Origin of the sequence: Lacticaseibacillus baoqingensis, assembly GCF_003946165.1 — a bacterium.
In the GTDB taxonomy this organism is placed as follows: Bacteria; Bacillota; Bacilli; order Lactobacillales; family Lactobacillaceae; genus Lacticaseibacillus; species Lacticaseibacillus baoqingensis.
Window position 1 is genome coordinate 1 of sequence record NZ_RHOI01000001.1, and the last position, 57,011, is coordinate 57,011.

Below are 57,011 nucleotides of genomic sequence, written 5' to 3' on the forward strand. Positions count from 1 at the left end.
TCATAATCACGCCTATGCTAATTTCGAGGAGCTGAGGACAGCTACGATTGCCTTCGTCAACTACTACAATCACAAACGGATAAAAACAAAACTGGCCGGAATGACTCCGGTAGAATTCCGGAAACATTCCAGCCAGTTTGTGGCTTAAAATTCACTCCAACTTTTGGGGTTCAGTTCAAATGCTTTTTCGATATTGCATTGAAGATTTTGTAATCGAGTATTACAGTTTCTGGTGCTATGTCAATCTTCATCGAGACGAAACCAGTCAGGACAAGAATCGTACTGCTGTACCATGGTTAAATGTTGATTGAAATTGACCAGAATGGATAAAATCTGCAACTAACTGCAACGAAGGGCTTGGGCCAGTAAATACATACAATAACGAGGGCCATACTTGGGAAGCCTTTTTTAGTAATTGCTTCGATCTGCCTATCCCGTTCCAGTATCTGCTGATACACAAACCGCGTAGCGTAGCAGTCCGCCAGCGAATTATGCGCATGCGCCGGCCACTGGTAGTGAAAGTACGCCGCCGCAACGGTGAGCGACTGCCACTTATAGTTGCCGTATTAGTCGTTCCACTCGCCATAGATCGGCGAAAACATTGTCATCACATCGAGGACCGGGGCAGGGGCCTTTGATCTTCACACCAGCAGCCTGTAGCAACAGCTGCAAAGAAGAACTTCATTGGTCTCACCGCCAGGCGTCGCGGAAGCAGAACTCCTAGTTACTTCATTTCACCAGAGATACTACTACCTCAGAAGTACAGTGTGTAGAGATCTTCATGCAATGAGATGCGCTAGGTGCTTGAGGATATCGCTGAAAGGTAGTTATGAGAACGGGGCATGAGGCAGAGCAACTGACAAGGTTTTAAAAATAACTATGCACGCGCATGTATTTGTGCTAGACTCAATTTTGCTTATCTCAAGTTAGCATTCATTCTATGCCAAACTAGGAGGTAGCAGTTATAGATGATCCAGCAGATTCAATTGGTTAGACACTGACACCGGCAGTTGAAGTCAATTATCGTCGCATACAACGGACTATTAAGAACATAAGGAGACAATACATGAAACAAGCAATAATCATTACCGGGGCCAACTCAGGCCTGGGATTTGAAACCACCAAACAGATTGCGGAGCGGAGCACTGATTACACGCTCATTATGGCTTGCCGCAATATGGCAAAGGCCAAGGCTGCGCGAAATGAAATCTTGAAGTCTGCGCCAGACGTTGAAATCATTTGCCTTGAGATAGATACTTCATCTTTAGCAAAAGTGCGGGCGTTCGTTGACGCGTTCAAACAGTTGAATCTTTCGCTGTATGGCTTGGTCTGCAATGCTGGCATTGCCGGACGCAGTGCCACTAAGACTGCCGATGGCTTCAATAATATTTTTGAAACCAATTATTTGGGTCACTTTTTGCTCACGCAATTGCTTTTGCCACTGATGAGCGATGATGCCCGGATCGTGACGGTCAGCAGCGAACGCCATGACACCCCGCTAAAAGGTGTGGCCTGGCCGGGAGTCAAGGCATTGGCTTACCCAGGGCAAGATGCTGCTGTCGATCAGCGCAGCTATCCTTTTTCCAAGCTGTGCATGATCCTATTTGCCTACGAACTAGATCGCCATTTGACGGCGGCAGGGAAGCACATTGCAGTCAATACTGTTAATCCGGGATTGATGATCGAAACTGGCTTGTCTAAGAATAAGGCTCGGTTTACCCCAGCAGTGAAGGCGCAATTTGAGAATATTATTGGCACGGCTAAGGGCTCAGGCCAAATGATCGTTGACCTGATGCTGGGACCTCAGTTTGCCAAGGGCCCGGCGCGTTACTTTGATCGCAGCAGTGCCAAGCCAGTTATGTCATCAAAGCTTTCTTATGACAAGCAGGCACAAGATGAGCTATGGAACTTCTCGATGAAGACTGTAGGGTTAACCAGATAGGGTGATTTACCATTTGACCAGTTACTGACGGTCAGCGACAGAAAATATTTGACGCTGTATCCCGCTTGGCTGTAGTGATTAAGAGCAAAACTAAAAGTATTTTGAAAAAATACTATGCGCGCGCATATAATTCGTGCTATACTCATTTTGCGTTAAAGATCAGCTACAAAAAGTGAGCGATAAACAAAAGGGTAAAGTTGCCGAGCCCAGTAAATTAATTCGACAAAAAAATTTTAATCAACAATATGCACGCGCATATAACTGTGACACTATGACCCTGGTTATAACCAGGACACCTGCGTCAGCAAACCTTAGGAGGACTTACGATGAAACTCATTACCGTTGAAGAACATTACGATACAGACCGGAACATCAAGGAATTCAATCAGTACTCAGAAGTGAAGAACAACAATCCGCGGCAAGATCAGCTGCGTCCGGACCTCGTCGATTTCAGTAACAAGGTCGCATACATGGATAAATACGGGATCGATTTTCAGGTGATTTCCGATGCAGGCAACTCGCCGCAGGTCCTGCCTGATCAATACGCTGTTGACGGCGCGCATGCCCAAAACGAAACGCTGGCGGAGAACATCAGCCAGTACCCGGATCGCTTTGCCGGCCTGGCAACCTTGCCAGCTAATACACCTGATGAAGCGGCTAAGGAACTCGAATATGCGGTCACTAAATTAGGTTTGAAAGGCGGCATCATTTCCGGCAGCGTCAATGGTCAGTTCCTGGATGATCCGAAGTTTGAGCCGATCTTCGCAGCTGCTGATAAGCTGGGTACGACGCTTTACCTGCACCCAGGCGTCATCAGCGATGGCCAAAAAGCCATGCTGTATGACAGTAAGGCTTACAACGCACTAGGTGCAACGATGATGGCCGGCGCGATGTGGGGCTGGCACATGGAACAGGGCATTCAGATGCTGCGGATCATCACGTCCGGCATTATGGAAAAGTACCCGCACTTCAAGATTGCCTCCGGTCACTGGGGCGAATTTGTCCCGATGTTCCTGGAACGGATCGACGGTTTCAGCCCAATCATCACGAAGCTGCCGCTGAAGTTCTCGGACTACTACAAGCGTCAGGTTTACCTATCACCATCCGGCATGTTCACCGCGCCGCAGATGCAGTTGGCCCTCACTGAGATGGGTGCCGATCACATTATGTGGTCTGAAGACTTCCCGTATGTTCAGTCTGGCAATGAAGTCCGTCAGTTCCTTGAACAAGCTGACATCACAGATGCGCAGCGCGAAGCAATTGCCCACGGTACTGCTGAAACTGTCTTTAACCTCAAATAACTCAAGCTCACACAATTAAAGGAGAACAACACTTATGAAAATTGGAATTATTGGCGCTACTGGTCATGTCGGCCAGGCCATTACTAAAGAAGCAATCAGTCGCGGCAACGAAGTGACCGCGATCGTCCGCAACGCAGAAAAGGCAAAGGGCATCTTTGGCGACAAGGCTGCCATCATTGCTAAAGACGCCATGGATTTAACTCGTGAAGATTTTTCGGGGTTCGATGTCCTAGTTAACGCCTTTGCTTCTGCTAAGGCATACGAACACGTCGATTTTGCTGCTCGTCTGATCAGTTACTTCCGTGGTGATAAGACGACTCGCCTGATCTTCGTCATTGGCGCTTCCATCTTGCAAAATCCAGACGGCAGCACACTTTTAGCCCAGACCATGAAGCAGATTGCCAATGAGCCTTGGATCGCCGGCATGGTGCAACAAGACCGTGAATACGACTTCTTGCAGCTCGTCGATGATGTTGATTGGACCGTGATCACGCCTTCTACAGACTTTACTGATGGTCCAAAGACTGGCTACAAAGTCGGCGGCATCAAGATCATTCAAAGCGCTGTCGGCAAGGAAGAAGTTTCTGTTGCGAACTTTGCGGACGCTGTTCTCGATGAGAGTGAACAGCCAAAGCATATTCGCAGCGAATTCTCCGTTGTCGATGCATAGGCCGCGTCTATGATTCCAGACAAGAATGATCAGACCATTATGAAGCAGTTGCACACCGCTTCTAATATCGCGATCCGTGTCCTGGAGCGTCGGCTTAAACCGCTAGGCGTGAACAGCAGTCAGTATTTCTTTATTTTGAAATTACATGACGATCCGGGGGTGACCCAAGACCAACTGACGCGTGCGGATAGCCGCCATCAGAGCAATGTTAATCGTGAAATCTCCAGACTGGTCGACATGGGCCTGGTGGTTAAGCACCAGGCAGCCGAGGATGGCAGACGATATGAGCTCACACTGACCAAAGCCGGTGAGGAACTATACCCCAAGGTAAAGGCTGCGCTTGATGCTCAGGAAAGAGCGCTCAGTGAGTGTCTTTCTGCGGCAGATGGCCGGATGGCACAAGGCGATTTTCTAAGCGTTTTGCACCGGATCTCACAGCTTGATTCATAGTCGACAGTTTAATTAGAAAGCAGGAATGTCATGCCAGCACTAACCCTTAATCAACACACTTTTCCTGATCTGATGATCCCAGATGGTTACCAGATCGTCGTCGAAAAATTAGTTCCACGCAATGGTAAGCAGGTTCACCTGCGTCGTTATCAGCCGGCCAGTTTGCCAAAAGAAGCCCTGAACCGCGAGCACGTTACCGTGATCTACGGCGACAATGGCTACTTGTATTCGTACAACGCATTGACTCAACCGCTGGCTGGTAAGCTGCCAAGTGAAGATCAGGCTTTTGCCAAAGCTGAACAAGTATGGCAAGAAGTCGATCCCGCTTACCGCGAGCAGCTTGAAGAACTGCGCAGCTTGACGGGTCAGACGCGGACATACGTTAACGCCCAAGGCCAGACGGTCACCATACCGCTGGAGTGGGCGAAGTACGCCAACACCGTCGACGAAGGTAGCTACGAATGGGTCGGTCTCGGTCCAAACGGTGTGGTGCTTGAGTTTGAACGTCAGAGCTTTTGGGATTTCTCTGCTAATCGGCAGAAGACTGAGATGTGGAACGGGGACGATTGGATTCTTGCCCGTCGTGGGCTAGGTCCACAGTTGCCCGCACCACTACCGGTTGCGTAGCTCAGTGAATTAATTACGATGAATAAGACCAGCCCTGAGTGTGGCTGGCCTTTTTGTTTGGCGGCGGAAAGAAGAGAGTAGTCACTCTTTGGGTACTCGTCGTATAGACGGAATACGACACAATGCCGTAGAGAATCCCTTGTGTCTCACAACTTAGAATTTGTTAAACGAATACGATTATCCCGTTCCAGTATCTTCTGATACACGAACCGCGTTGCGTAGCAGTCCGCCAGCGAGTTATGCGCGTGTGCCGGCCACTGGTAATGGAAGTAGGCGGCTGCCACGGTGAGCGATTGCCACTTATAGTTGCCGTAGTAGTCGTTCCACTCACCATAGATCGGCGAAAACATCAGCATCACATCGAGGACCGGGGCCTTAACCGTCACACCAGCCACCTGCAGGAAGCCGACGTCGAAGCTGGAGTTATAGTCGATGACCTGGCTTGTCTGATCAAAGATGGCTTGAATTTCAGACAGCGCGGCAGCAATCACGCGTTTGTCAGCGACCAGGGCCGGCGAGATGCCATTGACGCGCTGGGCCTCAAACCAGCGCCGTTTGTGCGCCGGCTTGAAGTATTCGTCCATCAGCACCGCGCCGGTGTCGTAGTCGATGATGGAGAGCTGCAGGATCTCGTCGAGGCGGTTGTTGGTGCCGGTGGTTTCGGTATCGATCACGATTTTCATGAATAATCTTCCTTAGATGAGGTGTACACACTAACTAAGAGGAATAGCTATATGATTTTGGCCTTAAGAGGAGACACGATGACAGCTCCTCCAGTAATCTGACTTTGAAGTAAGTATACTCGGTTCACTGTCTCACTTTTGAGAGCAATACCAGTTAGCAAATAAAAAAGCGCCCAGTGATGTGGGCGCTGAACAGGAATGTGCAACTGTTTTGAAAAAGAGGTTTACCAAGGTTGATCGGTTGGGCCAACAGTGAGTTCATTGACGTTGGTGTCTTCCGGCATGTCGATGGCGAACTCAACGACCTTGGCAATGCGATCAGCGGTGATCTCGTAGGTATCGTAGGTTTGCTTCATATCGGCGGCCACTCCTTGGTCGGTGATCGTGTGCAGCAGCTCCGTTTTGATGGCGGCGGGGTAGATCGTTGCGGTGCGAATGTGGCTGCCTTCTTGAGCAGCTTCCATGCGCAAGACTTCCATTAGGTCCCGAACAGCCCATTTGGTTGCCCCATAGACGGCGCCACCTGGATAAGCTTTCAAACCGGCGACAGAGCTGGTGGCAATGAAGTGGCCGGATTGTTGCGCCTTGAAGGTCGGCAAAGCGGCAGCGATCCCGTTAAGCACGCCTTTGAGGTTAACGTCAACGATGCGGTTCCATTCCTCAACTTTCAACGCTGACAACGGCGAATTTGGCATCAAACCAGCATTCAGGAACATCACGTCGATGCCGCCAAACGTATCTTTAGCCAGTTGGACGAGGGCTTGGTTATCTTCTGGCTTAGTCACATCGGTCACGCGATAGACGGCTTGGCCACCGGCATTGGTGACGGCGGTGGTGAGTGCTTGAAGCTTTTCTTCGCGGCGCGCACCAAGGACGACCTTGGCTCCATGGCTTGCCAACAACTTGGCAGTTTCTGCACCGATGCCGCTAGAAGCGCCTGTGATGACAACAACTTTGTTTTCGATCATGTTAATTCCTCCTAATTTTGACGAATGGGGCGTAAGACTTTGGCGGGAACGCCGGCAACCACAGTGTTGGCTGAGACGTCCTTTGTGACGACGGCACCGGCACCGACGATCGCGTTTTCGCCGATTGTCACGCCGGGATTAACGGTGACGTTGGCGCCCAGCCACGCGCCTTTTTTGATGCGGACCGATTTGAGCACTAGGTCACGGCGATGTGCGGGGTCCTCGTTGTGACCAACAGAGTTCAACATGGTCCGGGGGCCGATTAAGGCATGATCTTCAATATAGATCCCACCAAGATCGACGAAGAAACAGTCGCGATTGATAAAGACATGTTCCCCGATAACCGTGTGCCGGCCGAAGTCTGTTTGAAACGGCGGATTGATCACCGAGCTGCTTGGCAGTGGCGCATTTAACAGGTGCGTCAAAAGGCCGCGCCGCTCGCTTTCGTTGCTGGTTTGGTTAAAGGCAATCAATTGCGAGCTGGTTTCGGCGACGATTGCATCGACTTGTTCAGGCAGCGTTCCGGTCCAGCTGACTGAACTGGCATTGATCAGTTGTGATAGTGGCATAGTCACGATAAGGGCTCCTTCCTGATGACAATAATCAGCTTAAGGGCTGCAGCACCATCTGTCGAATACCTATATTGAATGCTAAACTATAGTTAAAACGTATGGAGGGTTGAATAATGGAGCTCCGAGTTTTGCGGTATTTTCTGATGGTAGTGGCAGAACGCAATATTTCACGGGCAGCGGACAAGCTGCATGTGTCGCAGCCGACCATCTCGCGGCAGCTCAGCGATTTGGAAGATGAACTTGGTGTGACTTTGTTTGAGCGCGGCCAGCGCCGCATCGCCTTAACGAAGGCAGGCGAATACTTTGCCAATCAAGCCAGCCAGATCATCGGCTTGGCGGATAAGACTGTGGCAAACGTCCAGCGCACACATGACGTCAGTGGCAGCATCATGATCGGCAGTGCAGAGCTGCCGATGATGGCAGGGGTGGTGGCGGCGATCAGGCATATGCGCGAGACAGCGCCCAAAGTCGTTGCAAATATTTACAGTACCGACGCTGAGGACGTGTACGCACGCATGGCGGCTGGCTTCTTCGATTTTGGGGTAGTGCTGGAGCCAACAGACAAGTCCGATTATAATTTCATTAATTTGGCGGGAGCCACTCGCTGGGGGATTTTGGTCAGAGATGACTCACCTTTAGCTAACCAAGAGACAGTTGCCGTCAGTGACTTGCAGGATCAATCAGTAATCATGACTAGACAGCGCGGCAGTGTTGACAGGCTGCGCGATTGGCTTGGGTCTAGTGAGCCCCAGCTAAATGTGGTCGCGACGTATAATTTGCTCTACAACGCATCGATCATGGTCAGTGAAGGTGTCGGGATCGCGATTTGCCTGGATGGGATCATCAACACTGCAGAGACTAACTTGCGCTTTGTGCCGCTTTCACCGAGTCTAAAAGGACGTGCCAGTTTGATTTGGCCAAAGGCCGCGCAACTTTCGCCTCCTGCGCATGTATTTATAGACGCGATGATGGCAAGCCTGCAGCGCTAAAGGTAACGATTATTGTTGGCTGTCGGTTTTGTTGCCTTATCGAGACAGAACTGTCCAGTTTTGACGTGAACTAGTACTTTGTGCTCAATATAGACTGAGTGGGGTGCTTTGACACAGACAATTGGCAATTATTTCTTGCAGATGCTCGCTCAGGTGGTCGATTGGTCGCGGCGAGAAATCATCCATCCGATGTCCTAATTTATCAGTTGTTGTATTTTGGGATGATACTCGTCGAAGCGATCAAGAAACGCTGTTGTGCTGTGAATTTCTTGTATCTCAGGAAAACGATGAACAAAACAAAAAAAGCATTTGGCCAAAAGGCCAAATGCTTTTTCGATATTGCATTGAAGATTTTGTAATCGAGTATTACAGCACTTGGTTGTAGTATTCAACGACAAGGGCTTCGTCGATTTCTGGTTCGAGTTCGTCACGTTGAGGCAAACGAACATAAGAACCTTCCTTCTTGTTATCGTCGAAGGTGACGTAAGCAGGGCGAGAAACCGTGCTTTCGATCGCTTCGTTGACGATCGCAAGGTTCTGGGAGCGTTCACGCAAGGAGATCACTTGCCCAGGAGTAACTTCGTAAGAAGGAATATCAACGCGCTTGCCGTCGACCATGATATGACCATGGTTAACTAATTGGCGTGCTTGAGGACGGGTCGTTGCCAATCCTAAGCGGAAAACCAAGTTGTCTAAGCGGCTTTCAAGCAGGATCATGAAGTTTTCACCATGGGTGCCTTCAGTGATCTTGCCGGCGCGGACGAAGAGGTTACGGAATTGGCGTTCGTTCAAGCCGTACATCCAACGAAGCTTCTGCTTTTCGCGAAGTTGTTGGCCGTATTCGGAAACCTTACGACGATTGTTGGCGCCGTGGTCACCAGGGGCGTAAGGGCGACGAGCTAATTCTTTACCAGTGCCAGAAAGGCTCAAGCCAAGACGGCGAGATTGCTTCCAGCGAGGTCCAGTATATCGAGACATATTGAAATTCCTCCAAAAATTTTATTTGGAGTAAGTTAATGAATGTGAATTCAGCACACGGACAGGGGCGCTAAGCCGTTCGCCTTAGCAGCCGCGGTTACTGGGCATCTGTGAAAACAGTGCGCTACTGGAGCCGACCATGCCATTCACTGCTGCATTAAATTACTCGCAGGCTAGTATACCGTAGCTAACGCCTGCACGTCAAGGTGTTTTGCGATCACTGCCGCGGCTTCGATCAAGATCGCTTGGTCGGCTTCACTGAAGCGATCCAAGCTGGGCGAATCGATGTCTAACACGCCCACGACTTGGTCGGCGACTTGCAAAGGCACGACCACTTCGGAGTTGCTGGCGGCATCACACGCAATATGACCAGCGAATTCATGGACGTTAGGGACGATCAAGCTGCGGTTTTGCGCATAGCTGGTGCCAACGACGCCTGAACCGGGTTGAATGTGGGTACAAGCGATCTGACCTTGAAAAGGCCCGAGGTCTAGCGTTTTGGTGGCATCAGAATACAAATAAAAGCCGCACCAATTCAAGTCAGACATCGCGGCATTCAGCGCTGCTGAGGCATTGCTCATGATCGTGACCGGATTGTGTTCATCCGTCAATAAAGCATCAAGTTGGGCGACGATCAAGGGGTCAAGTTTGGACATATTAGCACCTTCAGATAAATTTTTTTCATAGTCAACGTGGTTTTTCCTTATAATGGGTTCCCTGTTGGCGGGCTTTTTGAGATACTATGAGAGAAAGACATGGGCTCACGTGACTAGACTTACCAAAGTATAGTGGCGTCTGGGACAAAATGCAACGTGAACTCGAGTAGCGGAAGGTGTACTTATGACTTGGATAATTGTTGGGATCGTGATCATCGTCGTGCTTGCTGGCGGCGTGTGGGGACTACAGCAGTATAATAACCGGCGCGTCAAGCAACTCGACGTCGAAGTCGAAAAACTCGACAACGGTGAGCTGGCGAGTTTGGTGCGCAGTATCGCCAACTTAGGTTTAGCTGGTGATTCACTGAAACAATTCACCAAGTCGCAACGCGATTATCAGCGGGTCATCGAAACTGACTTGGCTGGTTTGCAGACCGCGTTGTTAGATGTGGAGTTGCAAAATAAGCAATTTCAATTCGTGAAGGTCCAAGAAACCATCACCGCGATCCAAGGCCACGTGGTGGAAACGGCGCAGAAGCTGACGAAGATCCGCAGTGCATTGGTCGCTTTGCGCGACAGCGAAGCGGATACGCGCTCGCAGCTGACGACGCTGCGCGGTGACTACCAAGCCGCCCGCAAGACGATCTTAGCCAAGAGTTATGCGTTTGATGCGGCGCTGCCAGGCTTGGAACAAAGCTTGCAAACTTTGGCTGAAGCCATGCATGACGCTGCGGTGACCAGCGAGTCTGGCGATCATGCGGCGGCCAGCGTGCAGCTGCAGCAATTGGCGATCGGTGTCGGGACGTTGCAAGATCAAGTCAAGCGCTTGCCAAGTTTAGTCAACACGGTGGTCAATGAATTCCCAGGGCAGCTGGAAGAATTGCAAACGGGTTATCATGAACTGGCGGCCCAACATTACCAATTCACCCAAGATGTCCCAGCCGGCATTGAAGCAGTTCAAGGCAACGTCAAACAAGCGCAAGTGCAGATCAAAGACCTAGCCGTCGATGACTTGGCCAGCAATGTCGCCGATACCGCCAGTGCCATCGATGAGTTGTACGCCACCATGGAAAAAGAGCTCAAAGCCAAGCAAGCAGTCCTGCAGCAGCAAGGCGACTTGAAGCAATTTTTGGCCCATGCGCAAAAGCAAAATCATGCGTTACTGTTAGAACTTGACCATCTTGATCAAAGCTATACGCTGACGCATGGCGAACAAGCCACTGCAGCGTCTTTGAAGACGCAACTGGCAGGGATCGCCAAGGGCTTTAACGATACCCAACAAGCGATGCAAAATGAAACCGCCGTTTATTCGCAGATCTTAGCGCAGTATCAACAAGCCCGCCAAGATCTGCATGACATCGAAGTCCAGCACCAAAAGATCAATCATGATGTCTCCGGCTTGCAAGCGCGGGAGCAAAAAGCCGTGGCATCCGCGCAACAATTTGAAATGGCGCTGCGCGATATCAAGTATGAAGTGTCCCGGCACAGCTTGCCTGGTTTGCCGCGGCCGTACCTGGACTTTTTCAATGTGGTGACCAAGGAATTGGCGCAACTCAATCATGACTTGAATCAAGTGAAGATCGACTTGGACCAAATCGCCAAGCAATTGATCAAGCTGAGCGAAGACATTGATCAGCTCAAAGATCAAAGCCGGACCGTGGTGGATGCTGCTGGGATGTGTGAGCAGCTGCTGCAATATGCCAACCGCTATAAGACCTCGCATCCAGAAGTCGATCAAGCGGTGGTGCAAGCCAAAGATCTGTATCAGCATTACAACTATGCCCAAGCGGCCGACTTGATCGCCGCGGCTTTAGAAAAAGTGGAACCTGGCGCTTACCAAAAAGTCGAAGACGACTATCTGGCATCAAAATCGGCATCACTATTTTAAAGTGCAGCAGGCTCAGCTGAACCTATGACAAACGCCTTGGGACCGTGATTCGTGATTGGATCGCGGTTCCAAGGCGTTTGTGTCGCCTGGCACAGCGTGGCAGTCGTGCATCGGCGCAAAAAGCTGTACAATGGAGCGTGACGTTGCGGAATTTTACTGCAATTATGATGTGGGTTTGATATAATTACCGTCAGCAACTTACTAATTGGAAGGAAATGGAACGGTCATGATATATTTTGACAATAGCGCCACCACCAAGGCGCTGCCGGCTGTGCTGGACACGTATCGCAAGGTGTCTGAAGAATTTGCCGGCAATCCCAGTTCACTGCATGCCTTAGGGGATCATGCCTACCAAATGCTGGAAGGGGCGCGCAAACAGATCGCCGACTTGATCCAAGCGCAGCCAGATGAGATCTTATTCACTTCTGGCGGCACGGAAGGGGACAATTGGGTGATCAAAGGCACCGCGATCGAAAAGCGGCCTTTTGGCAAACATTTGATCACTACGCAAGTTGAACACCCGGCGGTCATCAACTCGATGAAGCAGCTGGAAAGCTTGGGCTTTGAGGTGACGTATCTGCCAGTGGATCACCGCGGCTTCATCGATCCGGCAGACTTGAAACAAGCGCTGCGCCAAGACACGATCTTAGTTTCGGTGATGGCTGTCAACAATGAAGTCGGCTGCCAACAGCCTATCGATGCCGTGGCGGCCATCTTGGAAGATTATCCGAATGTGCATTTTCACGTCGATGCGGTGCAAGCCATTGGCAAAGGCTTAATGGCCAGCTTGCGCAATCCGCGCGTGGATTTCATCACATTTTCCGGCCATAAGTTCCATGCCCCGCGCGGCACCGGCTTCATCTATGCCAAGTCAGGCAAGCATATCGCGCCGTTATTGACCGGCGGCGGCCAGGAGCACAACTTGCGCTCTGGCACTGAAAACACCCCGGCGATCGCCGCGATGGCCAAGGCCTTGCGGATCTTGTTGACCGATGAGCCGCAAAAAGTCGCCCGGCAAGCCGCGATCCGTGAGCGCATTGCTACACATGTGCAGCAAAAAGCCAATGTCCACTTGTTTTCGGAGTTGGCGCCAGATTTTGCGCCGCATATCTTGTGCTTTGCGATCCGCGGTGTCCGAGGCGAAACGATCGTGCATGCATTCGAACAACACGAGATCTATATTTCGACCACCAGTGCCTGCTCCAGCAAAAAAGGCACCGAATCCAGCACCTTAGCCGCGATGCACGCCGATCCCAAGCTCGCTACCAGTGCGATCCGGGTCAGCTTAGATGAATATAATACGTTAGCCGAAGCGGATGCGTTCAATGCCGCTTTTGACCAGATCTACGCCAAATTCGGCAAGTTGATGCCGAATGAAGATTAGTCAGTTTTTGAAATAGAAAGGACACTTATGCAATACGACATGATCATGGTGCGCTACGGGGAATTGTCCACCAAAGGCAAAAACCGCAGTGCCTTCATCGGCCGTTTGAACGGCAACATTACCAAGGCGCTGCACGAATATCCAGGCTTGACCATTCGGCCCAAGCGCGACCGCTTGCACATTGAGCTCAATGGCGAAGATTCTGCCGGCGTCATGGCGCGCTTAGGGCAAGTCTTTGGGATTCAAAGCTTCTCGCCTTCAGTCAAGGTGGCCAAAGACATGGATGCCGTCCATGCCCAAGTCTTGGCATTGATGGCAGAAACGGCGCCTCAAGGGGCGACGTATAAAGTCGCCACCAAGCGCAGCGACCATAGTTTCGCCTTGGATACCAATGGCATGAACTTGGATCTAGGCGACTTGTTGACCGACGCGCGGCCGGATCTGCAAGTTAAGATGAAACACCCGGACATTACCTTGCGGGTAGAAGTGCGGCGCGAAGCGATCTATTTAAGTACTACTACGATCCAAGGTGCCGGCGGTTTGCCAGTCGGGACTGCAGGCAAAGCGGTGTTGATGCTCAGTGGCGGGATCGATTCGCCAGTCGCCGGGTATTTGGCCTTAAAGCGCGGCGTGGACATCGAAATGGTCCATTTCTTCAGCCCGCCTTATACCTCTGATAATGCCTTAGCCAAAGCCAAGCAGCTCACCGCCAAGCTGACCCCTTATGTCGGCAGCATCAAGTTCATTCAGGTGCCTTTCACCGAGATCCAAGAAACCGTCAAAGCCGGTGTGCCGGAAGGGTATTTGATGACCATCCAGCGCCGCTTCATGTTGCGCTTAGCCGATTTGATCGCCCATAAACGCAATGCCTTGGCGATCTTCAACGGCGAATCGGTAGGGCAAGTGGCCAGCCAAACCTTGGAGTCGATGGTGGCGATCAATGACGTCACGACGATGCCGATCATCCGCCCAGTGGCGACCATGGATAAAAATGAGATCATCAAAGTCGCCGAAGACATCGATACCTATGACTTATCGATCATGCCTTTTGAAGACTGCTGTACGATCTTTGCGCCGCCGCGGCCAAAAACCAAGCCAAACTTGGAAAAAGCGCGCTATTATGAACAAAAGTTGGATATTGACGGCTTGATCCAGCGCGCTTTAGACGGCATCAAGATCACCGACATCCGCAGTTCGGATGAATTCATGAATCAAGAACAAGATGTCATTGCTGAATTGCTATAAGCCTCAGCAAGGTTGAGTGCCTCTGGTTGACGATCGACGAGATCGTGGACTAGAGGCACTTGTCTGTGTCTGGCGGCAATTGGCCTAGTGTGCCCAGCCAGCGCATCGCAATTGGGCTAGTACCACTTGACCCAGCGTATTGCGGGGGTGCACACTAAAGCTGCCAGGTTCGCTCAGCACTGGTACACATTGCATCATAGGAGGACGCCATGAGCGCTTGGAAACGATATTCAAATATGGTGATCGTGTTCATCGCTTGCGTGGTGGGCCTGTTGGTCATGCCTACAGTTTCGGTCCATGCCGCGCCGGCTGATGCAGGCAAGACTTTGGTCGGCGACTTGCATCTGCCGGCAGCGGTGGTGCAAGTGCTGGTGGCCAATTCAACTGCCAGCTCAGGAGCAGCGATCACCACGGCCCCTGACGCAGTGACAGTAGGCGACGTGGCAACGTGGCAAACCGTCTCTTTGGCTCAGCGCACCGTGAATAATGACGGCTCGGTCACCAGCACCCCCAGTGCGGCAGTGGCGTCGTGGCTGGCGAGCTTGGCACAAACGCCTAGTCCGCAGCATCCCGACGCAGTCGAAAGCGCCGATGTCTTGTTGTGGCAGGATATGGCAGAAAACGCGAATGGGACTTATTCACCAGCTGCGATCTTAGGCGGCAGCATCCCGACCGGCTACGGGCGCAGCCAAGTGTATACCAGCGCGAACATGCCGGTGTTCAACACCTTGATGGCGGTTTTGATGAGTGCGCAAAATGCGCAAGTGATCGATTTGACTGGGATCGTGGGGCAAGTGCAGCCAGCCGCCAACCGGGTGAAAATGTTGGCGATGCTGCAGACGCCGGAGCTGCCGAATTTGCAAGAGTTGGATCTGGGGCACAATATGCTAGGGGACCAAACTGACAGCAACTGGGGGTATTACCGTTTTCGCATGACGACTTTGCACTCAGCTTCAGTACGCAGTTGGGATCTCAGTTATGAAGACTTCTCCTACTTGGATGCCAACATGTTGGCCAATTTAGGGGCGCAAACCCGCAATATCAATTTAGCGTCGAATGTGCTTAAGACCATCAACTATAACAACGGCGGTTATTTAGGCGTCACTGGCGCCGATGGCAGCGTGGATCTCAGCAACAATGATAATCTTTCTTCAGTGGACAGCGACACGTTTTACGTGCTGGCGCATGTGATCGGCATTGGCGGGGATACCATCTTGCCAGATGCCATTGCCAATGCCGTCATCACCAAGGCCCTCACCACCTGGCCCAACATCAACAACTTAGGGGTCAATGCGGTGGCCGATCAGCTGATGGCGGCGACTTTGGCAGAGTTGGCCAATACGCAAAACGCCGCCACCTTGTTGGCGACGCTGCAAGTTGATCAATTGCAAGCCGCTGCTGTTCAAGGCTTAAGCGATGCCGATTTCGCCAAGCTTTGCCAGGTGGTGCCGGCGGATCAAGTCTCAAGATTACAAGCTAAGCGGCAAAAAACCACGCCTAATACCGCTAAGTTGTTAGCCAATGGCAATTGGCTGTTTGGGGCGTATCATATCGGCGAAACCACGACGAGTATCAGCATTCCTCAACAAGTGGTGACCATCAGCGGGACCTTGCCGCCAGGCCAGCGCCTCAGTGTGACCATGTCGCCATGGACGGCAGCCGCGGCCCAATTGGCGCCGGTATTAGGCTTGCCAGCAGGGGCCAACGGCTGGCAAGAGACGAATCTGGAAGTCGATTCGGCAGCGGTAGTGTTGACTAATCCCAATCCCACCGCGATGGATTTTGACCAAACGCTTGCGGGAGTGACCTTAAAGATCCCTGACGCCCAACTGAGTCAGCTGCAGCCGGATACCACTTACACCGGGACATTTACTTGGACATTTGAAGATGTTCCGACCTCTGACACCGGGCATTGAGGGGTGATTGGCGGCGGCTTGCAAGGCATCAAGTTGCTCACCATCACTGCCAACGCGCCGTCGATAACAGTTATCTAAATAAGCGTTGTCACTATTGTTGCAGTGACAACGCTTATTTATGTTTGTAAGGGCCCTCAGCTTGCAGAACTGCGACGAGCTGAATTGAGAAAATTCGCGGCCTGGATGTATGATAGTTGTCCTTAAATGTGTGTTGCATCGCCACGCACAAAACCAGGGGATGCTATCGCGAATAGGTATGGCTTACATGCTCCCATTGTGCAGGCGGGGTGGAAGCATCGCCCATCGCCGTCACCACCTGTACCTGATTATTCGGCAGCGGATTGACGTCTACATTGTAGCGAGAGCCGCCACCAGTGGCGAAGAAGCTCAAGTTGATGCCGTTGCCTTGTTGCTTGGGCAGGGCATATTTATCAACGGCGCGATTGCCATCGCCATCTTTTGCACCAATGACGTAAAGCACCAGCCAACCACGCTCACCAGGCTTGCCAGTGGCGTCTTGCGCTTCTTTAGGCGTGGCATAATCGATCGCTTCACTACCCATTAATTCCTTAGCATGAGCATTAAAGATCGCCACCGCTTCAGCTGTGGTCACTGGCTTGATGGCAGCGGCTCGTGAGCTTGCCGCAGCACTGGCACTAGCAGCGGCACTAGCCGCGGCCTGGGAACTAGCCGCAGCCTGGGAACTGGCAGCGGCTTGGGAACTGGCAGCTGCCTTGGAACTAGCGGCAGCTTTAGCACTGGCCGCAGCTTTAGAACTGGCGGCTGCTTTAGAGCTGGCTTTAGCCTGACGTTTTGACTTTGCCTGGGCTTGTGCTTTTTTGGATGCAGTCTTGGTGCTTGTGGTTGACGCGCTGGTACTGTCTTTGGCGTTATCGGTCCCACACGCAGCTAAAGCCAGCACTGTACCGGCGACTGCCAGCAGCGTGCCCAGTTGTTTGATTTTTGTATGTCCCATCCAGATTTTCCTCCACCATTGATATGTTCAGTGGGAACGATTCTGCGATCCGCACTGATAAAAATTATTATGACAAAACCATACAAAGCATACTAAATAGTATGCTAATAAACAAGCGTTATAATTGATTCTTCTATAAATCGACGCTGATACAGGAAAGAAAACGCTACGCTTTAACAGTGTGATCATGTCGCAGTGGACGGCAGCCGTGGCCTAGTCGGCGCCGGTATTAGGCTTGGGCCAACGGCTGGCAAGAGACGAATCTGGCAGGCGACTCGCAAGCCGTTGGTGTTGACCGAACGCTTGGGGGAGTGACCTTAAAGATCCCAAATATCCAGCTGAGTCAGCTGCAGCCGGATACCACTGACACCAGGACATTTACTTGGACATTTGCAGAAGTTTTGACCGCTGACACCGGGCATTGAGGGGTGACTGGCGGCGGCTTGCAAGCGCCGCCAATGCCGCCGATCGGGCATGAAAGCGATTTTTTGTTTGTAATTTCACAAGAGGCGTGCTAGACTGTTTATGTGAACCAATGCACACACTTGGAGGTGGCAATATGGTCGACGCGAAGTCAAAAGTATCCAAGGCGACGATCAGGCGCATCCCGTTGTATTATCGGGCCGCGCAACAGATGCAACAACAAGGAATCCGGCGCGTGCGCTCGGATAAACTCGCAGAGATGATCCACATTCCGTCGGCCACGATCCGGCGCGATTTTTCCAGCTTTGGTGAACTAGGCAAAAGCGGTTATGGGTATTCGGTGGCTACGTTGGTCGCAGAATTTGGCAAATTGCTGGAAGTGCAATCATCTGAAGACATGGTTTTGATCGGCGTTGGCGGCTTAGGGGCGGCTTTGGTCGAAAATAACTTCCGGCGCAACCCAGATTTGAACATCGTCATCGCTTTTGATCAAGATCCGGCGAAGGTGGACACGATCGTCGCCGGGGTGCCGGTGTATGATTTTGCCGAATTCAATGAGCGCTTGCCGCATGGCGTGCAAACCGCGATCGTCGCAGTGCCCAGTGCGGCACAGCCGCAAGTCATCCCGATCTTAGAAGATGCCGGGATCAACGCGATCTTGACGTTTGCGCCGCAGCCGGTGGCTTGCAAGCCGACGACGACGATCCGCTATATCGATTTGACCTCTGAATTGCAAAGCTTGTTGTTTGTGGCCCACCAAAAACACAAAGGCTAGGCGTTGACGCCAGTCAGGGCTTAGCTTATAATGCGGGTAATGCGTTGAACAAGAGGGTCGTGTTTGAGGTTTTCAGCGACGAGGCGGGTGGTGTGAGTCTCGAGCGTCAAATGCGACTGTAGCTTGCGAGCTGCCTGCCTGAATCAGTAAGGCCGGCCGGCACCGTCGTTAACCGGTCTTAAGTGGAGGCATGGCCTCAATTTAGGTGGTACCGCGAGTTGACTCGTCCTAATTTTTTTAGGGCGAGTTTTTTTGTTCCGAATAAGATGGAGGTTCATTATGACAGAAGAATTAGCACCAAAATTCGACCCTCAAGCCGTCGAAGCTGGCCGCTATGAGAAGTGGCTGGAACAAGGCGTTTTCAAGCCTTCTGGCGACAAAAAAGCCAAGCCTTACAGTATCGTTATCCCGCCGCCAAACGTCACCGGCAAACTACATCTCGGCCATGCTTGGGACACCACCTTGCAAGATATGCTCATTCGCCAAAAGCGGATGCAAGGCTTTGATACCTTATGGCTGCCAGGGATGGACCATGCCGGCATCGCCACGCAAGCAAAAGTGGAAGCCAAGCTGCGCAAAGAAGGCATCACCCGTTATGACTTAGGCCGCGACAAGTTCGTGGAAAAAGTCTGGGAATGGAAAGATGAATTTGCGGCCACCATCAAGACCCAATGGGGCAAGATGGGCTTGAGTTTGGATTATTCCCGCGAACGCTTCACCTTGGATGCCGGCTTGTCTAAAGCCGTGCGCAAAGTCTTCGTTGATCTGTATAACAAAGGCTTGATCTATCGCGGCGAATACATCGTCAACTGGGATCCGCAAGCGCGCACTGCTTTGTCTGATATCGAAGTGATCCATGAAGATGATAAAGGCGCTTTTTATCATTTGATCTATAAGTATGCCGATGGCACTCCTGGCGGCATCGAGATCGCTACGACTCGGCCGGAAACCATGTTTGGCGATACCGCCGTGGCGGTCAACGCCCATGACGCGCGTTATCAAGACGTGATCGGCAAAACGGTCATTGTACCAGGCGTTGGCCGTGAAATTCCGATCATCGCCGATGAACACGCCGATCCTGAGTTTGGGACCGGGGCCGTGAAGATCACGCCTGCGCATGACCCAAATGATTTCCAAGTCGGCAACCGGCATGATTTGCCGCGCATCAATTGTATGAATGATGATGGCACCATGAACGAAAATGCCGGCAAGTACCAAGGTCAAGATCGCTTTGAATGCCGCGACAACTTGGTCAAAGACTTGCAAGCCAGTGGCGATCTGATCAAGATCGACCCGATCGTCCACAGTGTCGGCCATTCCGAACGCACCGGCGTGCAAGTCGAAGCGCGGCTTTCCACCCAGTGGTTTGTGAAGATGAAGCCATTGGCTGAAGCATCGATCAAGAATCAAGCCACCGACAATAAAGTCAATTTCGTGCCGGAACGCTTCGAACACACCTTCTTGAACTGGATGAACAACATTCATGACTGGGTTATTTCCCGTCAGCTGTGGTGGGGGCATCGGATCCCAGCTTGGTATAACAAGACTACCGGCGAAATGTATGTCGGCATGGAAGCGCCAAAAGACGCTGACAACTGGGAACAAGATCCTGATGTCTTAGATACTTGGTTCAGCTCCGCCTTGTGGCCATTTTCCACGATGGGCTGGCCTGATACCGATGCGGCTGACTACCAGCGTTATTATCCGACTGACACCTTGGTCACCGGCTATGACATCATTCCCTTTTGGGTCGCACGGATGATCTTCCAAGGCCTGGAATTCACCGGCCAGCGGCCATTTAAGAACACCTTGATCCACGGATTGATCCGCGACGAACAAGGCCGCAAGATGTCCAAGTCCTTAGGCAATGGGATCGATCCGATGGATGTCATTGACAAGTATGGGGCGGATGCGTTGCGGTGGTTCTTGGTCAACGGCTCAACGCCTGGCCAAGATACCCGCTTTTCTTGGAAGGCGATCGGTGCTTCTTGGAACTTCATCAACAAGATCTGGAACATGTCGCGGTTTGTCTTGATGAATCTTGAAGATACTAAAGCCGATGCCCAACCGGACCCAAGCACTTTTGATTTGTCCGATCAGTGGATCTTTGCCCGCTTGAATCAAACCATTGCCAGTGTTACGGCGAAATTTGATAAGTTCGAATTTGGCGAAGCGGAACGGGATCTGTATAACTTCATCTGGAACGAACTGGCAGATTGGTACATCGAAATGTCCAAGGAAGTGTTATACGGCGAAGACGAAACTGCCAAGGCGGCCAAGCGCGTCAACTTGCGCTATGTCTTAGACCAAGTGCTGCGCTTGCTGCACCCGATCATGCCGTTTGTCACCGAAAAAATCTGGCTGACGATGCCGCACATTGGCGAATCTATCGTCACGGCCAGCTATCCAGTGACCAACACCGCGTATGAAAATGACGACGCGATCGGCCAAATGGAAGCGATCATCGACTTGATCCGTGCTGTGCGCGGGATCCGCACGGATGTCAACGCCCCATTATCCAGCCCGATCGACGTGCAGATCAAGCTGCAAGATGCCAGCTTGGAACCGATCTTCAAGGCCAACTTTGATTTCATTGACCGCTTTGTCCACTCCAAAGGGTATGAAGTCGGCACCGATTTGGATACCCCAGCCTTAGCTGCTTCGGCAGTGATCAATGGGGCGACGATCTATGTGCCATTAGCGGAATTGATCGACTTAGACGAAGAAATCGCTAAGCTGACCAAAGACGCCAAGAAGCTGGAACAAGAGATCACCCGCTTCAACAAGAAACTCGGGAATGCCGGCTTTTTAGCCAAGGCGCCAGCGGCTGTTGTTGACGAGCAAAAGCAAAAGTTAGCCGACGCGCAAGCCAAGCTTGACGCCACTAACGCTCGGATCCAAGAATTACAAGCGGCAAAATAGCCCCCAAAGCACGGCTGCGCAACACTGGCAGCCGTGTTTTTTTGTGATTTTCAGCGCGTTTTGGAATCTGAAATTGGTGTGCATCTGGCTACCACTTTTCCGGCACTTGATGCTAAGCTATTGGTGGGGCGCAGAAATGTGTTGAAAATGCTTGCATTTAGTAAGTGATCCGCTATAATGAATATGTTGATACTTATAAAAAGTAAGTTACGGAGGCAAGAGTTATGACGAAGATCAATGCAGCAGACGCCATGTTGAAAGTCATCGAAAGCTGGGGGGTCAAAAACATCTATGGTTTGCCCGGCGGGTCGTTTGATTCGACGATGAACGCGATTTATAACCGGCGGGAGACCTTGAATTATGTGCAGGTGCGCCATGAAGAAGTTGGGGCGTTAGCCGCTGTTGGGGAAGCCAAAGTTACCGGCAAGATCGGCGTGACCTTTGGCTCTGCCGGCCCTGGTGCGGTGCATTTGCTCAATGGGCTGTATGATGCGCAATATGATCATGTGCCTGTCCTGGCTTTAGTCGGGCAAGTGCCGACGGCTGCGATGAACACCGCGTTTTTCCAAGAGATGAATGAAAACCCGATGTTTGCTGATGTCTCCGTGTATAACCGCACCGCCATGACGGCTCAGCAGCTGCCGGCAGTCGTGGATGAAGCGATCCGCCAAGCTTATGAGCACAAAGGCGTCGCGGTGATCACGATCCCTAAAGACTTAGGCTGGCAGGAAATCGACGACAATTACGTTTCCAGCGCGTCGCTGTATCAAGCGCCGATCATGCCAGAGCCTGATCTCAAGCGCGTAGATGCCGCCTTAGACATCTTAAAAGCCGCTAAGCGGCCGATCATGTATGTGGGCCAAGGCGCACGCGGCGCCAGTGATGACTTGATCGCCTTATCTGAAAAGCTGCATATCCCGATCGTTGTCACCGCTTTGGCGAAAGGGATCGTGCCAGATTCTTACAAGGCCAACATGGGCTCTGCCGGGCGGGTCTCGTCTAAGCCTGGCGTTGAAACGGCGCGCAGTGCCGATGCCGTCTTGTTCTTAGGGTCTGATTTCCCATTCCAGCCGTACTTCATCGCCCCAGATGCCAAGTACATTCAAGTCGACATCGACTCCAGCAAGCTTGGCCGCCGCCATCATGTCGACGTGGCGATTTTAGCCGATGCCAAAAAGACCATTCAAGCCTTGTTAGATCGTTCTGAAGCATTGCCGGAAACCCCATGGTATCGGGCAGCCTTAGCCAACAAGCAAAATTGGACCGACTGGATCGCCAGCTTTGCCGAAGACGACAGCACGCCGTTGCGGGTCGAACCCGTCTTTAAGGCGATCAATGACATGGCCACCGATGATGCGATCTTCCAAGTCGATGTGGGTAACGTGACGATCAATGGGATGCGCTATTTGTTGGCCGACCAACAGCAGCGCTTCACTACCAGCGGCTGGTATGCCACGATGGGTTATGCCTTGCCGGCTGCGATCGGGGCCAAGAGCGAATATCCTGATCGCCAAGTGTGGTCGATTTCCGGGGATGGCGGCTTTGCCATGGTCATGCAAGACATTTTGACCCAAGTGAAGTACCATTTGCCGATCATCAACGTGGTGTTGACCAATGAAAGCTTAGGCTTTATCGAAGCGGAACAAGACGACACCCACCAGCCGCACTCTGGGGTCGACTTGATCGATGCCGATTACGGGGATGCCGCGACTGCCTTAGGTGCTCAAGGCTTTGAAGTGCATAATTTGGCCGAGTTGAAGCAAGCCTTTGCCGCTGCCAAAAACGCGACCGGTCCAGTGGTGATCGATGTTAAGATCAGCGACTTGCGGCCGATCCCAGTCGAACAGCTGGTCTTGGATAAAAAGACGCAAGATCCTGAAGCCGTCGATGCCTTCGTCGAAAAGTACAGTGCCCAAAGCTTGATCCCGCTGCGGCAGCTGCTTGAAGACGCGCAGCAACAATAATTTAGATAATTGCCGGTCCTTTCAAGGGCCGGCTTTTTTGATAGAATAAGAAAAACGATAGGAGGGGTGTCGATGCCACAAAAACCTTTAGCAGCATACACCGTTGATATTCCCAAAGTGGCGGCGCTGCTAGCAGATCAGCCGCAAATGCAGGCATTTTTTAACGCGCTGACCCCAGGCTACCAGCGAGAATGGGCCCGCTTCATCTTTGGCGTTGCCAGCGACGCGACGAAGCAAGCGCATCTCGCTAAAATGCTGACCGTGTTTGAAGCAGGTTATAAGTCAAAGCGCGCGTATGATTCGCGCAAGCAATAAAAACCGGACCAGCGCGGATTGCGCCGGTCCGGTTTTTATTGCCGCTTTTGCAATTCGGCGATCAAAGCGTCTTCATCAGCAAAAATCGCCCCATTGAGCTTGATCAAGCCGACGGTGTACAAATTAAGGTAATGGAACTGATTTTCCGCGATGGTTTGGAGCGCCTCAAGCTTTTTGGGGTTGGCAGCACCCAGGCGGCGCGAGTCGGTATATAAGCCTAAGATGGGGATGTTTTTGGCATAAGCGACGCCGATTTCGCTGGCGACACCGGCATCGATCACCGGCCCATCAAGGACCGCCAGCATCAAGTCAGCGCGTAAGACTTCCTGCGTGTCCGCTTGAGCGATCATTTTGGCGTCTGCATAGGCCTGCTTGTCGTTGATCGCGGCGTTTTCTTGCGGGAGATAAATATCCAAGCTGGGCAGCGCTTGGCGCAAGCGCGCGACTAAGCGGGCATTGAAATCAAAATCGGCGCGGGAGAATAAGGCATTGGCAAAATAAACGTGCATGAATAATCCTCCTAAGGGTTTACCGTCATGATAGCATAATTTGGCTGTTTAGCAGTGAGCATGTTTGGTAAACTAGCACTAGTAAGAGGAGGGGATTACATGTTAGAGGTGCATGACCTCACGAAGACATTCGGGTCAATGACTGCGGTGTCACATGAGAGTTTCACCATTCAGCCTGGGGAGATCATGGGGCTGATCGGGCAAAATGGGGCGGGGAAAACCACGACGTTTCGGATGCTGTTGAATTTTTTGACCCCAGATTCCGGGACCATCATGTGGAATGGGCAGCCGCTGACGGCCAAGGCCTACGACCAAATTGGGTATTTGCCAGAAGAGCGCGGCTTGTATCCGAAGATGCGGGTCGAGGAGCAAATCGTGTATTTTGCGCGCTTACGCGGGATGAAAACTGCGGCGGTTAAAGCGCAGATCCCAGCATGGTTGGATCGGTTTCAAGTCAAAGGCAAGCGCACAGATAAGATCAAGGATCTCAGCAAAGGCAACCAGCAAAAAGTGCAGCTGATCGCGACTTTGATCCATATGCCGAAACTGGTGATCTTAGACGAGCCGTTTTCCGGGTTGGATCCAGTCAATGCCAGTTTGTTGCAGGCGGGCATCGAAATGCTGCGCGATCACGGCGCGGCGATCATTTATTCCAGCCATGATATGGGGAATGTTGAAGCGATCTCGGATCATTTGGTGATGCTGCGCAATGGCGAAGTGGTGCTTAACGGTACCGTAGACGCCATTCGCCAAAGTTTTGGCCGCACGAAGCTGTTTTTGGAATCACCATTGACCAAACAACAGCTGCAAGCCACCCCAGGGGTGGTGCAAGTCGTTGCTCATGGCAGCGGGTTTGAGTTGACCTTAAGTGATCCGGCGGTCGGCAAAACGTTGTTTGCCCAGGCGACGGCCAATGGCTATATTCCAGAATTTCGCCAGGCGCCGCCGACTTTAGATGAGATCTTCCGGATGAAAGCAGGTGCCGCACATGCCTAAGTTTTGGGTGGTATTTTCGCAAGTTTATAAGAAAAATCTGCACAGCGGGTCCTGGTTATTCCTAGTGTTATCGCCGCTGGTGTTTGCAGCGCTGGCCGGGTTAATGGGTTATTTTATCGCCCAAAATGTGCAGCCGGCCCAAGTCGCCGTCGTCAGCTCAACGCCGGCATTGCGTCAAGCCATCGTCAAGACCAGTGATGATCAGGTGCATTTTCGCGGCTATGCCAGCGCCGCCAAAGCCAATACCGCATTGAATCATGAAACCTTGGATGGGATCTTGACGGTGACCACGACCCCGGCGATCGGTGCGCATTATGTCGAGCGCAGCAATGCTGACCAATCAGTGGATACGACCACGCTAACGGCGACGTTGTCCCGGTTGAAATTGCAACAAACCGCCGCCCAGCTGCATTTGACTGCCGGACAATTGGCAGCGCTGCTGAGTCCTGCTAAAGTGACCACGAAAACTGTCGCGATCGAAAACGGCAAGCAAGTGGCCAAAAACGACACCGCTGCGGCAGTCAATCGCGGGTTTGCGATGGTCTTGACGGTTTTCATCATGATCATCACCATGGTCTATGGGTCGATCTTAGCCCAAGAGATCGCCACGGAAAAAGGCTCGCGGATCATGGAGATCTTGTTGTCATCCGTCAGTGCGACCACCCAATTTTTCGGGAAACTCGCCGGGATCTTGGCGTTATTGGTCACGCAAATCGTGGTCTATGTCGTCGCCGGCGGCTTGGCGTGGTTTTTCCTGCGCGAGCGTGATTTTGTCAAAGGCTTATTGGCGCAAGTTGACTTGAGCGTCTTAGCGTCGCCGATCACGCTGATCGCCGTCTTATTCTTCGTGATCGGGGTGATGACTTATGCGGTGTTGGCGGCGTTGACTGGGTCTTTGGTGTCCAACCAAGAGCAAGTGCAAACGGCGGTGATGCCCATTTCCATGTTAGGCTTGGCCGGCTATTTTCTGGCCATGATCGCCCAAAGCGGCGATTCCTTACTGGTCCAAGTGGCCAGTTATGTGCCGTTTTTAAACATCACGGTAATGCCGGTGCAGCTGGCGTTAGATCATGTGGGCTATGGCGCGGCTTGGACGTCGTTGGTGATTGCTGGCGTATTTTTGATCGGCTTTACCTGGGTCGTCGTCGGGGTCTATCGCAGCAACGTCTTAGTGTATTCTGATGCCGGCTTCATCAAGCGCTTGCGCACCAGCTTGAGCATTTGGCAAGCAGAGCGGCATCCGCGGGCTTAACCATCCCAATGAAAAACGCCTTGGCGCCGCGATTCGTTCGCGGTTTCAAGGCGTTTTTGTTGCTGACGGGACATTTAAAGCACGCAACTAGCCGCAGCAGTTTGCATCACGTTTTGGCTGGCTGCAGTTCGCTGATCACGCCCAGCAAGGCTTCTGCTGCATCGTGATAATCTTGCAACTGCCCGGCAAATTCGGCGTTAAAGCCGGCTAAGCCGCCGGCGACAAAGGCGTATTCGTATTGATATACCGCTTCATAAGCGGTGGTGAAGCGGATCAGGTGATCATGGTCGTTGGCCAGTTGCAAGGCCAGCTGGATCACGCGCATATCCGTATAGGCCAGTTCGAATTGGATCGCCCAAGCGCGCATAAACTCGTGTTGCGCTTGAATATGCAAAAAATGATGATCCGTGGTCCAAGCTAAGCGTTTTAAGGAATCTTTGACATCAAGCATCATCGCCACCCCCTCCTTAGCTCAAGGATACCGCTAACAAGAGCGGATCTGGTTAGGTAAGCGGGTATTGCATTGGGGTATGCAAAAGCGGCATACCTAAAGGCATGCCGCTTTTGATGGTTTAATGGCGCTTGTTCCGCCGCAAGATCAAGTTGAGCAAAAAGCCAATGATGATCAGCACTGCCAACCCGTCGATCACCAGCCACAACCAGTGTTTCCAGTTGATGAAGTGAGCGACTTTGGTGTGCTTGACGGTATTTTTGGTGACGGTGAAATGCCGGTCGAAGGACCACTGGCCGTTGTCGGCTTTGATCTTCAGCTGCAAGCGGTATTTCCCAGCGGCTAAGGCCCGATTGGCTTTGGTGGCCAAGTGATAGTCAAAGCGATTCGAGGGGGCAAAATTCAAGCCCGCTTGTTCAGTGGCGGCGACCACTTTGCCGTGTTCATCCGTCACTTTAGCAGTGAGATGCACCGTACCGATGATCACCGGCTGGGTGTTGGCTAAGGTGATCGCCACATGCGGCAGGTGATTTTGACTGGCATATTTGGCGCCATGGTAAGTCAAGTGCGGGGTGATCTTGGCATGGTTTTCCGTCAACGAAACGCCGATCACATAATTGGCCAAGTTGGCAAAGCCGCCTTGTTTTTGCGCGGCTTGCGCGGCGGTCAGCGAGCGGACGGAAAATGCGCCTAAGACTAACCCGTTAAATGGCGTCTGCGGGGTAGTCACCGTGAAGGCGACGGTTTGCGTGTGACCCGCCGGGATCGTGACAGTCGCCTTGGTGCGCTCTGGCAGCAGATCACTAAACGCGACGTGCTTGGGGGCGGTTTTGGCAGCGCCTTGATTGTAAGTGATGATCCCGTTGGAGTTGGTGACCGCATTGGCGGCTTGCACCATGAACGTCTGCGGGGTCTTGGCACTGTTGGTGACAGCAACCGACAAGGTGCGCGTGGTGTTGGGCTTGAGCGTTAAGTCAAAATGCGATTGACCGCTGGCTTGTCGCTTGGCAGCACCGCTTGGGCCGAAAAATTATTCACCGTGGCGGCATGCGCCGGCTGCGGCGCCATGGCCACCCACATTCCGGCCAGCAAGGGGATCAGGCGCAATAAAAAGCGTGACAAATGTGACATCGCGGTTCCTTTCGTCAAAAAATAGCAACTAGGGCTAATCGCAAAAGCGTCCTGAGGCTGCGCGCAGTGCGCATCGCAGCCCCAGGACGTTTGTTGGACCAGCCGATCAGTTAGCGGCTGAAGTCGTTTGCGTATCGCTTAAGTACCAGTTCACATCAGCAGAGTAGGTTTTGGGCATGTTGATGCCGGACAGGTTCAAGCCTAAATTGTTGAACTTGAGATCCCAAACACCGATCCCAGCGCCTTTGGCTGCAGTCAACAGCGGGGCTTCAGCCGCATCACCGGCTTCGACTTGCGTGGTGTTGGTAGTGGCTGGGGCAGCGCCCACTTGGGTGCCGGCAGCGGCAAAGGTCGCCGAGTTGCCGCTCCAGCTCATCATGCCAGTACTGCCAGCATCAAAAGCACCCAGGTTCATGCTGAGATTCCAGCCGGCACCGGAATCACGCGTGTCGCTGACTTCAGCAACAGAATCAGCCGTCCCGGCGATCTTATTGCCGGCTAAGGCTGAAAGGGTGGTCGAATCAAAAGTGAAGTTTGGTGCCTTGGTCAAGGTCAACGCGCCATCTTTATTAGTGGTAATGTCGATAGTCGCCTTGGTGGTTTGCGTCGGTGTCGTTTCTGCAGCGGCAACTGGCGTGGTGGCCACTAATGCCAATGCCCCAGCGATCGTGACTAAGCCAGTTAAAGCAAATGTATATTTCATGGGTATTTTCCTTTCACGTGTTGAATTGCACACAAACAAATTGAGCTCTCCGTGTCTCCATGATTAGTTTAACACGTAAATCAGTAAGTACAAACTTTTTGATAAAAATACTCATAAAAAATCGCTTCCACTGAGAAACTTGCCATTACCACCGGCGGCCGTACCTGCTCTGCCAACAATAATTATTATGCTTTACGCGTGAACTTCACCACTGCTTCACAGCGGGCAGTTTGCGGGAACATGTCGATGGATTGGATATAATCGACTTGCCAATCGCGGCTTAACGCCACTAAGTCGCGGGCTAACGTCGACGGGTTGCAGGAAATATACACAAAACGCTTCGGCTTGGCTTTCAGCAAAGCGGCAATGAAGCTGGGGTCCAATCCGGCCCGCGGCGGGTCAACGATCACCGCATCCGGATGAAAGCCTGCTTGCAGCCACTGCGGAAAGACGGTTTCGGCTTTGCCGAGTTCATAATGCGCATTGGTGATGCCATTTAAAGCGGCATTGGCGTTGGCGTCGGCGACTGCTTCGGGGATGGTTTCCATGCCGCGCACAGTTTTGGCTTGATGGGCCAAGCTCAAGCCGATCGTGCCGACGCCAGCATACGCGTCGACCAGCGTGTCGTTTGGCTGCAAGTCCAAGGCTTCAAGCGCCACTTGGTAGAGTTTTTCGGTTTGTTCCGGGTTCAATTGTAAAAAGGCTTGCGGCGACAGCTGGAATTGTTTGCCCATGATGGTTTCAATCACATAAGGGGCACCAGCCAATAATTTGGTTTCCGGGCCCCAAACCATGCTGGTTTTGCCCGGATTGATGTTTTGCGCGATCGAAACCACTGCCGGCAAGGTTTCGGCGATCCCTGCCAGCAGCTGGGCGGTATGCGGCAGCTTTTTAGAATTCGTGACGAAAGTGACTTGCGCTTGGCCGCGGGTGGTTTCGCGCACCACTAAGGTCTTCACGATGCCGCTGTTGGCGGCTTCATCGTAAATCGGCACGGCTAAGTCTTCCAATAATTGGCATAGCTGGGTAATGATCTGCATGGTCAAAGGCCGCTGCGTGGCAAAAGTGGTCAACGGCACCAAGTCATGGGAATTAGGGGCATAAAGCCCGGCGCGCACATGCCCGTCGACCACCCGCACCGGAAATTGGGCTTTGTTGCGGTAATGCATGGGATGCGCCGCGCCAATGGTCGGACGCAGCTGATAATGCTGCCAGCCAGCCGGCTTGAATTTGGCCAAGGCTTGGCTGACCACATCGGATTTGAACCGCAATTGCGCGGGGTAGGCGAGATGGCCTAACTCGATGCCGCCGATTTTGCCCCATAACGGGTCGATTGGCGGGATGCGGTCAGGGGAGGCTTTTTTCACCCGGTGGCAGCGGGCTTCTAAATAGCGGTCGTGGATCTTAGTGACTTCTGCCACGACCACTTCACCAGGCAAGGCGCCGGTGACGAAGGTGATCTTGCGCTTGAAGTAGCCAATGCCGTTGCCATTGATGTCCAAGCGCTTAATGGTCAGCGGAAAACGCTGGCCCAAAGTGATTTCTTCCATACTAATCTCCTTAAATTGTCTATGGCTATCATACCTTGCCCAACAACCGCGCACAACGGCAGGTTATTTGCTATAATTAAGAGCACACAAGGGGGACCTTATTTTGAAGATCTATTACGCCAACAGTTTATCCAAGCGCATGCAAGCCACAGTATGGGTGAATGATCAAGTTTACACCATCCAAAATGCCAGTCACATCGACGTGCCGGTGCGGCGCGGCGATACCGTTTTGTATCGCGTCGGCAAGTTCGCCGCCAAGCGGCCGCTGCACTTCCAATCGCCAGACGCCCAATTCACCATTGAAACCAATAAGCGCCTGCAAAGTACTTACATGGCCGGTTTATTGGTGTTGATCATGGCCTTATGGTTTATGAAGCAAACCAGTTCATTATGGGTCACCATCTTGTTATTGGCCTGTGTGGCTGGTTATGAGCTCAGCAACTATTTTTATGGGTATACCGCCAAACCCGTACATTAACGGCGGCTAAATAAAAGCGGCTTTGCAAGGCGTCCCGGTCGGGTGCCTTGCAGAGTCGCTTTTATTGTTGGGCTTGTTTGAGGTTTTTAAGGTGGTGGCGGCGGGCTAATTCCGCATAGAGGCGGTAATAATCTTCTTCTGCCGCGGTGCTTTGCCACTGGATCACATCGGCGTGTTCAGGGCCGTAGTAATCTATGATCAAATTCGGGCTGGTCAGCGTGGTGATGATCACATCCGGATCGGCATCGTCTTGGGCCGTGGCCAGCTTGACGAAGCTGACGCCGTCTAAAAAGGCTAACAAATCGCGCAAGGTAAAGGTGCCAGGCTCCACCAACACAGCGATACACAGCTGGTGGTCCGCATCCAATTGCGGAAAGTCCGGTCGAATGATCCCGTAAAGCAAGCGCCGCATCAAGCCGACAAACGGCTTGAATACGACAGTGTCGCCTTCAAGCAAGTCAAAATATTGGGTGATCAGTTCTGGCAAATGCCCAAACGTACTGGCGGTGCGGTCTTCATCATAAAAATCCAGCCGCTTGCTAAAATCGCCGCTAAACAGCCAAAAGCTATAGGTCATCCGGTATAAGTTGGCCCGCAACAAGTCATGGGCAGGCAGGCGCTCGTCGCTGGCAGCAGGCGGCGTTTGGGTCACTAAGTAGGCGATCAAGCCATCGGCAAAGTGCGCCACGGCATCATTGCGATGTTGAAAATGATCCAGCAGCCATTGGTCGGTACGCGTCAAATGGCCTTGCAGCGAGAGAAAATGGATCCGGCAAAAATAAAAGAAAGCCGATTCCATTTGGGCATCTGCCGGCGGCGTCGGGGTCAGCACCAGCGGCAGCGTCATCAAATCAGGCGCTTGTAAAATTGCCTGCAGTCGAGGGACTAGCGGCAGCGGATGGCCTTGCGTCAAGCGAATGCGCTGCACGCCTAAAGCCAATAGATCTTGTTTGGCTTCATGTTCGGGTTGATTGAACCAAGCATCAGGCGCCGCTTGGTGAAATTGGGTCGCCAACGCGACGGTTTCATGATAATGCGCATCCCCAAAAGGCCAGCCTACGCCGCGATAAGCCAAGACAAAGAAGTTGATCATGACCATGCGAATACGCAACTCACTGCCTTCTGGCGCCCAAGTCGAGGTATTCAACGCCACGCCTTTAGACTGCAAGTAAGTCTTGAAGCCCTCTACGCGCCGGCGTAAAGTGGAGATACTAAGATCGTTTTGTGCGCAAAACTGATGGACATCTGGATTTTCCGCTTTAAACGCGTAATCAAAGAAATTAAACGCCATACTGTCGCGGAGCAAATGAAAGCGATACTGATCGACCGTCACATCCACGCCCAGCTTTTGAAACGCCTCTTCATCCGCGATCGGCACCGTTGCGTCGGTCATCGCTTGCAAGTCTGCCATGATGTCTTGAAATTCATTGTAGGCCTGTGAGTAGCTTAACTGAGCTTCTTGGCTCAACCGGTTGACGGTAAAATCCGTGTTTTGTAGCGCCTTTAAGACGCGGTACACGCGATAATTGATCGTGGATCGCTTATCGAAAAAGTAAGCTTCAAACATCCTTAGTCTCCCTCACACTCTGTTAACAGATAGTATACCACACCTTAAATATTAAGAAGGTTTTCGATGATGCCCAAAATCACACAGATCACCACTCAAAAACGCCCTGGCCGCTACAATATTTTCTTGGATGGCCATTATGCCTTTCCCGTCAGTGAAAGCACCTTGATCAAGTTTCGTTTGGCCAAGGGGATGGCAATTGACGCCGAATTGGAACAACAGCTCAAAGCCGCAGAAGTTACGGCCAACGCCAATAGCCTGGCGTTAGATTACCTCAGCCACCAACCGCGCACGATCAAAGAAGTGCACCAAAAGCTGGCTGAAAATGAGCTGCCTGAACCGGCGATCCAAGCGACCATTGCTCGCTTGATCGACTTGCACTACCTCGACGATGCCCAATACGCGCGCGGGTATTTGCATGACAACTTGCACTTAGGCGATAAAGGCCCTAAGGTCATGACCACCAAGTTACGCCAAAAAGGCATCGATGCCAATACCATCCAAGACGCCTTGGCCACGATCGCTGATGCCGACTGGCAAGCAGCCGCCTTGCGCGTAGGGCAAAAAGCGGCGAAGCACTATGCCCGCTTGCCATTTCACACCACCCTCCAAAAAACGCGTTTGACCATGATCCAAAAAGGCTTCACCAGCGAGATGGCCAACGCGGTGATGGCCGAATTGGACTTGCAGCCGGATACCGATGGGGAAGCCGAGCGTTTACAAAAAGAAGCGGCCAAGCAGTGGCGGCTCAAACACCGCTATAGCGGCTATGATCGCCGCCAGCGCGTTAAACAAGCCTTATATCGCAAAGGCTTTCAACTAGACGCCATCGACAAGGCGCTGGCTGCATTAGAACAAGCAGCAGACTGATCATCGCCGCTTGAGGCGCAAATACGCCGGCAGCGGCCTTTAGAGTGTTATTATTGCTGGCAGGTCGGGTTTGGCGTTAAAGTGCTGGACCATTTTTCCAAGCGCCAGTGAGGTCAGGCGCCAGTGCATAAAACCGTGTTGGTTCAGGCACGGTTTTTTGTTATACTTATGGCGTACAGATCAATAGGAAGCTGGTTTAGTATGCGGATACCTAAAGAAGGCGATTCGTTCGCCATCCAAAGCTACAAGCATGACGGTAGCCTGCACCGCACGTGGCGAGACACGATGGTACTCAAGACCAGCGAAGATGCATTGATCGGTTGTAACGATCACACCTTAGTGACCGAAAGCGATGGCCGGCGGTGGTTGACCCGCGAGCCGGCGATCATATATTTTCACAAGCATTACTGGTTCAACGTGATCGCAATGATCAGAGAAGGCGGCGTGTCGTATTATTGCAACCTCGCGACCCCGTATACCATGGATCAAGAGGCGTTGAAGTATATCGACTATGATCTTGACGTCAAGGTGTTCCCAGACGGGGAAAAGCGCCTGTTAGACGTCGACGAATATGAGGCGCACCGGCGCAAGTGGCAGTATCCTCAAACCACTGACCGGATCTTAAAAGCCAATGTCAAAGTCTTAGTCGACTGGATCAATCATGGTAAAGGCCCATTTTCACAGGCTTATATCGACTTGTGGTACAACCGTTACTTGCAACTCTCCCACCGGGTGTAGACCCGCGCACAAAAAGCCAGGTGTTTGCCTGGCTTTTTGATTGGTTATAGAAAGGAAAACATGATGACAGAATTGATCGACCAACCAGAGCAAAGTTTCATCGGCCGTGTATACACCCCAGAAGACCTGGATCAGCAAGGCACGTTTGCCGCTTGTTGGGAAGAATTTGAACAAGCCGGGTACTTTGCGGCGTTAGATGCCCAAACCAGCCAGCCCAACCGCACCTATTTGCTGATCTTCAACCCTTATGGGGCTTTTCAGTATTGGATCGGCAGTGTTTTAGGCCCAAATGCCCAAGCACCAGCAGGCTTGGAAAAACTGCACTTGGCCAAAGGGCAAAGCGGGGTCGTGGCAGAAGAGGCTAACGCGGTACTGAGCATGCTGCCGGTGGCAACGACTTATATGAAGGGCCTGGAAAAACTCGAAAAAGCCGGTTTCCCATTGCCTAATCACATTGGGCAAACCGATCAGCCGTATTATTTAGAGCAATATCTGCTCGCTGACGAACAGGTGACCCAGGTGCGCCATATTTTATATATCAACTTGGAGCAGTTGACCGGCTATGATGAATTTGACTGAAAAAGCCTGCTAGCTCAGGGTAAAACGGTGGTTGCGTAAAAAAACGCAGCCACCTTTTTTTGCATTGTGAATTTCGTCACTGGTATGCGTAATATTTTTTTGCTCAGTATTACTCATGAATTGTGGTTTGCCGCATCTTAATCACCGGCTTGTCCTCACCTATACTGATACTTGTAAAAACCCTTAACTATGTACCAGCTATTATTTGTTCATTCATCCACAATGGGAGGTTGCAATATGAGCTATTTAGCCTTAGTCGGCTTTGCGATGATGATCATCATCACCGTGTTGCTGCTCAAGAAAAAAGTATCAACGATCTTTTGCTTTACGGTCATCCCGGTGGTCGCGGCCTTACTGGTCGGCGCCAACTTGGCGCAAATCGGGGGTTACGTTTCCAAAGGGATCCTGAAAACATACGAAATCGCCTTACTGATGTTATTCTCGCTACCATATTTCTCCATGCAAAGTGATACCGGGATGTTTGATTACATCGTGAAGTTCATCCTCAAGCGGGTCAAAGTGGCAGCACCGGTGTTGACCGCATTGACCGTGATCATCGCCTGTGTGTGTGAACTTGATGGTTCGGTTTTATCCGTTTATCTGATCACGATCCCGTTACTGTTACCGCTATATAAGAAGTTTCATGTGGATACGCGGATCATGCCGTTTCTGTGCTCCGTTTCGATCCTGTTGATGTGCAACACCCCATGGAACCCGCGGATCTTACGCTCTGCAAGTTTATTGACCCGCAACAATGCGGCTTCTTACTTATTCGTGAAGCTGCTGCCAATGCAAGGGATCTTGCTGGCGATCTTACTGGTTTACGCGATTTACTTAGGCATTCGTACCAAGAAGAATGCGGCTGAAGCCGGTGAAAAAGTCGATGTCAATGAATTGTTAGGCATGATCAAAGACACTGAGTTGTCGCGGCCAAAGCTGTTCGTACCAAACTTGATCTTAACGGTCATCATCATTATCACCTTGATGCTGTTCCAACAGATCCCGAACTACTTCGTCTTCGCCATTGGGTTGGTGATCGGGATGATGATGAACTACCCGAACTTGAAGCAACAAGACAAGTTAGCGCAAAAGTATTACGCCAAACTGTGGCCAGTCACACCAGCCGTCCTCTTATCTGGGGTCGTTGTTGGGGTCATGCAATATAGCGGCATGCTGGACGCGATGGTCAAGACGTTGATGGCCGTCATCCCAACTGCTGTGGGGCCATATGTCTACCTCATCATCGCACTGTTCTCCACACCATTGATGCTGTTGTTCACCAACGATACTTGGTACTATGCTTTGGTACCGATCGTGGCCGCCTTTTCTTCCAAGTATGGCGTGGCACCAGAAATCGTGGTGGCGACGTTGTTCATGAACTTTGGGGCCATGATTTCGCCAGTGGCACAGCCACAGATCTATGTGGCAACGGAACTTTCCGACGGGATGGACCTGTCGACGTATGTGAAGTATACGTTCCCGAAACTATGGGTCTTGAACGTGGTTTGGGTCGCCGGCGGCTTCTTGCTCGGCACCTTCCGTTGATTGTGAATTGAATGAAGCAAAAAAAATGAGCCGCAAACGGCTCATTTTTTTGTGTCTCAACGCAGCAGCGGCTTCATTTGGCTTTGATAAAGCCTTGGTAATCGTCGAGTAAAAAGGCTAAGTACAACACGACAAAGTCTTTCAGCTCCCGGGGGTTATACCCGGTGACGCTGTGGATGCGGTTGAGTTTGTTTTGAAAGGTGTTTTTATGAATAAACAATTCTGCTGCCCCGTGGATAATGCTGCCGTTGTTGTTGACGTAAGCGTTCAGTACTTGCTTGAATTCACCCAGCTCGGCTTGCGGGATCTTTTGTAAGACGGAATGCAAGAAATCACTGGCCCGATCTTGGGGGATCGCGGCTAAAACTAATTCGATATCCAAATCAGAGTACTTGCGGATCGCCGCTTTATTGGTGAATTGCTGCCATGAAGCGACTGCGGCGGCATCTTGATAACTGAGCCAGTAATCGTCGATGTTGGTTACTGTGCGGCCAATGCCGATCGTGAAGGGTTGTTCGAAGTTCTGCTGGACCTCAGCTTGAATGCCGCTGAGCAAGCGGCTGTCAGTGTGCGTTGGCCCATCTTCCAAGATCAAGCACAGCTGTGAGTTGGCGATGGCATAAAAGCTGTTAGGGTATTTGGCGAGGTATTTCGGCAACAGCTCAGCAAGCTCTGAAAAACTGGGGTGAGCATCAGTCGTGGGGATAAACCGCCCCACTAAGACACGGCGCGGACAATCTGCGTCGACTTCTAACACCGTCATTAAGTAGTTGATCAATGAATGGTCGTGTTCGCGGGTGATCAGCTGGCCCACCAAGGTGTCAAAGTTGTTTTGACGATTGTAGCGGGTCATTTGGCTCCAGTTTTCCCGGATCAGGATTTCAGTCATTTTTTTGATGATGTTGCCTAAAGGGGCGACGTCTTCAGGGGCACCGGTGATCCCGATCACGCCGACAACAGATTCATTGAACAAGATCGGCAGATTCGTCCCGCGCCGGGCGCCGTGGAATTCGTCGTCGCTGGTGATGACAACCGGTTGGCGCTGTTTGACCACTTTCAGCGCCCCATCATGGAAGGTGCCGACGCGCTTGGCATCTGTGCTGGCGATGATCGTGCCAGTCGTATCAAACAAGTTGATCTCATAGTGAATGATATCTTTTAGACTATCGACGATCGTATTGGCAATTTTAGGTTCAAGTTTCATTTTGCGCCCTCCTTTGTACGAGTTCAGTATAGCGCTTTAACAAAATAGTACAAAGAACATTTTTTTGCTAAAATTAGCGGATTAATTCAGTGAATAGCATATTCACTATGCGCACCTTTGAACATATACTGGAAGCATAGTTAAGGGCTTTCGAAGCGTAAACAATCGGAGGGAAAAACATGACAGTACCTACAATCACTAAAATGGATGTCGTACCGGTCGCCGGCTATGACAGCATGCTTTTGAATTTAAGCGGTGCGCACGGCCCGTACTTCACTCGTAATGTCGTGGTGCTAGAAGATTCCGACGGCAACGAAGGCATCGGCGAAGTGCCTGGTGGTGAAAAGATTCGCAAGATCCTTGAAGAAGTGAAGCCGATGGTCGTAGGCCAGCCGCTAGGTCAGTATAAAAATATCGTCAAGGCGATCCATGATAAGTATCAAGGCCTGGATAAAGGCGGTCGCGGGGCACAGACCTTTGATCTGCGGACGACCGTGCATGTGATGACCGGGGTCGAAACCCCATTGCTTGACTTGTTGGGCAAGCACTTCAATGTGCCAGTGGCCGCATTGCTCGGCGATGGCCAAGTGCGTGAACAAGTGAAGTTCTTAGGTTACTTATTCTATGTTGGCGATAAAGGCAAAACCGACTTGCCATACATCGATCATGATGACGATTCCGATGCTTGGGGCCGCATCCGCCGCCAAGAAGCACTGACGCCAGAAGCGATCGTCAAACAAGCCCAAGCGGCGCATGACCGCTATGGCTTCCAAGATTTCAAGCTCAAAGGCGGCGTTTTGCCAGGGGATGAAGAGATCAAAGCCATCAAGGCCTTGAAGCAAGCCTTCCCTAATGCTCGTATCACCCTTGATCCTAATGGGTCATGGTCGTTGGATGAAGCGGTGCGGTTATGCCGCGGCATGCAAGGCATCTTGACTTATGTCGAAGATCCGTGCGGGGCTGAAGGGCGCTTTTCCGGACGTGAAGTGATGGCAGAATTCCATCGCCAAACCGATTTGCCGACTGCGACGAATATGATCGCCACGGATTGGCGGGAAATGAAAGCGGCTTTGCGTTTGGATTCAGTTTCGATTCCGTTAGCGGATCCGCATTTTTGGACCATGCAAGGGTCTGTGCGTGTGGCGCAATTGTGCAATGACCTCGACTTGACTTGGGGCGTGCACTCCAACAACCACTTTGACATTTCCTTGGCGATGGTCGCCAATGCGGCGGCTGCTGCTCCTGGCCGCGTCAATGCGGCAGATACGCATTGGATCTGGCAAGATGGCCAAGGCCTATGCAAAGAAAGTCCCAAGATTGTTAATGGTGAGATCACCGTCAATAAAGTCGGCTTAGGCGTTGAATTGGACCACGAGAAACTGGCCGCAGCGCACAAGCTGTATGAAGAAAAGGCGCTTGGCGGTCGGGATGATGCCAAGCAAATGCAGTATTTGATCCCTGGTTGGCAATTCGATCCGAAAAAGCCAGCACTCGTGCGTTAGGAGGCACATTATGACTGAATTTGATACATCGCGCATCAAGGGCATTATCGTTCCGATTTTGACCCCAGTCGACAAAGACGAAAACATCGATATTCCCAAACTCAAGTGGATGACGCGGCATGTCATCGATGGCGGGGTGCATGGCATCTTGGCGTTTGGGTCAAACAGTGAATTTTACATGTTTTCTGATGATGAAATGCTCGCTGCGACGCAAGCGATTTTGGATGAAGCCAAAGGGCAAGTGCCGGTATTCTTTGGCATCGGTCACATTCGCACCAAACAAGCGGTGGCATTGGCTAAGCGCGCCGCCAAATTAGATGTTGAAGCGATTTCTGTGTTGCAGCCGATGTTCATTCAACCGACTGAAGCCTCCTTGTATCGTCACTTCAAGACGATCGCTGAAGCCGTGCCAAACACCAAGATGTTGTTGTATAGTAATCCTGGCCGGGCCGGTTACACCATGAGCGACGACTTGATCGTGAAGTTGGCTCATGATGTAGATAATATTATCGGCATCAAGGAATCCAGCGGCAATGTCACCAAGCTGGAAGAATTGATCCGCCGCACGCAAGACATCAACTTCAAAGCCATGGCCGGCAAAGACACGATCGTCTTTCCTGGCTTGGCTGTGGGGGCTGCTGGTGCGGTATGCTCGACGGCCAACATGTACACCGAATTAGTCGCTGGGATCTACGACAAGTTTGTCGCCGGCGACTTAAAAGGGGCCTTGGCTAACCAATTCAAGCTCAACCCGATTCGCCAATCTCAAGATGCTGCCAGCTTCCCAGCTGCGACTAAGGATATGGCGAACTTGATGGGGATGGATGTCGGTCCTAGTGTCTTGCCGACTGAAGCCACGACTGGTCCAGTACTCGAGAAGATGAAGCAGGCGATGAAAGACGGTGGCTATCTGAAATAGATAGTCTGCCGGTTGGAAGGAGGCGTCCACAATGAAGCATGCGCGACATGTCGTCGTTGCCATCGATTCGTTCAAGGGCAGTGCCTCGAGTCTTCAAGCTGAGCAACACGTGGCGTCAGGGATCGCCAAAGTCGATCCTGAAGCGCACATCACCCAAGTGCCGATCGCCGATGGCGGTGAAGGTACGGTAGCGGCGCTGACCACGGCGTTACACGGGCAGGTGTTGAAACGGACCGTGACCGGCCCCTTAGGCGAACAGGTCCAAGCTGAATTCGGGATGTTAGATGACCATACCGCAGTGGTTGAAATGGCGCAGGCCAGCGGGATCACGCTGACCAGCCAAGACCCGGCAGACGCTTTGCGCGCTTCCACATTTGGCGTCGGCGAGTTGATCCAACAAGCGATCGCCCAAGGCGCTACCGCGATCTATTTAGGCTTAGGCGGTTCTGCCACTACCGATGGCGGCGTTGGCATGGCCAAGGCTTTAGGCGTTGAATTTACTGATGCAAATGGGGAAGCAATTCCGTGTGGTGCCGAAGGATTGGCTAAGTTGGCCCATATCGATACCAGCCACATGGTCCCAGGGGTGGCGCAGGTGACGATCAAGATCTTGTCTGACGTGACCAACCCATTAGTCGGCCCTCAAGGTGCAGCGGCGATTTACGGACCGCAAAAAGGCTTGACTGACGGGGCGATCCCGCGCGTTGACGGGTGGCTGAGGCATTATGCCCAGTTGGTTGAACAAGCCACTGGCATTGCCGTGGCTGACCGGCCTGGCGCTGGGGCAGCTGGCGGATTAGGGGCTGGGCTGATGGCATTTTGTCACACCGAGATGTATCAAGGTATCGACCATATCTTGAAGTTATTGCGGTTGGATGAACAGTTGGCTCACGCTGATTACGTCATTACTGGCGAAGGACAAATGGATGCGCAATCTGCTAATGGCAAAGCGCCGGTAGGGATCGCCAAAGCCGCTAAACGTTTTGGCTTGCCGGTGGTCGCCTTGGTCGGCGCGCACGCCGATGATCTGGCACCGGTTTATGCCGCTGGGATCGACGTGGTATTGGCGATCGGCAATCGCCCGCAATCGCTGGCAGAAGCGATCGCCAATACCGCACAGAACCTTACGATCGCAGGCGAGACTGCGATGCGGATTTTCATGTTAAAAAAGAAAGGTGAGTAATAGATTATGGCTAAGTACAAAGTAGGTTTCGTTGGATTAGGGATCATGGGCAAGCCCATGGCCAAGAACGTGTTAAAGGCTGGTTATGGTGTGGTGGCCTTTGACTTTAACCAAAAAGCAGTTGACGAAGTCGTCGCTGCTGGGGCAGAACGTGGTGAAAGCGGCAAGGATGTTGCCGAAAAGACCCAAGTGGTAGTTACCATGCTGCCAAACTCTCCTAACGTTGAAGCCGCACTGTTTGCTGACAACGGGATCGCCGCTGGCTTGTCTAAAGGCAAGGCGGTCATCGATATGTCTTCGATCGCGCCAAAGGCTTCGCAATCATTTGCTAAGCGCTTAGGCGAAATGGGCGTTGAGTTCTTGGATGCGCCAGTTTCTGGCGGCGAACCAAAAGCCATTGACGGCACGATCGCCATCATGGTCGGCGGCCCGCAAAAGACCTTCGATGAATACAAGCCATTACTTGAAACCATGGGCGGCGACGTCAACTTGGTCGACACCGTTTATGGCGCCGGCAACATTACCAAGTTGGCTAACCAAATGATCGTGGCGATCAACATCGCGGCGATTTCTGAAGCTTATTCTTTGGCTAAGAAGGCCGGCGTTGATCCAGAATCTGTTTACAAGGCGATCCGCACTGGCTTAGCAGGTTCTGTCGTCATGGATCAAAAATCCAACAAGATCTTCAGCGGCAACTTCGAACCTGGTTTCCGGGTCGAATTGCACATCAAGGATCTGCAAAATGCCTTGGATACTGCGCATGACATCAATGTTTCCACGCCATTCACCGCTGAAGCCATGGAAATCTTACAATCTTTGAAGACATACGGTCACGAAAAAGAAGACCACAGCGCGATCGCAGAATACTATGAAAACATCAACAACTTGAAGTTACAAAAGTAATTTTAAGTCGTGAAGCAGGTGAGCCGTTTGCGGCGCACCTGCTTTTTTTTGGGGCGTGACAAATCTGTTCGTTGGGATAAAAGCGGATTCATGATATCTTTAAAGCGGGGAAAAGGAGGGATCAAGATGAAGACACCAGATCAAGAATTATGGGCACAAACGCATAATCGCTACTATGGTTTTGGCGGGATCGGCGCGTTATGGGCGTTTTTTGCCAACTATGTTAACTTCACCGGCCGCAGTACCCGCGGTGAATATTGGTGGTTCCAGTTATGGCGGGTCGTATTTTCAATTTTGGTGCTTGGCGGGTTGCTGCTGTCGGCGTTTGGGTCGTTTGCCCGGTTCAAAACCGGGACATCGCCTGAGCTGCATGGCGGCCAGATCACGGTTTTGATCGTGCTGATCTTTTTGCTGTTCGTCTTGGCTTTTGGCACTTTGATCCCGTCATTGACCCTAGGGGTGCGGCGTTATCGCGATGCCGGGATCCATTGGAGCGTTTATGCTGGGATCCAACTGCTCTTGTTGGTTGCGGGTTTGGCCATGGATATCGTTCATGGCAGCGTAAGTGTGCTGTTGTCGGTGAGCATCATCGCCTTGACCGTGGTGAATTTTGTGATCACCGTTTTGCCGAGCAAACCGTTGCCGCCAGTCAGTGACCAGGAGGCGCTTTACTGAGACCCAAAAGCGATTGTAGCTTGGCAGCACGCTTTGGCGATGCTGTCTGGTCACTTTTGTTGCGCCAAAATATTTTCCTTTTGCTACCCCTGTCGGTACACTGGAAACAAAAGGAGGTGGTCGCTTTGGCGAGCACGATAAACCGCCTAAAAGGGGCAGGGTGGATCGTTGATGCGGGGGTGAAGACGGTCTTGATGGACACTGGCGAGATCAAGCAATTACCGCTGTTATTAATGGCGTTTGACGAGTTTCAAGACGCCCAAGGCCAACCCGTAAGCGCCCCTGGGCAAATGATCTGGGTGCAGTATGAAGCTGCCTTGGTGAAATTGCCTAAGCGGGTCAACGTCGGTGATCGGCTGAGTTTAAGCGGCAACAGTCAACTGGTATACGTATTTGAACAGCCCCAACTGGCCAACCCGGCCAAAAAACTGCCGGCGCAAGCCCGGACGGCGATGGCCCAAAAGCTGCGCACCTGGCTGGGCAAGCGGCAATTGACCGGGGCAAAATGGGCCAAAGACCAAGCCCGGTTGGCACAATTGACGCAAGCTTGGGAAAAAGGCCAACTGCCGCTGGCGCAATGGCAAGCACAGACCCAACGCGTTTTAGCCGGCTATGACGCTCACACCCGGCATGCGTTGGCGACGCTGCAGCAGCAACTGGCGCAAACTTGCCACCAAGCTTTGGTCAAAATCGGCGTGGCGCCGCTAGCGGTGTTGATGCAATTGCAAGACGTGCGCTACCGCTGGTTGACGCGGCCGCTGCCGATAGTCAGCGGGCGGCGGGCTGATCAAAGTCGGTTGGATGATGTGCAATACCACCGGGAATTGACTTGGGAAGTGATGGCCAATCGCAATCAGCGCCGCCAGCTGGCCGTGCCGATCGTCGATATTGCCACGACCACGACCCGCTTGCGCCAACAATACCGCGAACATTTTCCCGAAAAAATGCGGTGGGAGGCGTGAGCGGATGGCTGAAGCCTTTGATGCGGCACTTTATGGGGTGGCTGCTGGCATCGCCTTAGATCCCCGTGGGGTTTTAGCCCAAGGGGATCTTTTGCAGCTGTTGGTGTGGCATAGCAAGACCCGTTGGCCATGGACCGGCCGGCGAGTGATCACCAGCTTTAGCAAGCAATTCTTACAAACTCCCAATGGTGCGGAGTTGCGCTTAGGCCATAGCATCAACATGACGGGGCGGATCACCGCGGTGTTTGTGAGCACCCGCCAGCAACAAGCGCAGCGCTTAAGGCAACAAGCCGCACCCAAGGACCAGCAGGTGCAACATGTCGCTCATCAGTTAACCAGTGTGAGCTATTATTTGCAGCATTTAGCCGACTATACGCAGTTGCAACAACAGGCGCAAGGGCCGGATTTTGCCGTCGTCGATCTCACCCAAGTGGTGAAAACCGAATTGTTTGCGGCCTATGACGAGCTGAGTGCGCATCACCTCAGCTTGGATCTCAGTGCGTTAACGGAAAAGCTGTCTTGGACCAGTGATCCCAGACGGCTGCAGCGCATTTTGCAAAACTTGATCGGCAACTGGCTTAAATACGCCGCCGGGCAGCTGCGGGTGACTGTGAAACAGCCTGATGCTGAGCATGCCGTGATCACATTTGCCAACCAAGTTGCGGGGCCGCTGCCGGATGTTTGGCGTTTGACTGAACGCTTTTACACCGGTGACTTGGCCCGACAAGACAGCAGCGGATTAGGGTTGAGTATTGTTCAGGCGTTGATGGTGTCGCTGAATGGCCAATTGCGCTTGTCTGCAGAGGTAGGGTGGTTTACGGTGACGCTGCAATTTCGGCAAGAGTTGCCGTAACCGTCATTTTATAAACATCTTCGCATCATGATTCGCAGCCATTCTGACGGGCGCTTTCCCAACAGGCGTGCAATGGACGCTTCTTGCATTGAAAATGACACTCATACGCACGCAAAAAAACAGCGGTACCGAAAACTCGGTACCGCTGTTTTGCGGCTGGATCACCGCACCAATGCCGGCTTTTTAGAATCATATTGCCAGCCTGGGATCAAATATTGCATACTCCGCGCATCGTCGCGATCGTAGTACATTGGATCGATTTTTTTGTACAAGTCATTGGCCGCATGAAGCTTGTCCATGTCGATTTCAACCCCTAAACCGGGCGCGTCAGAAACATGGATGTGCCCGTCGCGGATCTCAGGGGATTGCTTCAAGAGGCCTTGGCCGTCTTGCCAGATGTAGTGGGTATCCACAGGGGTGATATGACCAGGCGCAGCAGCGGCGACTTGCGCGTAAGTGGCTAAGGTAATATCAAAGTGGTTGTTGGAATGTGACCCCCAAGTCATGCCCCAATCATTGAGGAGTTGGGCCATGCGAATGCTCCCATGCAACCCCCAAAAATGCGGATCGGCTAAGACAATGTCGACTGACTTTAAAGCAGAGGCGTGCTGGAACTGCCGCCAGTCGGTGGCGATCATGTTGGTGGCCACTGGGACATGGGTGGCTTGTTTGAATTCAGATAGCGTTTCGCGGCCAGAGTAGCCGTTTTCTGGGCCACAAGGATCTTCCATGTAAGTGACCGCGGCTTTATATTTGTTGACCAAAGCGATCGCCGTCGCTTCAGACCAAGCGCCGTTAGGATCGATATTGATGTGCGCCGCTGGGAAGGCGTCATGCAAGGCTTTGACCGTTTGCATTTCCAATTCCGGGTCTAAAACGCCGCCTTTGAGCTTGAAGTTCTTAAAACCGTAACGGTTTTGGGCCGCTTTGGCTTCTTTGACGATCGCTTTTGGCGTCATCGCCGGCAAGCGCCGCAGCTTGCCCCAATCATCAGAATCGTCGTCGTCTTGTAAGTAAGGCAAATCGGTTTTGTGGGTATCTTCAATATAGAACAAATAACCTAAGAACTCGACATCGCGCCGCTGGATGCCATCGCCTAACAAGGCGGCTACTGGCAATTCTAAGAATTTGCCGAGCAGATCCATCAAGGCGCATTCGACCGCAGTTTCAGATTGGACGACATACTTCAATTGGCTGATATCCAGGCCTTGGATGCCTTCACCAGTATCATCGGCTTTTTTACCGTTGAGATGGCGCAGCTGATTGACCACGCGGCGATAATCAGTGATCGGTTGACCCACCACGTGCGGGATATAACTTTCCAATTGTTGGCGCGTGTATTCACCGCCGTGGATCTCGCCGATGCCAGTGTGGCCGGCGTCATCGGTCAACACGACGATGTTGCGGGTAAAGTAAGGCGAGTGGCAGCCAGACAGCGTTAACGTCATACTGTCATAACCGGCAACTGGAAATACTTCCATTGTTTTTACTTTTGGTCCCATGAAGAGTCCTTCTTTCCATAAGTTTACCCTTACATTGTAAAGTACATCACAAGCAGGCGTAAGCGCCTACAGGCTATACTTCATGCGCCAAAAGTGTTCCAGAAACTATTGACAGCGACGGTTGGCACCACTATGCGGTTTTCGCCCCGCCAAAAAAGCGCCTAGGCGCCACGATCCATAATTAGAATCGCGGTCCCCAGTCGCTTTGGTCATGAAAGCATGCGCCTAGCCAAAGATGACTGGTCACGTGATCGGCGTTTGGTTACGCCAAAGGCAAATGCATTTCGCGATGTTGGATCCCGGCTTCTGTAAACTCGGGTTTGGCAGTAGGCGTATAACCTAACGCCTTATAAAACCCCAAAGCTTGCACTTGTGCGCCTAAGCGCAGTTCATGTACGCCGACTTCTTCGGCAAACACCCGCATCGCTTCCATCAGCGCCTTGCCCACGCCGCGATGGCGAAAAGCCTTTTCAACGGCCACGCGCTGCACATGGTAGCCGTATGGTTCTGGCAGCAAGCGGGCGCAACCAACAGCCAAGCCTGCTTCATAAGCAACAAAATAAGTCGCTTTATCTTCGTTGGCATCGACTTCTAAAGCCGGATCGACGCCTTGTTCGCGCACGAACACGTTTTGGCGGATCGTCAAGGCATCTTGATAAGTGGCGGAGTCGAGATGGGTGGTGGTTTTGATTTCCATAATAGTCACCAGTTTCTCATGAATTTGCCCATATTATAACATGGAACCAATCAGATGAACGGAAATCTCTGCCAGATCACCAGATAAAGATTGCAAATGACAATGAAAAAGATTAGATTATTATGATAGAAATCTTTCAGGAGGATGAATTTATGACCGATACGATCCAACCCCGCGGCTTTGAAGCCGTCACCCAATATTTGAGCCATCACCACAATGACTACCATGAAATGGTGGTCGGCAACTTGATCAGCATCAGCAACCTGACCCACACCAGTTTAGACACGGTGATCGATGAATTTGACCGTCAAAAAGCCCAGCTGCAACAACTTGGCGATTTTGATGTGACCAGCTTTGACGCCTTTACCCAAAGCGTTTATCGAGATCCTGATGCGACGGTGGTGGCGGTTGATTTCACCCTGCCTAAGCGCGTGCCGAACTTCTTTGCGATGCTCAACCAAGCGCATGCGCAATTTCAAGCTCCTGGTGTGAGTGTGTTTGAAGCCACTGGCGAGGCTCTAACGCTTAAAGTCAGCGCCCACCAAGTGGAGATCCAGGTGCAAGACCCGGTGGTGGCGGCTTACATTCGCCAGGTCGTGGCAACAGGTTACACCGCCTGATGTGCTATACTTAAGAGAGTAATCACGAAAGGCTGTGTTGTGTATGGGTGACCCTGATGGATCAATATGGGGCCAGCTGATTTTGATCATCGTATTGACGCTGGTCAATGCGTTTTTTGCCGCGGCAGAAATTGCCGTGGTGTCCTTAAGCCGCAGCAAGCTTGATGCGCAAGCGCAAAAAGGCGACAAAAAAGCCGCCAAGCTGTTGGCGATCCGGCAAAACTCGGCGCATTTTTTAGCCACGATCCAAGTCGGGATCACGTTTGCCGGCTTCTTTGCTTCAGCTACGGCGGCGACGACGCTGGCTGACAAACTGGCACCGGTTTTTGGGCCAGCCGCTTGGGCGCATGAAGTCGCGGTATTGTTGGTGACGATCGCGTTGTCATATGTGTCTTTGGTGTTTGGCGAATTATACCCCAAGCAGCTGGCCTTGGCGCGCACTGAGCCAGTGGCCAAATTTGCGGTCACGCCGATCAGTTGGCTAAGCGTGGCGATGCGGCCATTTGTGTGGTTTTTGTCCTTGTCGACCAAAGCGTTGATGGCGATCACGCCATTGAAGTTTGATCACCAAGCCAACCAAATGACCCGCGATGAAATGGTGGCGGTGTTGCAATCCGGCCGCCAATCTGGGGCGTTGGATCGCGATGAATATGAGATGATGGCCGGCGTGATCGGCTTAGATACCAAAATGGCGCGCGAAGTAATGGTGCCGCGCACCGACGCGTTCATGATCGATGCGGATCAGCCGGATGCTGAAGCCATCGATGCGATCTTAGATCAAGTGTATTCGCGCATCCCGGTGTATCACGGCGACAAAGATCATGTGATCGGCATCGTGCATATCAAGAACCTCCTGAAAAAAGCGCGTACCGTGGGCTTTGCCAATGTGCGCTTGGAAGCGGTGATGACCAAGCCGCTGTTTGTACCAGAAACCATCTCTGCTGATGATCTGTTAACGGAAATGCGCGTGCAACACCAGCAAATGGCGATTTTACTGGATGAGTACGGCGGGATCGTGGGGCTGGTCACGATTGAAGATCTGATCGAAGAAATCGTCGGCGATATCGATGATGAAAGCGATCGTGCCGCCGTCCCGTATACTAAACTTGATGACCGGACTTATTTGGTTTCCGGGCGCATGCCGATCTCAGATTTTAACGATGCGTTTCATACGCAGCTGGCCGCTGATGATGTGGATACCGTCGCCGGTTATGTGATCGACCAACTCGGGGTGATCCCGACCAGCTACAAGCCGGAAGTATTGACGCTGGCGTCAGGGATGACCATGACCACCGGCAAAATGGAAGGTTCGCGGCTGGTGAATGTCCATGTTCAACTGCCCCCAGTAAAAACTGAGTAGACGTCAGCCGGTGAGTTCTTTATAATAGTACATTGACCAAGTCTCGAAGCCCGGTCTTCGAGGCTTTTTAATATGAACAGCACCGTTTTTGAAAGGACACGTCATGAAATCACAAGAATTGAAAGCTGCGGTCGCCAAACGCCGCACGTTTGCCATCATCTCTCACCCTGATGCCGGGAAAACTACGATCACCGAGCAACTGCTGCTGTTTGGCGGTGTGATCCGCGAAGCCGGTACCGTTAAGGCGAAAAAGTCAGGGCATTTTGCCAAGTCTGACTGGATGGCGATCGAAAAGCAGCGCGGGATCTCCGTCACCAGTTCGGTGATGCAGTTCAATTACGCAGGCAAGCGCATCAACATCTTGGACACCCCAGGGCATGAAGACTTCTCTGAAGATACGTATCGGACCTTGATGGCTGTTGATGCTGCCGTGATGGTGATCGACGCGGCCAAAGGGATTGAAGCGCAGACTAAGAAGTTATTTAAAGTCGTCAAAAAACGCGGCATCCCGATCTTCACCTTTATGAACAAATTAGACCGTGACGGGCGCGAACCTTTGGATCTGATCGCTGAATTAGAAGAATTGCTGGGGATCGAAGGCTATGCGATGAACTGGCCAATGGGCATGGGCAAGGGCTTAGTCGGGTTGTATGACCGGGTGGACCACCAAGTGGAACTCTACCGCGAAAACGAAGCCGGCGACCGTTTCTTGCCTTTAGATGCCAATGGCCAATTAGCCGCCAGCGAACCTTTAGTCAATGAATCGATCTACCGCGATACCCTCGACGATATTGAATTACTCAATGACGCCGGCAACCAATATGACCTGAAGAAGATCATGGCAGGGGAGCAAACACCGGTATTTTTTGGCAGTGCTTTGACGAATTTTGGCGTGGAGACATTTTTGAAGCATTTCGTCGACATGGCGCCAGCCCCTGGCCCGCACCAATTGCAAGACGGCAGCGAGTTGAGCCCGACTGCTAATGACTTTTCCGGCTTCGTGTTCAAGATCCAAGCCAATATGAACCCGCAGCATCGCGATCGCATTGCCTTTGTGCGCATCGGTGCCGGTGAGTTTGACCGCGGCATGGATGTCACCTTAGCCCGCACCGGCAAGACCATTCGCTTGAACAACGCCACAGAATTCATGTCCGATGCCCGTGAGGCGGTACAAACCGCGGTAGCCGGGGATATCGTGGGCTTATATGATACAGGGAACTTTCAGATCGGCGATACGATCTATGCCGGCAAGCAAAAAGTCGTCTACGAAGCCTTACCGCAGTTCACCCCGGAATTGTTCATGCGCGTCACCGCCAAAAACGTGATGAAGCAAAAGTCCTTCCATAAAGGGATGCAGCAACTGGTGCAAGAAGGGGCGGTGCAATTGTACCGGACATACAGCACGAATGATTACATCTTAGGCGCTGTGGGGCAATTGCAGTTTGAAGTCTTTAAGTTCCGGATGCAAAATGAATATAATTCTGAAGTCGTGATGACGCCGATCGGCAGCCGCGTGGCGCGGTGGATCGATCCGGCGCAACTGGATGAAAAAATGTCGAGTTCGCGTAATTTATTGGTCAAAGATATTCATGACGAGCCCTTGTTCCTATTTGAAAACCAATATGCCCAGCGCTGGTTTGCGGATAAATATCCGGATGTGCGCTTGACGGCAAAGCTTTAAAAGGAGGCAATACCGTGGGAATTTTTAATTTTGGTAAGAATAACGATGACCAATCCGAGCATGAAGCAGGGGTCGATCCGGTCCATCAAGTGACCAATGATGACTTGTTGGCGCTATGGCGCACTGCCACCATCGAAAAAAGCGACGCCAACATGAGCGCATTTTTAGAAGAGTTGATCGAACGGGCCAACTTGATCACCTTCGCGCTTAGCGATGACCAGCTGGCTGTGGATGACGCCGGACATATGCAATTGGCTGAAGGCACTGAAGTCCGCTTTCCACTGTTGACTGGCGCCGATGAGAAGACTTTCCAACCGTTTTTCACTGATTGGCAAGCCGCGTCGACTCTGCTGGCGCAATGGCAAGAAAGCGGCAACCAAGCCACAGTCGATCAAAGCCGCGGCGTCGTCGTGAACTTCAAGGAATTGGTGCAATTAGTGGGCGGCAATGATGCCGTTCAAGGCTTAGTGATCAATCCCTTCGAAGACAACATCACCTTGGATTCGGATGCGGTGGTTGATTTAGCCAAACAAGCCCAACAGCGCCAAGAACAAGCCGATCAGCCGGTGCATGTCGGCGACGGCCAAAAGGCGCCAGACGGCTTGTTAGAAGCGTTAGTCGATAAGTTTGTGGCGGATGGGCATGTCAATCGTGCTTGGATGCGGACGTTGACGATGGGCGAGAATCAATCCTTTTTCTTGATCTTGGACTTGCCTGAGCGTGACGACCATGATCAATTCTTCGATGAATTGACCGTGATCGCCAATGAGTACTTGGCTGACAGCGAACTGGGCTTGACCATCGCGCCTTATAGCGATGAATTAGCCGGCGCCATCGATGGCGCCGTGCCGTTTTATGCCAAATAAAAAAAGCCATCAGGTGATGGCTTTTTTTTTAAGTCAGCGTAATGAATGTCGCGAGCACATAATCGCCGTCTGCCAGCCGATACCACCGAGAACCATTGCTCAGCGTCGCCAAAGCCGTCAGTTTAACGGCCGTGTTAGCGGCTAAACGGGCGGGTTTGATCGTTGCATAAGGGGCACTCCAGCGCGTGGCTTCGCCAATGGTGATGCCGGTTAAGCGGAGTGGGGTTTCAGTGCTGGTAAACAAGCTGTGCGGCAAGGCCAGCGGGGTCGGATCTGGTAAGAACGGGTTATGGGCGTGATCGCGGGTGTTTTCGGCGGTCAGCCACTGATTGCCGCCGACATTCAGCCACACCGTGTGAGTATTGGGATCACGCATCACCGCGTAGACTTGCCAATACGTGTGGCGCGGCAGCTTCGTCGGCAAAGACACTTCACTTAATGGCTCAGCAAACACGGTTTTGGGCGCCAACAATTCGATGTACGTGGCATCTGGTAACGCACCAGCTTCTAAGGGGGTCAGTTGATAGATGAATTTCAAGCGCTGGCTGATCGGGGAAAACGTGCCCGTTTGGTCGGCAGGGCCGACGACGGCGGCTTTGAACTGACTTAAAGCATGGGCGGTGTAAACTTGATTGATCACGCCAGTCAACAGCTCAGGCGCTTGCAATAGCCGGCCATGGGTGTCGCGGTGATAAACGACCACCGGACCGGCCACGCGTGCGGAATAGCCGCAAACGATCACTTGGTTATTTTTCGGGAAGACTTGGGTGAAGCCTTTGATCTCAGTCAAAACATAGCCGGCAACGACGCGCCAGGCGATGGGCAAAGCATCACCTGGATGCCCCACGAGTTGCGCCGGCGGCAGCAGCGCCTGATGGGTGCTGGTATCCAGATAAGACACGACCACATGCACTTGGCTGTCAACGGCGCCTGTGGCCGGGGCAAGCGGTTTGGGGGCAGGTGAGGTATGTACAGCCGCGGGCTTTTTAGGCGGACGCGGCTGCTTGGGTTGTGATTTGGCTGCAGTCGGACGCAGCCAGGTTTTAATGCGGGAGAAAAAACTCATAGCGACTCCGATCAAGACTCAGTGGCAGGTTGTTTGGTATGCAAGGTGATCTCGGCCAGTTTTGGCCCGCGCACCACCGTCACTGAGGCTAAAGCGGCACCGCATAGTTTGGCTAATGCAAATTCGAGCTCCGCATCTTGGATATTGCGGGTGTCGTTAGTGAACAACAACTCATCATGCGTTTTTGCGCGTGAGTAAACCACGGTCGTGCTGCCTAAGGAATAGACTTTCAAGTACTGCGTGTCTGTGTGTGCCAACTGTTCGGCTACCAAATGCGGGTAGCTGTTCGTAATATCGATCAACCGCATACGATCGTCCCCCTTTATCTATTCTAATTCCATTATAGATGAAGCGCGTTCAAACCGCTATAGACAAGCGCGCCTAAGACCACAAAAAGTAAGTGTGCCTGCGCAAAAAAAGCCGCTGCGCCCATGTTTGATGATGGGCGCAGCGGCAAACCGCAGTGGCGCGACTATTCTGCAGTTTTTTCGGAGATGGCGATTTCACCATTGGCGATCCGGGCTTCAAGCGCGGTGGCCTTTGGATGATCGAGATAAAAATCAGCGACGCGATCTTCGATTTGTTCTTGGATCACCCGCCGCAATGGGCGAGCGCCCATGGCAGGATTATAACCGAGTTTGACCAACTTTTCCTTAACTGGCTCTGTGACATGGATATTGAGGCCTTGGTCGTGGATGTTGGCGTTGGTGTCATCGATCATCAACCCGACGATTTGCATCAAGTCTTCTTTACTCAACGGCTTGAATTCAACAATATCGTCGAACCGGTTGAGAAATTCCGGCTTGAAGTAGTTGCCTAACTGATCCAATACCGAGTGGGTGGTGCCTTTGATGCTGGCGCCAAAGCCCACATTAGCTTCAGCGTCAGTGGAGCCGGCGTTAGACGTCATGATAATGATCGTATCCTTGAAGGACACCGTGCGGCCTTGGCTATCCGTCAAGCGGCCATCATCCAGGATCTGCAAGAACATGTTCATGACATCCGGGTGCGCTTTTTCCACTTCGTCTAATAAGATCAAGCTGTACGGATTGCGCCGTACTTGTTCCGTCAATTGGCCTGCTTCTTCGTAGCCGACATAGCCAGGAGGGGAACCGATGAGCTTAGACACACTGAATTTTTCCATGTACTCAGACATGTCAAAGCGGATCATGGCCTCTTGTGAGCCGAACAGCTCTTTGGCTAATTGCTTGGCCAATTCCGTCTTGCCGACACCGGTAGGGCCGACGAATAAGAAGCTGCCGATCGGGCGGCCGGTCTTATTGAAGCCGATCCGGTTGCGGCGGATCGCGCGGGCGATTTTATCCACCGCGTCATTTTGACCAATGACATGGGCTTCCAAATGCGGCGCCAAGTCTTTGAGCTGTTGTTGTTCTTGCTGCTTGAGTTCACCCACCGGGATATTCGTCTTTTGTTCAACGATCTGTTCCATATCCTTTTCGGTGACAGTCGGGATGTCTTTATCATCCAATGCGGCTTGATCTTTTTGCATCTTTTCCAGCTTGTTGACTTGGTCGCGGTAAAAGGCGGCTTTTTCATAGTCTTCTTGCTTCAAAGCGGCTTGTTTTTGTTTTTCAGCATCTGCTTTTTTATCTTCCAAGGTCTTTGGGTCGACCACGGTGATCGTCAAATTCTTCTTAGAACCGGCTTCATCTAATAAGTCGATGGCCTTATCTGGTAAGAAGCGGTCTTGGATGTAGCGGTTAGACAAGGTGACCGCCGCATCGATGGCCTCTGGGGTGTACTTAACGTGATGGAAGTCTTCGTAGCGCTTTTGGATCCCTTTCAGGATCGCCACGGTTTCTTCCACGCTTGGTTCATCCACGGTGACCGGCTGCAGGCGCCGCGCTAAGGCCGCGTCTTTTTCGATCTGCCGATATTCATTGTTGGTGGTGGCGCCGACCAGCTGCAAGTCGCCGCGCGCCAATGCCGGCTTCAAAACATTGCCGGCGTCCATGCCGCCTTCAGCATTCCCAGCACCGACGATTTCGTGGATCTCGTCAATAAATAGGATAATATTGTCATTTTGCTTGAGCTCGTCGAGCAATTGTTGCATGCGCTGCTCGAATTGGCCGCGGATACCGGTCCCTTGAACTAAAGACACCACATCGAGTTGGACCACTTGCCGCTCTTGGAGTTTGACTGGAACGTCGCCATTAGCGATCTTTAAGGCTAAGCCTTCGACCACCGCGGTTTTGCCGACCCCAGCTTCCCCGATCAACACGGGGTTGTTTTTGGTGCGCCGGTTCAAGATCTCAATGACCCGCGCGATTTCAGCATCGCGGCCGATCACAGGATCGATTTCACCGTTTTTGGCTTTGGCAGTCAAATTGACGCCGAATTGGGCAAGCACGCCGCCTTGACCATTACGACGGTTGCCACCGCCGCCTCCGTTGCGCCCAGATTGAGTAGGCGGGGTTTGCGGCTGCTGCGGGTCGGATTGCATGCCTTGGCTCATGGCTTTGAAGATGTCGTCAAGGCTGTTGAATCCGAACGGATCGTTTGCGTTTGTTGGTTGCATATTGCCTCCTGCTTGTTGCTTTAACTGTTGATAACAATTCTGACACAGGTTGATCTCTTGCTTGCTACCATTGACGCTGGTATATAAGTGGATCGTGGCCGGATTTTGATGACAGTTTTCACACAGCATGTTGTCACTACCTTTCTACACGCGGCGAAAGTGCCACGCTTGGATTTGACCTTCACTGACCAAAGCTCAGTATACACGGGTATTTTTAAAATGCAAGCACTCTCTTGCCTAGAGTGCTAAAAAAGTGTGCTCACCCCTTGCTATAAGGCGTTTTAGTGTTGCTCAAAGCCGCCCTTAATGCTATGGTAAACCTGTAGTAGGGAAGGGGGCAAGCAATTGACACCAGACTACACCAAGCTGTTGGACCAGTTGCGTGCCGGTGAGCTCGACCACATCGAAGTCACGCCGGACACATTCAATGCGTTCCGCGCGGCCTGGACCAATTATCCTCGTCGTGAACAGATCGTTGGTACAGCCAAGCGCAATGGGGTCATCGAGTATCATTACCAATCCGTACAAGGTAATTAAAACTTGTCCTGAAAACGGAATAATGGTAAGGTTTACAGGAGATAGAATGTGTCCATTCTATTTGCAAAATAGATTTTAAATGACGAAGGAGCAGATTACTCATGGAAAAACGCGAATTTAATGTTATTGCAGAAACTGGTATCCACGCCCGCCCGGCAACCCTATTGGTACAGGCTGCAAGCAAGTTCAATGCCGACATTAACTTGGAATACAAAGGCAAGAGCGTTAACCTGAAGTCCATCATGGGCGTTATGTCCTTGGGTGTTGGCCAAGGTGCTGACGTCACGATTTCCGCTGAAGGCGCTGACGAAAAAGAAGCCATCGCTGCCATCGAAGAAACCATGAAGAAGGAAGGCCTCTCTGACTAATGACAAAGCAACTCAAAGGGATCGCCGCAAGTGATGGGATCGCAACCGCGAAAGCCTACATGTTGGTGCAGCCCGATTTGTCATTCAAGCAGAGTACTATTGAAAATGCAGACGCTGAGATCCAGCGCCTGCATTCTGCGTTAGAGCAGAGTAATAGTGAACTCAAGCTGATTCGTGACAAAGCGGCAGAATCCTTGGGTGAAGAAGAAGCCCAGGTGTTCGATGCTCACATGATGATCCTGGCTGACCCAGAATTTACCGGCGCCATCGAAAACAAGATCAAAGACGATGCCATCAACGCAGAAGCTGCTTTGAAGACGGTTTCAGACACCTTCATCGCGACGTTTGAAGCGATGGTCGACAACCCTTATATGCAAGAACGCGCAGCAGATATTCGCGACGTTTACACTCGGGTGTTGGCTCATTTGTTAGGGCGGGCATTACCCAACCCAGCTTTGATCGACTCTGAAGTGATCGTCGTTGCGCATGATCTGACGCCTTCGGATACGGCGCAGCTCAACAAGCGCTATGTCAAGGCGTTTGTCACCGATATTGGCGGCCGTACCGCGCATAGTGCGATCATGGCGCGGTCATTGGAGATCCCAGCTGTAGTTGGGACCCAAAGCATCACCGCAGACGTCAAGGAAGGCCAAATGCTGACTGTTGACGGTTTGACCGGCGATGTGACCGTTGAGCCAACGGCTGATCAAGTGGCTGCTTCCAAGCAAGAAGCCGCTGATTATGCCGCACAAAAGGCTGAATGGGCGACATTGAAGACCGCTAAGACCGTCACGGCTGACGGCAAGCACTTCACGATCGCCGCTAACATCGGCACTCCTAAAGACCTCGATGGGGTCTTGGCCAACGGTGCTGAAGCGATCGGTTTGTACCGCTCTGAGTTCTTATATATGGACTCAGCGGAACTGCCGACTGAAGACGATCAATTTGAAGCCTATAAGCAAGTGTTAGAGACCATGAGCCCTAAGCAAGTCGTTGTCCGCACCATGGACATCGGCGGTGACAAGCATTTGCCTTATTTGCCATTACCTGAAGAACAAAACCCGTTCTTAGGGTATCGGGCGATCCGGATCTCTTTGGATCGTGATGACATCTTCCGCACCCAGCTGCGCGCTTTGTTGCGTGCTTCGGCTTTTGGCAAGTTAGGGATTATGTTCCCGATGATCGCCACTGTGCCAGAATTTGAAGCGGCCAAGGCGATCTTCCTGGAAGAAAAAGCCAAGCTGATCGCTGACGGCGTCAAGGTTGCGGATGATATCGAATTAGGCATGATGATGGAGATCCCGGCTGCAGCTGTTTTGGCCGATCAATTTGCTAAGCATGTTGATTTCTTCTCCATTGGCACCAACGACTTGATCCAATACACGATGGCTGCTGATCGCGGCAACGAGCACGTTTCTTACTTGTATCAGCCATATAACCCTTCGATCTTGCGCTTAGTCAAGCATGTCATTGATTCTGCGCATGCCGAAGGCAAGTGGGCGGGTATGTGTGGGGAAGCCGCTGGCGACCCGATCATGGTTCCGCTGTTATTAGGGATGGG

At 51.9% G+C, this 57,011-nt stretch carries 55 protein-coding genes and 1 other annotated feature (1 of these 56 running past the window's edge); of the genes, 36 read left to right on the forward strand and 19 right to left on the reverse strand.

From position 1 onward, the window contains the following. The 6 genes from EKM91_RS14240 to EKM91_RS00030 form a co-directional block, all read left to right on the forward strand. Positions 1 to 148, forward strand: a 148-nt coding sequence (locus tag EKM91_RS14240; protein WP_164508395.1) for an IS3 family transposase, incomplete at its 5' end; no start/stop codon positions are given. A 918-nt stretch (positions 149 to 1,066) separates the two neighbouring features. Then, positions 1,067 to 1,942 carry an SDR family NAD(P)-dependent oxidoreductase gene (locus EKM91_RS00010; RefSeq protein ID WP_125747764.1) on the forward strand — a complete coding sequence of 292 codons (876 nt, stop codon included), beginning with the start codon at positions 1,067 to 1,069 and terminating at the stop codon, positions 1,940 to 1,942. 326 nt (positions 1,943 to 2,268) lie between these two features. Further along, positions 2,269 to 3,243 carry an amidohydrolase family protein gene (locus tag EKM91_RS00015; RefSeq protein WP_125747767.1) on the forward strand — a complete coding sequence of 325 codons (975 nt, stop codon included), beginning with the start codon at positions 2,269 to 2,271 and terminating at the stop codon, positions 3,241 to 3,243. A 34-nt stretch (positions 3,244 to 3,277) separates the two neighbouring features. Continuing rightward, the gene (locus EKM91_RS00020; protein ID WP_125747769.1) at positions 3,278 to 3,913 is read left to right on the forward strand and encodes an NAD(P)-dependent oxidoreductase; all 636 of its coding nucleotides are present in this window, start codon (positions 3,278 to 3,280) and stop codon (positions 3,911 to 3,913) included. A gap of 39 nt (positions 3,914 to 3,952) precedes the next feature. Then, positions 3,953 to 4,363, forward strand: a complete 411-nt coding sequence (locus tag EKM91_RS00025; RefSeq protein ID WP_164508396.1) for a MarR family winged helix-turn-helix transcriptional regulator — start codon at positions 3,953 to 3,955, stop codon at positions 4,361 to 4,363. Between the two features lie 30 nt (positions 4,364 to 4,393). Then, a complete protein-coding gene (locus EKM91_RS00030; RefSeq protein WP_125747775.1) occupies positions 4,394 to 4,990 on the forward strand; it encodes a hypothetical protein in 597 nt (198 codons plus the stop codon). A gap of 146 nt (positions 4,991 to 5,136) precedes the next feature. Here the strand turns inward: EKM91_RS00030 and EKM91_RS00035 are convergent, their stop codons facing one another. From EKM91_RS00035 to EKM91_RS00045, 3 genes are all read right to left on the reverse strand, one after another. Continuing rightward, positions 5,137 to 5,673, reverse strand: a complete 537-nt coding sequence (locus EKM91_RS00035; protein ID WP_125747778.1) for a 3'-5' exonuclease — start codon at positions 5,671 to 5,673, stop codon at positions 5,137 to 5,139. Positions 5,674 to 5,897: 224 nt separating this feature from the next. Continuing rightward, complete coding sequence (locus EKM91_RS00040; protein ID WP_125747781.1) at positions 5,898 to 6,641, reverse strand: SDR family oxidoreductase; 744 nt, start codon at positions 6,639 to 6,641, stop codon at positions 5,898 to 5,900. 11 nt (positions 6,642 to 6,652) lie between these two features. Beyond that, complete coding sequence (locus EKM91_RS00045; protein ID WP_125748208.1) at positions 6,653 to 7,210, reverse strand: DapH/DapD/GlmU-related protein; 558 nt, start codon at positions 7,208 to 7,210, stop codon at positions 6,653 to 6,655. A 116-nt stretch (positions 7,211 to 7,326) separates the two neighbouring features. Between EKM91_RS00045 and EKM91_RS00050 the strand changes: the two genes are divergently transcribed. Further along, positions 7,327 to 8,202 carry a LysR family transcriptional regulator gene (locus EKM91_RS00050; RefSeq protein ID WP_125747784.1) on the forward strand — a complete coding sequence of 292 codons (876 nt, stop codon included), beginning with the start codon at positions 7,327 to 7,329 and terminating at the stop codon, positions 8,200 to 8,202. Positions 8,203 to 8,568: 366 nt separating this feature from the next. Here the strand turns inward: EKM91_RS00050 and rpsD are convergent, their stop codons facing one another. Further along, entirely contained in the window at positions 8,569 to 9,180 is a 612-nt protein-coding gene (gene rpsD / locus EKM91_RS00055) for a 30S ribosomal protein S4 (protein WP_125747787.1), read from the reverse strand. A gap of 173 nt (positions 9,181 to 9,353) precedes the next feature. Beyond that, complete coding sequence (locus EKM91_RS00060; protein ID WP_125747791.1) at positions 9,354 to 9,836, reverse strand: GAF domain-containing protein; 483 nt, start codon at positions 9,834 to 9,836, stop codon at positions 9,354 to 9,356. Positions 9,837 to 10,020: 184 nt separating this feature from the next. Here EKM91_RS00060 and ezrA point away from each other — a divergent pair, with 184 nt between their 5' ends. From ezrA to EKM91_RS00080, 4 genes are all read left to right on the forward strand, one after another. After that, positions 10,021 to 11,724, forward strand: a complete 1,704-nt coding sequence (ezrA, locus tag EKM91_RS00065) for a septation ring formation regulator EzrA (protein ID WP_125747794.1) — start codon at positions 10,021 to 10,023, stop codon at positions 11,722 to 11,724. Between the two features lie 226 nt (positions 11,725 to 11,950). After that, positions 11,951 to 13,108, forward strand: a complete 1,158-nt coding sequence (locus tag EKM91_RS00070) for a cysteine desulfurase family protein (protein WP_125747797.1) — start codon at positions 11,951 to 11,953, stop codon at positions 13,106 to 13,108. Between the two features lie 27 nt (positions 13,109 to 13,135). After that, the gene (gene thiI / locus EKM91_RS00075; protein WP_125747800.1) at positions 13,136 to 14,353 is read left to right on the forward strand and encodes a tRNA uracil 4-sulfurtransferase ThiI; all 1,218 of its coding nucleotides are present in this window, start codon (positions 13,136 to 13,138) and stop codon (positions 14,351 to 14,353) included. A 209-nt stretch (positions 14,354 to 14,562) separates the two neighbouring features. Continuing rightward, entirely contained in the window at positions 14,563 to 16,269 is a 1,707-nt protein-coding gene (locus EKM91_RS00080) for a hypothetical protein (RefSeq protein ID WP_125747803.1), read from the forward strand. A gap of 241 nt (positions 16,270 to 16,510) precedes the next feature. Here EKM91_RS00080 and EKM91_RS00085 read toward each other — a convergent pair whose 3' ends face one another. Next, positions 16,511 to 17,245: a hypothetical protein gene (locus tag EKM91_RS00085; protein ID WP_125747805.1), complete on the reverse strand. Its 735-nt coding sequence runs from the start codon at positions 17,243 to 17,245 to the stop codon at positions 16,511 to 16,513. 559 nt (positions 17,246 to 17,804) lie between these two features. Between EKM91_RS00085 and EKM91_RS00090 the strand changes: the two genes are divergently transcribed. From EKM91_RS00090 to EKM91_RS00105, 4 genes are all read left to right on the forward strand, one after another. After that, entirely contained in the window at positions 17,805 to 18,443 is a 639-nt protein-coding gene (locus EKM91_RS00090; RefSeq protein ID WP_125747808.1) for a redox-sensing transcriptional repressor Rex, read from the forward strand. A gap of 35 nt (positions 18,444 to 18,478) precedes the next feature. Next, positions 18,479 to 18,677: a binding site (T-box leader), on the forward strand. A gap of 42 nt (positions 18,678 to 18,719) precedes the next feature. Next, positions 18,720 to 21,365, forward strand: coding sequence for a valine--tRNA ligase (locus EKM91_RS00095; protein ID WP_125748211.1), 2,646 nt, complete (start codon positions 18,720 to 18,722; stop codon positions 21,363 to 21,365). A gap of 224 nt (positions 21,366 to 21,589) precedes the next feature. After that, complete coding sequence (spxB, locus tag EKM91_RS00100; protein WP_125747811.1) at positions 21,590 to 23,329, forward strand: pyruvate oxidase; 1,740 nt, start codon at positions 21,590 to 21,592, stop codon at positions 23,327 to 23,329. Positions 23,330 to 23,401: 72 nt separating this feature from the next. Next, positions 23,402 to 23,644: a YdeI/OmpD-associated family protein gene (locus tag EKM91_RS00105; RefSeq protein WP_125747814.1), complete on the forward strand. Its 243-nt coding sequence runs from the start codon at positions 23,402 to 23,404 to the stop codon at positions 23,642 to 23,644. A gap of 35 nt (positions 23,645 to 23,679) precedes the next feature. Here EKM91_RS00105 and EKM91_RS00110 read toward each other — a convergent pair whose 3' ends face one another. Beyond that, a complete protein-coding gene (locus EKM91_RS00110; RefSeq protein WP_125747817.1) occupies positions 23,680 to 24,153 on the reverse strand; it encodes a nucleoside 2-deoxyribosyltransferase in 474 nt (157 codons plus the stop codon). Positions 24,154 to 24,252: 99 nt separating this feature from the next. On the opposite strand from EKM91_RS00110, the gene EKM91_RS00115 reads away from it, so the two are divergent. Together EKM91_RS00115 and EKM91_RS00120 are read left to right on the forward strand one after the other, a co-directional pair. Continuing rightward, positions 24,253 to 25,149: an ABC transporter ATP-binding protein gene (locus tag EKM91_RS00115; protein WP_125747820.1), complete on the forward strand. Its 897-nt coding sequence runs from the start codon at positions 24,253 to 24,255 to the stop codon at positions 25,147 to 25,149. After that, positions 25,142 to 26,401 carry an ABC transporter permease gene (locus EKM91_RS00120; RefSeq protein ID WP_125747824.1) on the forward strand — a complete coding sequence of 420 codons (1,260 nt, stop codon included), beginning with the start codon at positions 25,142 to 25,144 and terminating at the stop codon, positions 26,399 to 26,401. The genes EKM91_RS00115 and EKM91_RS00120 overlap by 8 nt, the downstream gene beginning before the upstream one ends. A 106-nt stretch (positions 26,402 to 26,507) precedes the next feature. Here the strand turns inward: EKM91_RS00120 and EKM91_RS00125 are convergent, their stop codons facing one another. The 5 genes from EKM91_RS00125 to rlmD form a co-directional block, all read right to left on the reverse strand. Continuing rightward, complete coding sequence (locus EKM91_RS00125) at positions 26,508 to 26,852, reverse strand: hypothetical protein (RefSeq protein WP_125748215.1); 345 nt, start codon at positions 26,850 to 26,852, stop codon at positions 26,508 to 26,510. Between the two features lie 121 nt (positions 26,853 to 26,973). Next, positions 26,974 to 27,795, reverse strand: a complete 822-nt coding sequence (locus EKM91_RS00130) for a DUF3324 domain-containing protein (RefSeq protein ID WP_125747827.1) — start codon at positions 27,793 to 27,795, stop codon at positions 26,974 to 26,976. Positions 27,796 to 27,821: 26 nt separating this feature from the next. Further along, on the reverse strand, positions 27,822 to 28,001 hold the full coding sequence (locus tag EKM91_RS13745; protein ID WP_164508398.1) for a hypothetical protein: 180 nt from the start codon (positions 27,999 to 28,001) through the stop codon (positions 27,822 to 27,824). 88 nt (positions 28,002 to 28,089) lie between these two features. Beyond that, positions 28,090 to 28,686, reverse strand: coding sequence for a WxL domain-containing protein (locus EKM91_RS00135; protein ID WP_125747831.1), 597 nt, complete (start codon positions 28,684 to 28,686; stop codon positions 28,090 to 28,092). A 185-nt stretch (positions 28,687 to 28,871) separates the two neighbouring features. Further along, a complete protein-coding gene (gene rlmD / locus EKM91_RS00140; RefSeq protein WP_125747834.1) occupies positions 28,872 to 30,236 on the reverse strand; it encodes a 23S rRNA (uracil(1939)-C(5))-methyltransferase RlmD in 1,365 nt (454 codons plus the stop codon). 103 nt (positions 30,237 to 30,339) lie between these two features. Here rlmD and EKM91_RS00145 point away from each other — a divergent pair, with 103 nt between their 5' ends. Next, a complete protein-coding gene (locus EKM91_RS00145) occupies positions 30,340 to 30,714 on the forward strand; it encodes a hypothetical protein (RefSeq protein ID WP_125747837.1) in 375 nt (124 codons plus the stop codon). 61 nt (positions 30,715 to 30,775) lie between these two features. On the opposite strand, the gene EKM91_RS00150 is transcribed toward EKM91_RS00145, so the two are convergent. Beyond that, a complete protein-coding gene (locus tag EKM91_RS00150) occupies positions 30,776 to 32,281 on the reverse strand; it encodes a helix-turn-helix domain-containing protein (RefSeq protein WP_125747840.1) in 1,506 nt (501 codons plus the stop codon). A 69-nt stretch (positions 32,282 to 32,350) separates the two neighbouring features. Between EKM91_RS00150 and recX the strand changes: the two genes are divergently transcribed. The 4 genes from recX to EKM91_RS00170 all read left to right on the forward strand — a co-directional run bounded on the left by recX (position 32,351) and on the right by EKM91_RS00170 (position 36,013). Beyond that, positions 32,351 to 33,151, forward strand: a complete 801-nt coding sequence (gene recX / locus EKM91_RS00155; RefSeq protein ID WP_164508399.1) for a recombination regulator RecX — start codon at positions 32,351 to 32,353, stop codon at positions 33,149 to 33,151. A gap of 201 nt (positions 33,152 to 33,352) precedes the next feature. After that, complete coding sequence (ntdP, locus tag EKM91_RS00160) at positions 33,353 to 33,889, forward strand: nucleoside tri-diphosphate phosphatase (RefSeq protein ID WP_125747846.1); 537 nt, start codon at positions 33,353 to 33,355, stop codon at positions 33,887 to 33,889. Positions 33,890 to 33,949: 60 nt separating this feature from the next. Next, positions 33,950 to 34,468, forward strand: coding sequence for a hypothetical protein (locus EKM91_RS00165; protein ID WP_125747849.1), 519 nt, complete (start codon positions 33,950 to 33,952; stop codon positions 34,466 to 34,468). Between the two features lie 237 nt (positions 34,469 to 34,705). After that, positions 34,706 to 36,013 (forward strand): SLC13 family permease, encoded by a 1,308-nt coding sequence (locus EKM91_RS00170; protein ID WP_125747852.1) that lies wholly within the window; start codon positions 34,706 to 34,708, stop codon positions 36,011 to 36,013. Positions 36,014 to 36,086: 73 nt separating this feature from the next. Here EKM91_RS00170 and EKM91_RS00175 read toward each other — a convergent pair whose 3' ends face one another. Continuing rightward, positions 36,087 to 37,217 carry a CdaR family transcriptional regulator gene (locus tag EKM91_RS00175; RefSeq protein ID WP_125747855.1) on the reverse strand — a complete coding sequence of 377 codons (1,131 nt, stop codon included), beginning with the start codon at positions 37,215 to 37,217 and terminating at the stop codon, positions 36,087 to 36,089. A gap of 179 nt (positions 37,218 to 37,396) precedes the next feature. On the opposite strand from EKM91_RS00175, the gene EKM91_RS00180 reads away from it, so the two are divergent. The 7 genes from EKM91_RS00180 (at position 37,397) to EKM91_RS00210 (ending at position 44,214) form a co-directional block, all read left to right on the forward strand. Continuing rightward, positions 37,397 to 38,719, forward strand: coding sequence for an enolase C-terminal domain-like protein (locus tag EKM91_RS00180; RefSeq protein WP_125747858.1), 1,323 nt, complete (start codon positions 37,397 to 37,399; stop codon positions 38,717 to 38,719). 10 nt (positions 38,720 to 38,729) lie between these two features. Beyond that, entirely contained in the window at positions 38,730 to 39,638 is a 909-nt protein-coding gene (locus EKM91_RS00185; RefSeq protein WP_125747861.1) for a dihydrodipicolinate synthase family protein, read from the forward strand. 31 nt (positions 39,639 to 39,669) lie between these two features. Then, entirely contained in the window at positions 39,670 to 40,821 is a 1,152-nt protein-coding gene (locus EKM91_RS00190; RefSeq protein WP_125747864.1) for a glycerate kinase, read from the forward strand. A 6-nt stretch (positions 40,822 to 40,827) separates the two neighbouring features. Next, positions 40,828 to 41,724, forward strand: coding sequence for a 2-hydroxy-3-oxopropionate reductase (garR, locus tag EKM91_RS00195; RefSeq protein ID WP_125747867.1), 897 nt, complete (start codon positions 40,828 to 40,830; stop codon positions 41,722 to 41,724). A gap of 126 nt (positions 41,725 to 41,850) precedes the next feature. After that, a complete protein-coding gene (locus EKM91_RS00200) occupies positions 41,851 to 42,399 on the forward strand; it encodes a DUF805 domain-containing protein (RefSeq protein ID WP_164508400.1) in 549 nt (182 codons plus the stop codon). 125 nt (positions 42,400 to 42,524) lie between these two features. Beyond that, a complete protein-coding gene (locus EKM91_RS00205) occupies positions 42,525 to 43,361 on the forward strand; it encodes a hypothetical protein (RefSeq protein WP_125747872.1) in 837 nt (278 codons plus the stop codon). A gap of 4 nt (positions 43,362 to 43,365) precedes the next feature. After that, entirely contained in the window at positions 43,366 to 44,214 is an 849-nt protein-coding gene (locus EKM91_RS00210; protein WP_125747875.1) for an ATP-binding protein, read from the forward strand. 161 nt (positions 44,215 to 44,375) lie between these two features. Here the strand turns inward: EKM91_RS00210 and EKM91_RS00215 are convergent, their stop codons facing one another. Both EKM91_RS00215 and EKM91_RS00220 read right to left on the reverse strand, forming a co-directional pair. Beyond that, positions 44,376 to 45,716: an enolase C-terminal domain-like protein gene (locus EKM91_RS00215; RefSeq protein ID WP_125747879.1), complete on the reverse strand. Its 1,341-nt coding sequence runs from the start codon at positions 45,714 to 45,716 to the stop codon at positions 44,376 to 44,378. 262 nt (positions 45,717 to 45,978) lie between these two features. Continuing rightward, a complete protein-coding gene (locus EKM91_RS00220) occupies positions 45,979 to 46,413 on the reverse strand; it encodes a GNAT family N-acetyltransferase (RefSeq protein WP_125747883.1) in 435 nt (144 codons plus the stop codon). Between the two features lie 152 nt (positions 46,414 to 46,565). Here EKM91_RS00220 and EKM91_RS00225 point away from each other — a divergent pair, with 152 nt between their 5' ends. The 4 genes from EKM91_RS00225 (at position 46,566) to EKM91_RS00240 (ending at position 50,940) form a co-directional block, all read left to right on the forward strand. Beyond that, positions 46,566 to 47,033, forward strand: coding sequence for a hypothetical protein (locus EKM91_RS00225; RefSeq protein ID WP_125747886.1), 468 nt, complete (start codon positions 46,566 to 46,568; stop codon positions 47,031 to 47,033). A 43-nt stretch (positions 47,034 to 47,076) separates the two neighbouring features. Beyond that, positions 47,077 to 48,393: a hemolysin family protein gene (locus tag EKM91_RS00230; protein WP_125747889.1), complete on the forward strand. Its 1,317-nt coding sequence runs from the start codon at positions 47,077 to 47,079 to the stop codon at positions 48,391 to 48,393. A 103-nt stretch (positions 48,394 to 48,496) separates the two neighbouring features. After that, a complete protein-coding gene (locus EKM91_RS00235; protein ID WP_125747892.1) occupies positions 48,497 to 50,074 on the forward strand; it encodes a peptide chain release factor 3 in 1,578 nt (525 codons plus the stop codon). Positions 50,075 to 50,088: 14 nt separating this feature from the next. Next, positions 50,089 to 50,940: an enhanced serine sensitivity protein SseB C-terminal domain-containing protein gene (locus tag EKM91_RS00240; protein WP_125747895.1), complete on the forward strand. Its 852-nt coding sequence runs from the start codon at positions 50,089 to 50,091 to the stop codon at positions 50,938 to 50,940. 28 nt (positions 50,941 to 50,968) lie between these two features. Here EKM91_RS00240 and EKM91_RS00245 read toward each other — a convergent pair whose 3' ends face one another. The 3 genes from EKM91_RS00245 to EKM91_RS00255 all read right to left on the reverse strand — a co-directional run bounded on the left by EKM91_RS00245 (position 50,969) and on the right by EKM91_RS00255 (position 54,674). Continuing rightward, positions 50,969 to 52,006: a MucBP domain-containing protein gene (locus tag EKM91_RS00245; RefSeq protein ID WP_125747899.1), complete on the reverse strand. Its 1,038-nt coding sequence runs from the start codon at positions 52,004 to 52,006 to the stop codon at positions 50,969 to 50,971. Positions 52,007 to 52,017: 11 nt separating this feature from the next. Then, a complete protein-coding gene (locus EKM91_RS00250; protein WP_125747901.1) occupies positions 52,018 to 52,314 on the reverse strand; it encodes a DUF1827 family protein in 297 nt (98 codons plus the stop codon). Between the two features lie 164 nt (positions 52,315 to 52,478). Next, positions 52,479 to 54,674, reverse strand: coding sequence for an AAA family ATPase (locus EKM91_RS00255; protein WP_164508401.1), 2,196 nt, complete (start codon positions 54,672 to 54,674; stop codon positions 52,479 to 52,481). Positions 54,675 to 54,890: 216 nt separating this feature from the next. On the opposite strand from EKM91_RS00255, the gene EKM91_RS00260 reads away from it, so the two are divergent. The 3 genes from EKM91_RS00260 to ptsP all read left to right on the forward strand — a co-directional run. Then, positions 54,891 to 55,082, forward strand: a complete 192-nt coding sequence (locus EKM91_RS00260; RefSeq protein WP_125747907.1) for a hypothetical protein — start codon at positions 54,891 to 54,893, stop codon at positions 55,080 to 55,082. A 101-nt stretch (positions 55,083 to 55,183) separates the two neighbouring features. Next, positions 55,184 to 55,450, forward strand: a complete 267-nt coding sequence (locus EKM91_RS00265; RefSeq protein ID WP_125747910.1) for a phosphocarrier protein HPr — start codon at positions 55,184 to 55,186, stop codon at positions 55,448 to 55,450. After that, positions 55,450 to 57,011, forward strand: partial view of a phosphoenolpyruvate--protein phosphotransferase gene (gene ptsP, locus EKM91_RS00270; RefSeq protein WP_125747913.1) — the 5' portion only. 160 nt of this gene lie beyond the right edge of the window; the window shows 1,562 of its 1,722 coding nt (coding positions 1-1,562); the start codon lies at positions 55,450 to 55,452; its stop codon lies off the right edge, out of view. The genes EKM91_RS00265 and ptsP overlap by 1 nt, the downstream gene beginning before the upstream one ends.

Excerpts from the sequence above, each read along its gene's own strand:
- EKM91_RS00010 (WP_125747764.1), top strand. The coding sequence starts at position 1,067 with ATGAAACAAGCAATAATCATTACCGGGGCCAACTCAGGCCTGGGATTT.
- EKM91_RS00015 (WP_125747767.1), top strand. The coding sequence starts at position 2,269 with ATGAAACTCATTACCGTTGAAGAACATTACGATACAGACCGGAACATC.
- EKM91_RS00020 (WP_125747769.1), top strand. The coding sequence starts at position 3,278 with ATGAAAATTGGAATTATTGGCGCTACTGGTCATGTCGGCCAGGCCATT.
- EKM91_RS00025 (WP_164508396.1), top strand. The coding sequence starts at position 3,953 with ATGAAGCAGTTGCACACCGCTTCTAATATCGCGATCCGTGTCCTGGAG.
- EKM91_RS00030 (WP_125747775.1), top strand. The coding sequence starts at position 4,394 with ATGCCAGCACTAACCCTTAATCAACACACTTTTCCTGATCTGATGATC.
- EKM91_RS00035 (WP_125747778.1), bottom strand. The coding sequence starts at position 5,673 with ATGAAAATCGTGATCGATACCGAAACCACCGGCACCAACAACCGCCTC.
- EKM91_RS00040 (WP_125747781.1), bottom strand. The coding sequence starts at position 6,641 with ATGATCGAAAACAAAGTTGTTGTCATCACAGGCGCTTCTAGCGGCATC.
- EKM91_RS00045 (WP_125748208.1), bottom strand. The coding sequence starts at position 7,210 with ATGCCACTATCACAACTGATCAATGCCAGTTCAGTCAGCTGGACCGGA.
- EKM91_RS00050 (WP_125747784.1), top strand. The coding sequence starts at position 7,327 with ATGGAGCTCCGAGTTTTGCGGTATTTTCTGATGGTAGTGGCAGAACGC.
- rpsD (WP_125747787.1), bottom strand. The coding sequence starts at position 9,180 with ATGTCTCGATATACTGGACCTCGCTGGAAGCAATCTCGCCGTCTTGGC.
- EKM91_RS00060 (WP_125747791.1), bottom strand. The coding sequence starts at position 9,836 with ATGTCCAAACTTGACCCCTTGATCGTCGCCCAACTTGATGCTTTATTG.
- ezrA (WP_125747794.1), top strand. The coding sequence starts at position 10,021 with ATGACTTGGATAATTGTTGGGATCGTGATCATCGTCGTGCTTGCTGGC.
- EKM91_RS00070 (WP_125747797.1), top strand. The coding sequence starts at position 11,951 with ATGATATATTTTGACAATAGCGCCACCACCAAGGCGCTGCCGGCTGTG.
- thiI (WP_125747800.1), top strand. The coding sequence starts at position 13,136 with ATGCAATACGACATGATCATGGTGCGCTACGGGGAATTGTCCACCAAA.
- EKM91_RS00080 (WP_125747803.1), top strand. The coding sequence starts at position 14,563 with ATGAGCGCTTGGAAACGATATTCAAATATGGTGATCGTGTTCATCGCT.
- EKM91_RS00085 (WP_125747805.1), bottom strand. The coding sequence starts at position 17,245 with ATGGGACATACAAAAATCAAACAACTGGGCACGCTGCTGGCAGTCGCC.
- EKM91_RS00090 (WP_125747808.1), top strand. The coding sequence starts at position 17,805 with ATGGTCGACGCGAAGTCAAAAGTATCCAAGGCGACGATCAGGCGCATC.
- spxB (WP_125747811.1), top strand. The coding sequence starts at position 21,590 with ATGACGAAGATCAATGCAGCAGACGCCATGTTGAAAGTCATCGAAAGC.
- EKM91_RS00105 (WP_125747814.1), top strand. The coding sequence starts at position 23,402 with ATGCCACAAAAACCTTTAGCAGCATACACCGTTGATATTCCCAAAGTG.
- EKM91_RS00110 (WP_125747817.1), bottom strand. The coding sequence starts at position 24,153 with ATGCACGTTTATTTTGCCAATGCCTTATTCTCCCGCGCCGATTTTGAT.
- EKM91_RS00115 (WP_125747820.1), top strand. The coding sequence starts at position 24,253 with ATGTTAGAGGTGCATGACCTCACGAAGACATTCGGGTCAATGACTGCG.
- EKM91_RS00120 (WP_125747824.1), top strand. The coding sequence starts at position 25,142 with ATGCCTAAGTTTTGGGTGGTATTTTCGCAAGTTTATAAGAAAAATCTG.
- EKM91_RS00125 (WP_125748215.1), bottom strand. The coding sequence starts at position 26,852 with ATGCTTGATGTCAAAGATTCCTTAAAACGCTTAGCTTGGACCACGGAT.
- EKM91_RS00135 (WP_125747831.1), bottom strand. The coding sequence starts at position 28,686 with ATGAAATATACATTTGCTTTAACTGGCTTAGTCACGATCGCTGGGGCA.
- rlmD (WP_125747834.1), bottom strand. The coding sequence starts at position 30,236 with ATGGAAGAAATCACTTTGGGCCAGCGTTTTCCGCTGACCATTAAGCGC.
- EKM91_RS00150 (WP_125747840.1), bottom strand. The coding sequence starts at position 32,281 with ATGTTTGAAGCTTACTTTTTCGATAAGCGATCCACGATCAATTATCGC.
- recX (WP_164508399.1), top strand. The coding sequence starts at position 32,351 with ATGCCCAAAATCACACAGATCACCACTCAAAAACGCCCTGGCCGCTAC.
- ntdP (WP_125747846.1), top strand. The coding sequence starts at position 33,353 with ATGCGGATACCTAAAGAAGGCGATTCGTTCGCCATCCAAAGCTACAAG.
- EKM91_RS00165 (WP_125747849.1), top strand. The coding sequence starts at position 33,950 with ATGATGACAGAATTGATCGACCAACCAGAGCAAAGTTTCATCGGCCGT.
- EKM91_RS00170 (WP_125747852.1), top strand. The coding sequence starts at position 34,706 with ATGAGCTATTTAGCCTTAGTCGGCTTTGCGATGATGATCATCATCACC.
- EKM91_RS00175 (WP_125747855.1), bottom strand. The coding sequence starts at position 37,217 with ATGAAACTTGAACCTAAAATTGCCAATACGATCGTCGATAGTCTAAAA.
- EKM91_RS00180 (WP_125747858.1), top strand. The coding sequence starts at position 37,397 with ATGACAGTACCTACAATCACTAAAATGGATGTCGTACCGGTCGCCGGC.
- EKM91_RS00185 (WP_125747861.1), top strand. The coding sequence starts at position 38,730 with ATGACTGAATTTGATACATCGCGCATCAAGGGCATTATCGTTCCGATT.
- EKM91_RS00190 (WP_125747864.1), top strand. The coding sequence starts at position 39,670 with ATGAAGCATGCGCGACATGTCGTCGTTGCCATCGATTCGTTCAAGGGC.
- garR (WP_125747867.1), top strand. The coding sequence starts at position 40,828 with ATGGCTAAGTACAAAGTAGGTTTCGTTGGATTAGGGATCATGGGCAAG.
- EKM91_RS00200 (WP_164508400.1), top strand. The coding sequence starts at position 41,851 with ATGAAGACACCAGATCAAGAATTATGGGCACAAACGCATAATCGCTAC.
- EKM91_RS00210 (WP_125747875.1), top strand. The coding sequence starts at position 43,366 with ATGGCTGAAGCCTTTGATGCGGCACTTTATGGGGTGGCTGCTGGCATC.
- EKM91_RS00215 (WP_125747879.1), bottom strand. The coding sequence starts at position 45,716 with ATGGGACCAAAAGTAAAAACAATGGAAGTATTTCCAGTTGCCGGTTAT.
- EKM91_RS00220 (WP_125747883.1), bottom strand. The coding sequence starts at position 46,413 with ATGGAAATCAAAACCACCACCCATCTCGACTCCGCCACTTATCAAGAT.
- EKM91_RS00225 (WP_125747886.1), top strand. The coding sequence starts at position 46,566 with ATGACCGATACGATCCAACCCCGCGGCTTTGAAGCCGTCACCCAATAT.
- EKM91_RS00230 (WP_125747889.1), top strand. The coding sequence starts at position 47,077 with ATGGGTGACCCTGATGGATCAATATGGGGCCAGCTGATTTTGATCATC.
- EKM91_RS00235 (WP_125747892.1), top strand. The coding sequence starts at position 48,497 with ATGAAATCACAAGAATTGAAAGCTGCGGTCGCCAAACGCCGCACGTTT.
- EKM91_RS00245 (WP_125747899.1), bottom strand. The coding sequence starts at position 52,006 with ATGAGTTTTTTCTCCCGCATTAAAACCTGGCTGCGTCCGACTGCAGCC.
- EKM91_RS00250 (WP_125747901.1), bottom strand. The coding sequence starts at position 52,314 with ATGCGGTTGATCGATATTACGAACAGCTACCCGCATTTGGTAGCCGAA.
- EKM91_RS00255 (WP_164508401.1), bottom strand. The coding sequence starts at position 54,674 with ATGCTGTGTGAAAACTGTCATCAAAATCCGGCCACGATCCACTTATAT.
- EKM91_RS00265 (WP_125747910.1), top strand. The coding sequence starts at position 55,184 with ATGGAAAAACGCGAATTTAATGTTATTGCAGAAACTGGTATCCACGCC.